The following is a 57,671-nucleotide window of genomic DNA, read 5'->3' as shown; positions in this document are numbered from 1 at the left end:
TTGACCACCCGGGTGCTGTAGAAGCCGGGACCGTCATTGACCAGGATCGGCGTCTTGCGCAATTGGCCGGCCAGGTCGAACGCGCGCGCCACCGTCTGCGGCGTCGTCGCGGCGGCGGCGATGATCTCCACCAGTGCCATGCGCTCCACCGGCGAGAAGAAATGCATGCCGACGAAACGCTCGGGGCGCTGCGCCGTCCGCGCCAGGCCGCCGATCGGCAGTGCCGAGGTGTTGCTGGCGAACACCGCCGTGGCCGGCAGGGCGGCCTCGGCCCGGGCGATCACCTGCGCCTTGACCGCCGCGTCCTCGAGCACCGCCTCGATCGCGAAATCGCAGTCGGCCAGCAGCGCGTAGTCGGCGGTGGGAACGATGCGCGCCAGCAGGGCGTCGGCCTTGTCCTGCGCCAGGCGGCCCTTGGCCACGTCCTGGGCGAGGCGGGCGGCGATGGCGTCGCGCGCCGCCGCCGCCAGGTCGGCGCCGGCGTCCAGCAGCACCACCGGAATCCCGGCCTGGGCCGCGGCGAAGGCGATGCCGCCGCCCATCATGCCGGCGCCGAGCACCGCCAGCTTCTGCGCCGGCTGCTTGTCGACGCCCTTCGGCCGCCGCGCCAGCTTGTCGGCCAGGCCGCGGTTGATGAAGGTGGTGCGGATCAGGTTGCGCGCCACCGGGCCGGCCAGCAGTTGGCCGAAATTGCGGGCCTCCACTTCGAGGCCGGCGTCGATCGGCAGCGGCACGCCCTCCTCCACGCAGTTCAGGATCGCCAGGGGCGCCGGGTAGTTGCCGTGGGTGTCGCGCAGGGTGCGCTCCCGCGTCTCGGCGACGAATTCAGCCGCCGGCGCCGCGCTGAAGCCAGGGCGATCCCAGGGCTGGCGCGGGTCCGGCCCGCTTTCGAGCCAGCGCCGGGCGGCGGCCACTTCGTCGCCGGGCGCCGCCAGTTCATGGACGATGCCCAGCTTCAGGGCTTCCGCCGGTTTGACGTGACGTCCGGCGAGCATCATCGGCAGCGCCGCCTCGACGCCGATCAGGCGCGGCAGGCGCTGGGTGCCGCCGGCGCCGGGCAGGAGGCCGATGCCGCATTCGGGCAGGCCCACCACGGCCTTGGGATTGTCGCCCAGCACCCGGTAATGGCCGGCCAGGCAGAGTTCCAGACCGCCGCCCAGCGCCAGGCCGTTCATCGCGATGGCCACCGGCTTGCCGCAGGTCTCCAGATCGCGGAACAGCCGCTGGAACTTGCGGCTGCGCTCGGCGCCCTGCTCCGGCGTGGTGCCGCGCTCGTAGGCTTCGACGAATTCCTTCAGGTCGGCGCCGGCGATGAAGCCGTTGGCCTTGCCGGAAACGATGATCAGGCCGCGGATGGCCTGGTCGCCGCGCACCTGCGCCACGACTTCGGCCAACTCGGCCTCCATCTCCGGCATCAGTACGTTCATCGGCCGGTCGGCGGCGTCGATGGTGAGCAGGGCGATGCCCTGGGCATCGATTTCGAGTTTGAGATGTCGCATGGGGGGACTCCTGTCGCGGCGCGATCGATCCCGGTTTTCCGGGGCGGCGCGAAGAATAACAGAGCGTGGGAGGCGGCGACATCCATGATTGTTTCTTTTATGGAAACAATCATGGATGTCTGTCAAAGGATGAATTTTATATGCCCAGTAATCATGGGGATTGTATCTTTGCCCTATCAGTTGCAAGCGCATGATTGTAGTTGTTTTGGAAACAATTACATCGCCTGGGGCGGTCAACGAAAAAGGGGAGCCCGCGGGCTCCCCTTCGACTTCAGGCCGCCTGGTCGTCAGGCCTTGGCCTTGTCCAGCTCGGCGGAGAGTTCCGGCACGGCCTGGAACAGGTCGGCGACGAGGCCGTAGTCGGCGATCTGGAAGATCGGCGCGTCCGGGTCCTTGTTGATGGCGACGATCACCTTGGAGTCCTTCATGCCGGCCAGATGCTGGATCGCGCCGGAGATGCCGACGGCGATGTACAGCTCGGGGGCGACGATCTTGCCGGTCTGGCCGACCTGGTAGTCGTTGGGGGCGAAGCCCGCATCGACGGCGGCGCGCGAGGCACCGACGGCGGCGCCCAGCTTGTCGGCCACTTCGTCGAGCATCTTGAAGTTGTCGCCGCTTTGCATGCCGCGGCCGCCGGAGACGATGACGCGCGCGGCGGTCAGCTCGGGGCGCTCGGACTTGGCGATTTCCTCGCTGACGTAGCGGGACAGGTCGCTGGCGGCGGGGGCGTCGATCTTCTCGACGGCGCCGTTTCCGCCTTCAGCCGCAGCCGCGCCGAAAGCGGCGCCACGCACGGTCAGCACCTTGATCGCGTCCTTGGACTGCACGGTGGCCATGGCGTTGCCGGCGTAGATCGGGCGCACGAAGGTGTCGGCGGCGACCACCTGGATCACGTCGGTGATCTGGGCCACGTCCAGCAGCGCGGCGACGCGCGGCATGACGTTCTTGCCCGTGGTGGTGGCGGCGGCGACGACGTGGCTGTAGTTCTTGGCCAGGTTCACCAGCAGGGGGGCGACGGTCTCGGCCATCAGATGCTCATAGGCGGGGTTGTCCACCAGCAGCACCTTGGCGACGCCGGCCACCTTGGCGGCGGCGTCGGCGGCCGCCTGGCCGCCGACGACCAGCAGATGGATGTCGCCGCCGATCGCGGCGGCGGCCGTGACGGCCTTCAGAGTGTCGGGCTTGAGGGCGGTGGCGGTGTGTTCCGCAAAAACCAGGATGGCCATTTAGATGATCCTCGCTTCGTTCTTCAGTTTGTCGACCAGCTCGGCGACGGTCTCGACTTTCTTGCCGCCCTGGCGCTTGGCGGGCTCCTCGACCTTGAGGGTCACCAGGCGGGGGGCGATGTCCACGCCCAGGGCCTCGGGGGTGAGGGCGTCGATGGGCTTCTTCTTCGCCTTCATGATGTTGGGCAGCGAGGCGTAGCGCGGCTCGTTCAGGCGCAGGTCGGTGGTGACCACGGCCGGCAGCTTGAGGGTGACGGACTGGAGGCCGCCATCCACTTCACGGGTGACGTTCAGCTCGGAACCGTTGACCTCGACCTTGGAGGCGAAGGTGCCCTGCGACCAGCCGGCCAGCGCGGCCAGCATCTGGCCGGTCTGGCTGCAGTCGTCGTCGATGGCCTGCTTGCCGACGATCACCAGCTGGGGCTGTTCCTTGTCGCAGACGGCCTTGAGCAGCTTGGCCACGGCCAGGGGCTGCAACTCGGCGTCGGTCTGGACGTGGATGCCGCGGTCGGCGCCCATGGCGAGCGCGGTGCGGATGGTTTCCTGGCACTGGGCCACGCCCAGGGAAACGGCCACCACTTCCGTGGCGACACCCTTTTCCTTCAGACGCACGGCTTCTTCCACCGCGATTTCGTCGAAGGGGTTCATGGAAAACTTGACGTCGGCGGTTTCGACACCCGTCTTGTCCGACTTGACGCGGATCTTGACGTTGTAATCGACCACCCGCTTGACCGCTACGAGGATCTTCATGGATGTGTTCTCCGAAATTTTTCCCCCGCACCCACTGGGCACGGCACTCTGGCACAACAAAGCCCACGATTATACTGAAGACCGTGTTATACGACCGGCCCTTTGTTCGCAATTCAGCCGCAATTCCCTGATTTGGGGACGGAATTCCCGCCCCCGAACACCCAAGCGCAGAGATTTGCAAGGGGAACGCCCGACAGAGCTTCTCCGCCGCACCGCCCCGGAGAATGGCGAAGGGATGGAATGCCGAAAAAGTTTTTCCGCCGCGCCGCCGCAAGGAAAAGCGGCACGCGGCGCCAGCCGCATCCTATCGGTGCCGCCACAACGTTCCCCCAAACACCCGAGCGCAGCGAGCCCTATCGAACCCCCCGGCGGGGGGGCGAAGGGGGCGAGCCTCAGTGATTCAACATATTCAGCACACCGTCGCGGCCGCCCTGGGTAGCTCGGGCGAGCAGGGTCTCCATGCCCTTCTCGCGGTAGGTCAGGGCGCGCAGCAGCATCGGCAGGTTGACGCCGGCCAGGCCCTCGACGCGGCCCGGCTGCAGCAGCTTCAGGGCGATGTTGGCGGGCGTGGCGCCGTAGATGTCGGTCATCACCAGCGCGCCGTCGCCGGTGTCGGCCAGGGCCAGCAATTGACGGGCGTAGGGCAGCAGGTCGCTGGGGTCGTCCTGCGCCGCGACCCCCAGTTGCACGATTTGCGGCGGGCGCCGGTTGAGCACGTGGCAGGCGCACTGGATCAGGGACTCGCCGTAGCTGCCGTGGGTGATGAGATACAGGCCGATCATCCGCGCATCCTCATGAGGGTCAGTCCGGCCACGAAAGCCGCGGCCAGGAACAGGAAAAGGCCCGTCAGGCGTCTGGCCCAGCGGGCCTCCACCGCGTTTTGCGCGTTTTCCGCATCCACCATCCGGCGCAGGCGCCGCAGGGTGGCGACGCCGACCCCGCGCCGGACCTGGCGCTCGACGAATTCATGGTTCATGGAAACTCCCTGATCTCCAAATCCGGAACCTCGAAACGCAGTCGGGCCTTCATGTCTCGGCTCACTTCAATCCGTCCCGCGGCGTCCACCCGCAGCACTTGGGCGAGGCCCATATTCTGCGCCAGTTTGGGCCAATCGCCGCCGGCGATGAACAGGGGTTTGCTGGCGGCGTCCGACCACATGCCGGCCTGGGGGCCCGGCGGAATCAGGATCGAGAGGGACTGGGTGGCGGTGGCGGGGCGGCCGCTGTTCGGGTCGATCAGATGGCAGTAGCGCTTGCCGTCCAGTTCGAAATAGCGCTGGTAGTCGCCGGAGGTGCCGATGGCCTCGCCGGCGCGCAGGTCCAGCGAGGCCAGCGGCCCGGCGCCGCGCGGATGCTGGATACCCACCCGCCACGGTGTGTCGCCCTTTTGCCCCAGCGCCAGGATGTTGCCGCCGATGTTGATCAGGGCGTTGCGGATACCCAGGCGGCCGAGGATGGCGGCGGCCCGGTCCAGCGCCACGCCCTTCAGGTAGCCGCCGAAGTCGAGCGCAACTTCTCGATTCCGACTGGAGACGCACCATGCTTCCTCTTCCCTTGCGGCGGCGGAAGGTGACGGCGCATGTTGATTGTGTTGCGGTGCCTGGGTTTTGTCAGGGGTGTCGCAAGGAAGCAAGCGCAGGTCGGCGATGGAGGGGCGGGCTTTGCGCAGCGCGTCGAGTTGGGCCGGGTCGGGCAGGCGCGGGGTGAAGGTGTCGTCGTGGAAGCCCCAGAGTTCGATCAGCCGGCCGATGCCCGGGTCGAACAGGGAGTCGCCACGCTGGGCGAGGGCCTGGGCGTCGGTGATCAACTGCGCCAGTTCCGGGCTGACCCGGTGCGGGCGGCCGGCGGCGATGGCTTCATTGAGAGCGGTGAGTTCGGAGGGTTGCCAGGCGTGATAGGTCCGGTGCAGGCGGTCGAATTCCTGCTGCACCCGGCCGATCGCGGCCCGGGCGCGGTCCTCGGTTTCGCCCCAGACCAGCACCTGGACCCGGGTGCCGAAGACGAAGGATTCCTGGTTGATTACCTCGTGCCGGCCGCAGGCCGCCAGCAGCCCGGCCGCCAGCAGCAGGAGCGGCAGGCGCAGCAGGTACGACAGGCGGCGCCGCTGCTCAGAGGCCATCGGCCGATGGCGGCGGCGCGCTGCGTTCCAGTTCCAGCGAAGCGGCCAGCAGCGCCAGCCGCGCCACCACGCCGTAGGCGTAGAAACGGTTGGGCGGCGCGTCCGGACCTTGGTCCGCGTCGGGCAGGGAGCAGCCGGTCTCGAAAGCCAATGGTTTGAAATGCATGCCCGGCGCGTTGAGGTTCTCGTCGATGCCGCGCGAGGCATTGACGCGGTAGAAGCCGCCCACCACGTAGCGGTCGATCATGTACACCACCGGTTCGGCGCTGCCCTCGTCCACGGTTTCCACCGTCGGCACGCCCTCCTGGATGATCACCTCGGTGACCTGGAGACCTTCCTTGCCCACCGCCATCTTGTTGCGCTGGCGCCGGTTGAGCGCCTTGACCTCGCTGGCGTCATGGACCGTCATGATGCCCATGCCGTAGGTGCCGGCGTCGGCCTTGACGATCACGAAGGGCTTGGCCTCGATGCCGTATTCCCGGTACTTGGCGCGGATGCGCGTCAGCACCATGTCGACGTTGGAGGCCAGGCACTCCTCGCCGGTGCGGGCATGGAAATCGACCTGGCCGCAGATGCCGAATTCCGGATCGATCAGCCAGGGGTCGATGCCCAATTCCGCGGCGAAGGCGTGCGCCACCTCGCGGTAGGCGGTGAAGTGGCGCGACTTGCGACGCGTGTGCCAGCCGGCGTGCAGCGGCGGCAGCACCCATTGTTCGTGCAGGTTTTCCAGCAGCGCCGGCACCCCGGCGGAGAGATCGTTGTTGAGCAGGACGGCGCAGGGGTCGAACCCGTCCAGCCCGAGGCGGCGGCTTTCCGCGCCGAGGCGCCGCAGCGGTTCCAGCAGCAGTTCATGGCCGTCGGGCAGGGCGATCGGCGTCGGCTGCTCGATTTCCGGCAGCAGCGAGCCGATGCGGACATGCAGTCCGGTCATGCGCAGGATCGCCGCCAGCTGCGCCACGTTCTGCAGATAGAACTGGTTGCGGGTGTGGTTCTCGGGCACCAGCAGCAGGCGCTTGGCTTCCGGGCAGAGCTTTTCCACCGCCGACTGGGCGGCCTGCACGCAGAGCGGCAGAAAGGCCGGGTTCAGGTTGTTGAAGCCGCCGGGGAACAGATTGGTATCCACCGGCGCCAGCTTGAAGCCGGCATTGCGCAGATCGACCGAGGCGTAGAAGGGCGGCGTGTGTTCCTGCCACTCGCCGCGCAGCCATTGCTCGATGGCCGGCACGTTTTCCAGGAAGCGCCGCTCCAGCGCCAGCAAGGGGCCGGTCAGGGCGGTGGTGAAATGAGGAACCATGATCGGGTGGGACTTACTTCAGGCGCGGATCGGCATCGGCCTCGTCCATCCGATCCACATAACGGGCGATCACGTCGACTTCCAGGTTGACCCGGCTGCCGGACTTCAGGTGCTTGAGGGCGGTGACCGCCACGGTGTGGGGGATCAGGTTGATCGAGAAGTCGGTGCCGTCGACGCTGTTGGTGGTGAGCGAGACGCCGTTGACCGCGATCGAACCCTTGCGGGCGATGTAGCGCGCCAACGCCTTGGGGGCGCGGATCACCAGCTCGTGGGATTCGCCGATCGGCGCGAAGCGGATCACTTCGCCGACGCCGTCGACATGGCCGGTGACCAGGTGTCCGCCGAGGCGGTCGGCCAGGCGCAGGGCCTTTTCCAGATTGAGTTCGTTGGTCCCGTCCAGGCCGACGGTGCAGTCGAGGGACTCGCGGGAGACGTCGACCTTGAAGTGGTCGGCGCCGAATTCGACGACGGTGAGGCAGACGCCGTTGCAGGCGATGGAATCGCCCAGGCCGACGTCGCTCATGTCCAGGCCGCCCGCGGCGATGCTCAGGCGCAGGCCTTTTTCCAGAGGCTGGAGTTCGGTGATCTTGCCGACCGCGGCGACGATGCCAGTAAACATGGTGGGAAAAGCCGTGATTGAAAGAAGCGCGCATTATCCGCCATAACCGCCCGGCTGCCAGCGGTCGGGCGAGCCGTAGTATCCTTGCGCCTCCTTAAAAGGAGGTTCGACCATGAGCAAGCAACAGGTACCCGCCATCGACGGCTGGTACACCATGGATGCCGACAACCCCCATCTCATCGGCACCCGCTGCAAGGGATGCGGCACCTATTTCTTCCCCAAGCTGACCACCTACTGCCGCAATCCCGTTTGCGACAGCACCGAGTTCGACGAAGTGCCACTGTCCAACCGGGGCAAGGTGTGGTCCTACACCAACGCCTGCTACAAACCGCCCGAGCCCTTCATCGCGGCCGAGCCCTACGAGCCCTTCGCCATCGCGGCGGTGGAGCTGGATCAGGAGAAGATGATCGTGCTGGGCCAGGTGGTGACCGGCGTGGGCGTCGAGCAGCTCAAGGTGGGCCAGGAAATGCGCATGGTGCTGGAGACCCTCCACGAGGACGGCGACCAGGCCAGGCAGATCTGGAAATGGAAACCGGTGTGAGTGGGTTCGCCCCCCTTCGCCCCCCTCCGGGGGGTTCTTATTTGCTCGCTGCGCTCGATATTACGGGGAGCGCTGTAGCGGCACCGATGGGTTGCGGCTGGCGCCGCGTGCCGCTTTTCCTTGGGGCGGCCCGGCGGAAAAGCTTCGTTGGGTCTCGCTCTTCGGCGCACCTCCCTTCCCTTCACTTGCTTTTCCCAATCGTGGCAGTCGTGGGAAAGCCCGGCCCGGCGGAAAAGCTGCTCTTTCATGTTTGAGGAACAATAGATGAGCCAAGATATCGCGATTCTCGGGGTGGGGATGCACCCCTGGGGCAAGTGGGGCCGCAATTTCGTCGAGTACGGCGTGGCCGCCGCCCGGGCCGCCTTGAAGGACGCCGGCGTCGCCTGGAAGGACGTGCAGTTCGTCTCCGGCGCCGCCACCATGCGCTGCGGCTATCCCGGCTACGTGGCCGGCGCCACCTTTGCCCAGGCCCTGGGCTGGAACGGCTGCGAGGTGAACACCTCCTACGCCGCCTGCGCCTCCGGTTCCCAGGCCCTGGCCGCCGCCCGCGCCAAGATTCTCTCCGGCCAGTGCGAAGTGGCCCTGGTGGTGGGCGCCGACACCACGCCCAAGGGCTTCCTGGCCCCGGCCAAGGGCTACCGTCCCGAGGACCCGGACTGGGTGCGCTTCTACATGGGCATCACCAACCCCACCTATTTCGCCCTCTACGCGCGGCGGCGGATGGATCTGTTCGGCGACACCCTGGACGACTTCGCCGCGGTGAAGCTGAAGAACGCCGAGCACGGCAGCCGCAACCCCAACGCCCGCTATCGCAAGCTGTTCACCCGCGAGGACGTGGCGGCCTCCCCCATGGTGGCCGATCCCCTGCGTCTGATGGACATCTGCGCCACCTCCGACGGCGGCGCCGCCATCGTGGTGTGCAGCCTGGACTACGCGAAGAAACTCGGCCGCGGCGACGCGGTGCGCATCGCCGCGATTTCCACGGTGACGCCGACCTTCGCCAATGCCCACGTGGAAATGCCCGACATCGCCACCGATTCGGCGGCCGTCGCCCAGGCCTTCAGCTTCCGCGCCGCAGTGCCGGCCAAGGCCTACGAAGAAGCCGGCATCGCGCCCAAGGACGTGAGCGTGGCCGAGGTCTATGACCTCTCCACCGCCCTGGAACTGGACTGGGTCGAAGACCTGCAACTGGCGCCGCGCGGCGAGGCCGCGAAACTGCTGCGTGCCGGCGAGACCAAGGTGGGCGGCCGCATTCCGGTGAACCCTTCCGGCGGTCTGGCCTGCTTCGGCGAAGCGGTGCCGGCCCAGGCCCTGGCCCAGATCTGCGAATTGACCTGGCAGCTGCGCGGCCAGGCCGAAGGCCGCCAGGTGGAGGGCGCCAAGGTCGGCATCACCGCCAACCAGGGGCTCTTCGGCCATGGTTCCTCGGTGATCCTGAAGAAATAACGCGCACTTACGCAGTCGAGACGGCCGGCATCATGCCGGCCGTTTTCATATGCGCCCGGCACGGGCGCAGCCTTCAGGACACCACATCCGACGGGACGACGAAAACCGGAAGAGTACCGGAAGGTTTTGGCAGTGGGGTTCTCCGTCAAAACCAAGGGAAATCATGGGGTTGATGGTGTTTTGCGCCATTCAGAAGTCATATTTCGGGGCTTTTTTCCGGAACGGATTACCGGAAGAGTACCGGAAGCACCTGGAAAGCTGGTTGTTTTACCTGGAAAATATCTTATTAATCAGTTGGTTGTGATTTTGACAGATTAGTTTGCTCACTAAGGGCCTGGATAACGTTTCGGGCACTTCTGGCAATGACACGATCATCGGCTCGATCGATAACGCCAATGCCGAAATGAACACTATCAGCCCGCAGGACATCGTCAATGGCGGCGCTGGTACCGATACGCTGAAGATCGCCTTCAATAACTCGGCCACCCCTGCCATCACCCTGCCCAACATCAGCAGCGTCGAAGTCATCGAGGTGCAGGCGACGAAGGCGTTCACCCTCGACACCACTACCGCCGCCGATGTGACCGATGTGAAGGTCACCAAGGCAACGGATACGGCGGGTGTGACGGCATCTGCCGCGCAGAACATCTCGGTTTCCGGTGTCATTGGCATTGGCAAGGCTACCATCGACGGCGGCAAGGATATCGTCGTGAACGATGCCACCGCAGACGTCGACATGGACATTGGCCAGACCATAGCCAGTACGGGCACCATCACCGTTACCGACACACAGCAAGGTACGGGCGACATCAAGATCGACGGCGGCACTGACGTGACCGTTACTGTCAGCGGCGTGACCACGGGTGCGCTCGATATCGGTCAAGTGCCTGGTACGACCGCCGACCCCTCCGGCGCCGTGGTGGTGAACTCCACTGGCGCGGCTTACACCGCAGCTACCGCCGCTGACGTCACACTCGGCGCCATCAAGATCGATGGTGGCAAGACCATCTCCGTGACACAAAAAGCCACCAGCGACAGCTCGGCGGCCGCAGCCAAGACTGGCGCGACCAACTACAAGGTCACCCAAAGCGCCGTCACTATCAAGGCCGGCACCACCACTACCGACGTCACGGTGAAACAGGATGCCGCTGTGAGCAAGGTGGATGCAGCCAACACCACCGGCGGCGTCACCGAAACCGCGAGCGTCAAGTTCGGCGCGCTGGCTGCCGGCAAGACGGTCATCATGGGTGGCCTGACCCTCACCGCCACGGTCGCCATGACCGCCACGGAAGTGGCCGCGGCCTTTGCCAACCTGATCAACGGCGCCGCCTACGGCACGCTGGTTACCGCCGGCGATACGCAGAGCGGCGCGCTGGCCACCAAGGGCGTTTACACGGGTGTGTTCACCGGCTGGACGTCGGGTGCCGCCAACGGCGACACCGTGGTCTTCACCAGCACCACGCCTAATAGTAACCCCGCCGACCTGGCGGATGGCGGCGATGGCTCCGCAACGACCATCACCACCACCGATGGCAAGGCGCACGACGCCACGCTGGCCGGCGGCAAGATGGGCATTGTCGCAGGTGTGGTGGACATCACCGGCGCGGCCGCCCTCAAGACCGTGAATGTCGATGGCTACGCAGCTGCCGGCAACAAAGTGCAAGGCGCCACCAACACCGCCCTGGACACCGTCACCCTGGCCAACGGTGGCAGCATGACCATCGACAGCGCCGCCACCACCCTGGCCCTGTCGGCCACCAACGTGAGCGGCACCATCGACGTTGCGGCGGGCACCACCACGCTCAACGCCACCGTGAACGGCGCTGGCACGGCCACGCTCAAGTCTGCCTCGGCCAAGACCGTCAACGTCGTCGCCGGCAGCGGCAGCGTGGCGGGTACTACCGCCACCGGCCTGACCGCCGCCACCGCCATCAACACCACCGGCTTCACCGGTACGGCGACCTTCACCCTCGACAGCACCGCGACTTCCTACACCGGCGGCGCCGGCAAGGATATCGTGACCTTCAGCAACGCCACGGCGGCCACCAAGGCCATCGACCTCGGCGCCGGCGACGACACGCTGGTGTTCGTGGGTACGACCGCGCCGACGGTGACGCTCAAGGGCGGCGATGGCACCGACACCCTGTCACTGGCCACGGCCGGTGCGGCCACGCTCAGCGGCAGCACCGCGTTCGCCGAGAAGCTCGACGGCTTCGAGCGCCTGTTGATCAATGATGCCGCCGGCAACAACACGATCAACCTGGAGAACCTCGGCTTCACCAACTACGTGACCACCTCTGGCAGCACGGGCACCCTGACGCTGAACAACCTGGCCAGCAACGGCACGGTCGTCCTCACCACGGATCCCACCACTGGCTATACCGTTGGTGTCAAGGACGCCGCTACCAGTACCGCCGACGTGCTGAACGTCATCCTGAGCAAGGACGGCACCCTGGCGAGCGGCCTGCTGACCGCTGCCAACGTCGAGACCATCAACCTGACCGCGACCGACACCAACGTCGCCAATGGCATCTCCACCCACACCCTCACGCTCAAGGCCGACAGCGCCACCAGCCTGGCGGTCACCGGCAACGCCGGCCTGACCCTCACGCTGGACGCCGCGACCAACAAGCTCGCCACCATCGACGCCCACAGCCTGACGGGCGGCCTGACGGCATCGGCCAACGGTGCGGTCGCCATGACCATCACCGGCGGTTCGGGCAAGGACGTGCTGACGGCGTCGACCGGTGCAACGGCCAAGGCCGACGTGCTCAATGGCGGCGCGGGCAACGACACGCTGATCGCTGGTACCAACGGCGCCAAGCTGACCGGCGGCGCGGACAACGACCTGTTCGTGCTGACGGCCGCTTCGTCGACTGCGGGCAACAAGGAAGCCAACACCTACAGCACCATCACCGACTTTAGCGCCGGCGATCTGCTGAAGCTGCAATTCTTCGAAGATGGCGGTGCCACCGAGAATGCGGCTTCCTTCTCCAAGCTGGCAGCCGTTCTGGACGAAGGCACGGCGGTGTTCGCCAACTACGTGACCGCCGCCATGGAGCAGATCAAGGTGGAGAACGACGGTAACGCCGTCACCGCAGGCACCGATGCCGCCGTCGGTCAGGCGATCTGGTTCATGTTCCATGGCGACTCCTACGTGGTGGTCGATAGCGGCGTCTCGACGACCGGCGCCTTCGCCAACGGCGAAGACCTGGTCATCAAGCTGACCGGCGTCGATCTGACCAGCGCCTCGTGGAACGCCACCCACAGCACCCTCGCGCTGGCCTGATCTCTCCGGAGATACCCCCGGCCCGGCCAGGGGTCGGGTAAAACCGAGCTCCCCGCCCCCGCAAGGAGGCGGGGAGTTTTTTATGTATGCCCGACACGGGCGCACTCTTGTGGGAGCAAGTCCCACCGTAAGTTGATCACAGCGAACGAAGTGCGCGAGCAAAAGGGGACAGTCTCCTATTGAAGTGTCCGTCCTGCCCGGGTCAGCTCAGTCTGGCCCTGTTTCTTCCCACATTCAGGCCGTGCTGGTGCTGGTGGGAGCGGGACATCTGAGCCTGGCGCAAGACGACATCGTCATCGGCAAGGCCCGCAAGCAGTGCGACAGGCTCAACGCCCACCTGATGCACAAGGCTCGCGGCGGCAACGACGTGAGTTACCTCGCCAGCCCGGTTACCGGTGGTGGTATCGCGGTCAGCCGCTTTGAGCAATTGTTTCTGTTGGCCCTGAGCCAGGGCAGAAAACAGCCGAGTGAATGGGCGCAGTTCATCTGGGGGATTCTTTCCATGCAAGGCCAGAGAATCATGAAGGAAGGCAAGACACTGGAATCCGCCGAGGAGAATCTGGTCGAGCTTACGGCTCAGGCCCAGACTTTCGCCGAGAAGCGGTTGCCGATCATGAAGGTGCTGCAAATCGCCGCATAGCACTTTTCCCAACGGGCATCTCCAAACCCCACGTTTTCAAGGGAAAAAGCGGAGTAATAGGGGAAACCTCAGAGACAGACCACGGTTTTCCGTTCCCTCATTGCAGGGGACGGATTCGCTCAACTTGACCGCGACTCGACCAGCAACCTTCCATGACACTCAGTAATGGCGCGGCATAGGTGGCAAGGCGATGGGCTCGACATGGGGACGCAATCGCTCACCGTTTGACATGGAGAGCCGTGGTCTGCCCCCTATGGCAAAACAGTGTCAATGCAAGGCAGCCAGTGCGGCCTCGGGAGCCTTGTCCAGCACTTTGAGCAGGGACTTGGCTGCACCTGTGGGGCAACGCTTGCCTTGCTCCCAGTTGCGGATGGTCTCCAGCGGAACGTCGATCCGTTCCGAGAATTCCGCTTGGCTCAACCCCAGGCGCTTGCGAACCCGCCGTGCGAATTTCGCCGCATCCTGCATGGCCTCCGCCTCGTCCGCCGCGGCTTGCCTGGCGATGTCGTTCTCGGTGGTGGCGTCCACACGGGCAGGATCGATACGTCCAGAGGCCAGTGAGGCTGGAACGGCGGGATCAATTGTCACGCGTACTGTTTTCATGGTGCTTGTCCTCTCGCTGGTTGGCTTTGCGTGCCGAGATGATGCGGATGGCGTCATGCCTGGGGGTATAGATCACTACGAACAATCGCTGTTCGATGCGGCCCATCAGCTGGTAGCGCTCTTCGCCGTAGCTGTGCCGGGTATCGGCCTGGATCAGACGCTCCGGGTCGAAGAAGGCTCTGGCTGCGTACGCGAAATCGAATCCGCGTTCCAGAAAGCACGCGTCGCTCTTCGCTTCATCCCATTCGAAATTCATGGGGTGAGTGTAGTTCACTGAACTACTTCTGACAAGCTGGTAAACAAAGCCGCCGCGGCGGCTCAGAAGCGATAACCGACGGCAACGCCGGCCATCCAGGCGCGGCCGGGCGCGGGTTCGTAGTAGCGGCCGTTGCGCTCGTTGACGATCACCGAGCCGACGTAGCGGCGGTCGGTCAGGTTGTCGACGCGCAGGAATTCCTGCAATTCCCAGCTGCCCAGGCGCTGCCGCCAGCCGGCGCGCAGGGCGGTCACGGTGTAGGCCGGGGCCAGGGTGGTGTTGGCGTCGTCGGCGTACATGCCCGACAGGTGGTGGATCTCCAGCGCGGTGGAAAAGCCCGTGGCGGCCTGGCTTTCCCACTCTGGCCACCCCGGCCGCCACGCCAGTTCGCCGTGGCAGGCGTGGGCCGGCACCGCGGGCAGGCGGTTGCCGGGCGCCACGGCGCCGATGGCGTCGCGATATTCGGCGCGCAGCAGGGAGCAGGCCGTGGTCAGGTCGAGGCCCCGGCCCAGCGGCGTGGTGAGCGACAACTCCAGGCCCTGGCGCAATGTGCGGCCGCCGTTGCGGTAGGTGGTGCGGCCGCCGGCGGAACCGTCCACCACGATCTCGTCGTCGCTGTCGACCCGGAACAGCGCCGCGTCCAGCACCGCGTCCCGCCAGGGCCGGGCCTTGACGCCGGCCTCGACGCTGCGGCTGGTCGATGGCTTGAGGTCGAAGTTGAGGCCGGGCAGGTTGCCGGCGCGATAGGACATCTCGGTGAATGTGGGGGTCTCGAAGCCGTAGCCGAGGTTGGCGTAGAGATGCACGTCGGGCGTCAGCCGCCACAGCAGGCCGGCCACCGGGCTGGTGTCACTGTAGTCGGCGGCGCCGGAGCCGTCGTTGCCGTCGGCCAGATAGCGGTCGCGCGAGGCGAAGGCGACGCGGGTGTGGCGCAGTCCGGCGTGCAGCGTCCAGTCTTCGCGCGGTGTCCATTGGCCCTGGAGATAGGCGTTGATGCTGCGCACCCGGTTGTCCTCGTCGCGGCGCAAGGCGCCGATCACGCCCAGGGCGGTGGGCGCGAGCGGGCCGCCGAGGAAGTTTCGATAGCCCTTGCGGTCGTCGATCATGCGGTCGGCATCGATGCCGGCGACCAGTTCCCAATCCCCGCTGTCGCGGGGGCTGCGGGTCCAGCGCAGGCCCAGGCCCTCGAAGCGCCGGTCGAAGTCCGCCACGCCCCCCGGATGCAGCGGCGAAGTCTGGGTGGCGGCGGGGATGGACTGGTACTGGGTGACGCCGCGGGTGCCGCTGTAGGCCGACAGGCGCAGCACGTCGCCGCCCAGGCGCTGTTCCCAGACGGCGCCGCCCTGCATCTGGCGGATGGTCTTGCGGGTGTCGTAGGTGAGCGCGCTGGCATCCGCCTGGCGCGGATTCTCCTCGAACTGGGCGCGCGAGAGACCCAGCGGATCCTGGCTCATGGGCTGGTCCAGCCAGTTGCCGAGCAGCGTCAAGGTGCCGCCTTCGAGGGTGATCCTGAGCCGCGCGTTGGCGCTGTCGCGGCGGGCGGCGCTGTGGTCGCGCGCGCCGTCGGTGGCGAAGGACGAGGCGTTCAGCAGGTAATTCACCGCGCCCTGCCGTCCGGCCAGCTTCAGGCTCGTGTCGCGGGTGCCGTCGCTGCCGCCGGCATGGCGCAGCAGCGCCAGCCCCGGCTCGGGACCGTCCTCGCTGAAGACCTGGATCACGCCGCCCGAATGGTTGCCGTAGAGGGCGGAGAAAGGCCCGCGCAGCACTTCGATGCGGGCCGCTGAAAGCAGGTCGATGCTGGCCGCCTGGCCTTGGCCGTCGGGCATGGTGAGGGGGATGCCGTCCTGGATCAGGCGCACGCCGCGCACCCCGAAGGCCGCGCGGGCGCCGAAGCCGCGCAGCGACACCTGGATGTCCTGGGCGTAGTTCTGGCGGTTCAGCGCCACCGCGCCGGGCACGCGCCACAGCGCCTCGGAGAGATTGACGCCCCATTGCCCGTCGGTGATGTCGGGCCCGCTCACGGCGCCGATCGCCACCGGCAGTTCGAAACCCTGCTGGGCGCTGCGGGTGGCGGTGACCAGCACTGTTTCGGTCGTGGCCTGGGCGTGGCAGGAAATGCCGAGGGCAAGGCAAAGCAATGCCGGGCAAATGCGGCGGGGTTTGTGCGGTGGAATCAAAATATCGGCCTCCTGATGCGGGCCGATGATATTAAAAACCACGCCGCCCATCCTCAAGTCCCAGATGGTATTGCAGCGCCGGGCAAGTCACGCCGACGCGGCTGCCGACGTCCTGTCGGCGCAACGCTGGAGAACCAGACGCCCCCGCTCCCGCCTCGCGGGAGCGCCATTTCACCTCACTCCACCTGAAAGCGCCCGGCCAGTTGCGACAGCTCGGTCGACAGCCCGGCCAGTTGCCGCGCCAGCGCCGCGGTCTTCTGCACGGTCGAGTTGTTTTCCTCGGTGCTCTGGGCGATGGTCTCCACCTTGCGCGCGACGTCCTTGGCGGAAGCCGACTGGCTGTTGAGGGTCTGGGAGATTTCCGCGACGACGCCGGCCGTGCGTTCGGCCGAGTCGCGCAGCGCGGTCACCGATTCGCCGGCCTGGGTCGCCAGGCGCACGCCGTCGGTCACCCGCGTGACGCCGGCCTCCATTTCGCGCACCGCGCCCTGGGTGCCTTCCTGGATCTTGTCGATCATGCCGCCGATTTCCTGGGTCGAGGTGCTGGTGCGCTCGGCCAGCTTGCGCACCTCGTCGGCGACCACGGCGAAGCCGCGCCCCTGTTCGCCGGCCCGCGCCGCCTCGATCGCGGCGTTGAGGGCGAGGAGATTGGTCTGGTCGGAAATTTCCTTGATCACCTGGACGATGCTGGAAATCTGCGTCGAGAAGCTCTCCAGCTCCCGGATCGTGCCCGAGGTGTTGTTGACCGCCGCCGCCACCTGCTCCATCTCGCGGGCGGTCTCCTCGATGATGCGGCCCCCGGCCACGGCCTGGACGCTGGAGTTCTGGCTGACGCTGTAGGCTTCCTGGGCGTTGCCGCCCACCTTCTGGATCGACACCGACAGTTCCTCCACCGCCGCCGCCATGCTCGCCGCGGCATGGGTCTGGCTGTCGATCGCCTGGGCGCTCGCCGCCGCCGCGGCGGAAAGCTCGCCGGCCTCGGCGCTCAGGATCTCGACGTTCTGGCGTATCGCCATGATCAGTTCGCGCAGTGCGTCGCGCATCTGCCCGAGCTTCGCCATCAGTTCGCCGATCTCGTCGTTGCCCGCCTTCGGCAGCGGCCGCGCCAGATCCCCGGCGGCGATCGCCGACGCCGCCGCGCCGGCGTCGCGCAGGCTGCGCGTGATGTGACGCCAGGTCAGCACCGCCGGGCCGGCGATGACGGCGCAGCCGACGCCGAAGAAGATCAGCAGCAGCACCCGGCTGAGGTTGTAGCGCCGCTCGGCCTGCATGTATTCGTCGCGGGCGAACTGCGCCTGATAGGCCATCAGCTTTTGCAGCGCCTCCACGGCCGCCTGGCGTTCCTCACGCACCGCGTAGAGGAAGGTGGCGACGACGCCCGGATTGTTCAGCTTGCGGTCGTCGATGGCCTGCAACGTCTCCTGGAGCTTGGCGATCCAGGCGCCGTGCTTGACGAGGAAATCGTCCGCCAGGCGTTTTTCCTGGGGCGGATGGAAACCGGACAGATAGCGGGCCCAGAGCGACTTGAAGCTTTCCTCGTTCTTGCCGATCGCCTCCGTCAGCGTGCTCAGCGAGTCGTCCATCAGGCCGGCGGCGGGCCGGCCCGGGGCGCCTTCGAAAGCGAAGAGGATATTCACGGTGTCCTCGCGGATGTTGGCGTCGATCTGCGCCAGCTGCTGCATCGGCAGCGCGCGCTCCTCGTACACGGCCTTCAGCGAGGTGCTGGCGGCGCCCAGGCCGACCCAGCCGATCGCGGCGGCGACGACATACAGCACGCAGGACATGGCCGTGATGTAAAGGATGCGGTGGGCAATTCGGATTTTTGAGAACATGGGGACGTCTCCACGCAGGCGGATATCGCGGACTCCGGGGTCTCCGGGCGAAATGGCGGACTAGCCTAACGTGCCCCTCGGCCGCGGGATTGATTCGCAGCGCATAGATGCTTGGATCATAAGGCGCGGCGCCTGCTTTGCGCGGCCGGGCCTGGCGCCCGGCAAGAGGGGGGACTACTCCCCCAGATAGGCCGCCCGCACGCGCGGGTCGGCGGCCAGTTCGGCGGACGGGCCGGCGAGGGTGAGGCGGCCGCTTTCCATCACATAGCCGCGCTGGCAGGTCTCCAGCGCCAGGCGCGCGTTCTGCTCCACCAGCAGCACGGTGACGCCCTCTGCGGCGACGGCGCGGATCACTTCGAAGATCTTCTGCACCATCAGCGGCGCCAGGCCCATCGAGGGCTCGTCCAGCAGCAGCAGCCGCGGGCGGCCCATCAGGGCGCGGCCGATGGCCAACATCTGCTGCTCGCCGCCGGAGAGGGTGCCGGCCAACTGGTCCTGGCGTTCCGCCAGGCGCGGCAGCAGGCCGTAGATGCGGGCGAGGTCGGCATCGATCTCGTCGTCGCGGCGGTGATAGGCCCCCATCGCCAGGTTCTCCGCCACCGAGAGGCGCGCGAAGATGCCCCGGCCTTCCGGCACCAGGGCCAGGCCGCGGCCGATCAGCGCATGGGGCGGCAGGCCGTCGATGCGCTCGCCGCGGTAGTTGATCTCACCGGCGGCGGGCAGCAGCCGCGCCAGGGCCTTCAGGGCGGAAGTCTTGCCGGCGCCGTTGGCGCCGATCAGGCAGACCATCTCCCCTTCCTCCACGGCGAAGGAGATGCCTTTCACCGCGGTGATGCCGCCGTAGCGAACCGTCAGGTCGGTAACGCTGAGCAACGGATTCATGCTCATGCTTCCACGCCCAGATAAGCTTCGATGACACGGGGATCGTTGCGCACCACCGCCGGCACGTCCTCGGCGATCTTGCCGCCGTAGTCCAGCACCGCGACCCGGTCGCACAGACCCATCACCAGCTTCACGTCGTGCTCGATCAGCAACACCGTCATGCCGTCGCGACGCAGGCCCTCGATCAGGCGCCGCAGTTCCGCGGTCTCGGTGGCGTTCATGCCGGCGGCGGGCTCGTCCAGCGCCAACAGACGCGGCTCGGTGGCCAGGGCGCGGGCGATCTCCAGGCGCCGCTGGTCGCCGTAGGACAGATTGCGCGCCAGGTCGGCGGCGCGGTCGCCGATGCCGACGTAGTGCAGCAGCTCCAGGGCGCGGCGGCGGATCGCCGCCTCCTCGGCACGGGCGGCGCGGCTGCGCAGCACCGCGCCCAGCACACCGCCCCGGCTGCGGCCGTGGCGCCCCACCATGACGTTCTCCAGGGCGCTCATGTTGCCGAACAGACGGATGTTCTGGAAAGTGCGGGCCAGGCCGGCGGCCACCACTTCATGGGGCCGCCCCAGGGGCAGGACGCGGCCGGCGAACAGCACGTCGCCGGCATCGCGGGGATACAGGCCGGTGAGCACGTTGAAGAACGTGGTCTTGCCGGCGCCGTTGGGGCCGATCAGGCCGTAGATTTCGCCGGCGCGGATGGTCAGCGAGACATCCTTCAGGGCCTGCACGCCGCCGAAGCGCTTGCTGATGCCGCGAGCATCCAACAGGGGATGCGCGGACGCATCCCCCTGGGAAATAGAGGAACACCCCCTCCCGGCCTCCCCCTCCGGGAGGGGGAGGTGATTGGATGGGGCGGCTTGCGCCGCAGGATTTAGGCGAAAGGGCGTGTTCATCGCCGGCCCCCCATCTCCTGCCGGTGGCGCGGGTCGGGCCAGAGGCCGGCGGGGCGGAACAGCATCACCAGCACCAGGGTCAGGCCGAACAGCAGCATGCGCAGGGCCTCCGGCTCCACCATCACGGCGCCGAACAGGAGCTTTTGCAGCGGCCCGGCGCCGTAGCGAAAGAGCTCCGGCAGCACCGTCAGCAGCAGGGCGCCGAAAATCACGCCGGGAATGTGGCCCATGCCGCCCAGCACCACCATGCACAGGATCATGATCGAATCGATCAGCTGGAAGCTCTCGGGGCTGACGAACTGCTGGAAACCGGCGAACAGGCCGCCGGCCAGGCCGCCGAAGCTGGCGCCCATGGCGAAGGCCAGCAGCTTCACGTTGCGGGTGTTGATGCCGCACGCCTTGGCGGCGATCTCGTCCTCCCGGATCGCCACCCAGGCGCGGCCGATGCGGGAATCCTCCAGGCGGATCGAAATCAGGACCACGACCAGAGCCAGGAACAGGAACAGGTAGTAGTAGAGGTGCAGCGAAGGAACGGTGAAGCCGAGGATCTGCTGGCTGCGGTCGAGGGCGACGGAGCCCAGGCGCACGCCGTCGATCTGGGTCAGGCCCAGCGCGCCGTTGGTGATGTTCACCGGCGCATAGAGGTTGTTGAGGAAGATGCGGATGATCTCGCCGAAGCCCAGGGTGACGATGGCCAGGTAGTCGCCGCGCAGGCGCAGCGTGGGAAAGCCCAGCACGACGCCGAAGACCCCGGCCAGCACGGCGCCGGCCGGCAGCACCAGCCAGATCGGGAAATGCAGCCCGCCCGGGAACTGGGCGGCCAGGGCGGGAAAATGCTCGGCCAGGTGGGGGCTGTTGAGCAGCGCGTAGAGATACGCCCCCACCGCGTAGAAGGCCACGTAGCCCAGATCGAGGAGGCCGGCGAAGCCGACGACGATGTTCAGGCCGAGGGCCAGCAGGATGTAGAGCAGGACGAAGTCCAGCACCCGCACCCAGGCCGGGCCGAAGCCGGCGCCCACCAGAAAGGGCAGCACGGCCAGCACGGCCGCGATGCCGGCGGCGGCCAGCGTTGCCTGCTGGCGCGAGGTCATGCCTTGCACCCCATGCCTGCCGCCAGAGGCGGCCCAGATACCGTCACCCCCGCCCCTGGGGCGGGGGCCGGGGGGTGGGCACAAGACCTTGCCGCAGGCAGAAAGGGCATGAATATTTTCATGCCCTTTCTGCCACCCGTTCGCCCAGCAGCCCGGCAGGCCGGAGGATCAGCACACCCACCAGCACCAGGAAGGCGAACACGTCGCGGTAGTTGGAACCGAACAAGCCGCCGGTGAGGTCGCCGACGTAGCCGGAGCCCAGGGCCTCGATCAGGCCCAGCAGCAGCCCGCCGACCATCGCGCCGGCCAGGTTGCCGATACCGCCCAGCACGGCGGCGGTGAATGCCTTGAGGCCCAGGATGAAGCCCATCTGATAGTGGGCGACGGAATAATTGATGCTCACCAGCACGCCGGCGACGGCGCCCAGCGCCGAGCCGATGACGAAGGTGAGCGAGATCACGCGGTCCACATCCACCCCCATCAGCCGCGCCACGGCCGGATTCTCGGCGGTGGCGCGCATCGCGCGGCCAAACCGGGTGCGATGGACCAGCCAGAGCAGCCCGGCCATGATCAGGGCGGACACCGCCATCACGATCAGCTGGGCGGGACTGACGCGGGCGCCGAAGATGTCCAGGGGCGCGGTCGGCAGCAGTTCCGGATAGGCATGGTAGCCCCGGCCCCAGATCAGCACCGCGCCGTACTGGAGCACGATGGAGACGCCGATGGCGGTGATCAGGGGCGCCAGGCGCGGCGCGTTGCGCAAGGGCCGGTAGGCGATCCGCTCCACGGCGGCGCCCAGCGCCATGCAGACCGCCATCGCCAGCGCCAGGCCCAGCGGCAGCAGGGCAACGCCGGGCACGCCGGCCGCCGCCAGCGCCTTGATCGCCGCCAGGGTGACCAGGGCGCCCACCATCACCACTTCGCCGTGAGCGAAGTTGATCAGCCCCAGGATGCCATAGACCATCGTGTAGCCCAGCGCCACCAGGGCATAGATGGCGCCCAGCACCAGGCCGTTGGCGATCTGCTGGAGAAAGGTTTCCATGAACGGAGAAAATCAGGCCGGCGCCCGTCGGCGAAGCGGCCGCCTACCTGGCGGCGCCGGGAACCACGACTTCCTGGACCTCCCACTTGCCGTTCCGCACCACGTTGATGGTGATCGGGCTGTTCTTCAGGTCGCCCTTGTCGTCGAACTCGACGGGGCCGATCACGCCGTCGTAGCGGGTCTTTTTCAGTTCCGGCAGGACCTTCGCGGGATCGGTGGAGCCGGCCCGCTTCATCGCCTCGGCCAGCACGAACACGGCGTCGTAGCCCATCGGCGCGAAGAGTTCGACCTGCTTGTGATAACGGGCCTGGAACTTGTCGAGGAACGCCTTGCCGCCCGGCATCTGGCTCTTGGGCAGGCCCGGGACCGCGGCGTAGGTGCCTTCCGCCGCCGAGCCGGCGACCTCGATGAACTTCGGCGTCTGGATGCCGTCGGCGCCGAGCAGGGGGACGTCGAGGCCGAGGGCCTTCATCTGCTTGGCCATCGGCGCGCCCTGGGAATAGATGCCGCCGAAGAACAGGTATTCCGGCTGCTTGGCCTTGATGTTGGTGAGGATCGCGGCGAAGTCGGTGTCGCGGTCGGTGGTGTGCTCATGGGCCACGACCTCGACCCCGGCGGCCTTCACCGCCGTCTCGAAGGTGGAGGCGAGGCCCTGGCCGTAGGCGGTGCTGTCGTCGATCACCGCAACCCTCCTGGCTTTCAGGTTCCTGGCGACGAAGGCGGCCACGGCGGGCCCCTGCTGGTCGTCGTTGGCGACGACGCGGAAGGTGGTGGCGTAGCCCTGCTGGGTGTAGCGGGGCGAGGTGGAGCCGGGGGAAATCTGCGGAATGCCGGCGTCGGCGTAGATCTTCGAGGCCGGGATGGAGGCGCCGGAATTGAAATGGCCGACGACGGCGGCGACCTTGGAATCGACCAGCTTCTGGGCGACGGTGGTGGCCTTGGCGGGATTGGCCTCGTCGTCCTCGGCCAGCAGTTCGAACTTCAACTTGCGGCCGTTGATCTCCAGGCCCTGGGCGTTGAGGTCGTCCACGCCGAGCTGGGTGCCGCGCTGGATGTCGAGCCCGATGTCGGCCTGGGGACCGGTCAGCGGCGCGGCCATGCCGATGCGGACGGTATCGGCGGAGTCAGTGCCGGTCTGCTCCTGCCTGCCGCAGGAAGCCAGGCCGAAGGCGAGCGCCAGCGCAAGAGGGATGAGGCGGAAGCCGGAAATCATCGGGAGCGTCTTTCGGGATCGGGACCGCGCCGATTGTTGCCCGCCCCGAAGGGTGTGTCAATGCGGAAAAGCGGGCATCTTCCGGCCGTGGACCGGCCGGAAGATGGAGAGAATTACATCTCGGCGGTGAAGTCCAGGCGATTGCTTTCGCTGTTGAGCTTCCAGCCGGGAGCCGGCACGGCGGCCAGTTCGGAGGCCAGTTCCGGCAGCTGGCAGCTGGCGGTCCACTTGTTGGCGCTGTAGTTGACGCGGCAGCGCTTCACGTAGGCCACGTCGATGCCGCAGGATTCGGACGACACGCGCACCCAGACGTCGCTGAAGTTGGTGCGGGGGATGGTCAGATCGGCCTGGCCGCTCTTGTTGACCTTGATACCGATGGTCAGACCGCGGGGAGCGGAACTGCCGGGGAAGGCATCGACCAGTTTTTCTTTCCACTTGGCACAATCTTCCGCGGCCTGGGCGGTACCGAACAGGGCGAGAAGAGAGGTCAGGATCAGGGCGTTACGCATTGCAAAACTCCATTGAAGAGGCACGCACTTTAGGTTTTTATATGAGTCGCTCGCCATGCGCACACTCTGGATGGGAAGTGTTCAAGCTGTACTCCCGTTGCCAGCGACTTCAAGACGACAAGGGCGTGCCGCGAGGCACGCCCTTGTCGCGAAAGAAAGGAATTACTTCAGGGACAGAACCCAGGTCACCAGGGTCTTGGCGTCTTCCGGCTTCACGCCCATCGCCTTGTTGGCGGGCATCGGGGTGGAGCCCCAGACGCCGGAGCCGCCGTCCAGAACCTTCTTCACCAGCGCGTCGGTGTCCTTGGCGGTGTACTTCTTGGCGACTTCCTTGAAGGCCGGGCCCACCATCTTCTTGTCTACCGAGTGGCACGCCATGCAGCCCTTGGAGCTGGCGAGTTTTTGGTCGGCATGGGCGGCGCCCGTGGCAATGAGACCGGAAGCAGCGATCAGTGCGACGATTACAGATTTCATAGCAACACCTCCTTGTGGATTAAGCACAGAAAACCAAACTATTCTACTTTAGTTTTTCAATTTAAGAATTTCGTTTTAAATCAAACGACTGATGATTCCTTGAAACGAAAATTCGGCGGTACGCAATGAACCAACAACGCCCTGACGGGCCTCGGCGTTGACGGGCTCGCCCCCCTTCGCCCCCCTCCGGGGGGTTCGATACGGCTCGCTGCGCTCGATGTTACGGGGAACGCTGTAGCGGCACCGATAGGTTGCAGCTTCGCCGCGTGCCGCTTTTCCTTGGGACGGCCCGGCGGAAAAGCTTTTTCGCCATCCTCCGGGGCGGCGCGGCCAATCGCCATCCGTTCGGACCTGTCGAAGGGCTCGGTGCGAACGGACTTGATCGGCGTCTCCTTAAGCCGCTTCATCTTCCAGCTCCTGCCAGCCCGGCAAGGAAAACTCCGCCTGCAGCATCCTCAGTTCCGGCTGGTGCAACTGGGCCAGGGCCTGGAGTTCCTGCAGGCCGTTGGCGGTGAGGTGGACTTCCACCTGCCGGCGGTCGCTGCGGCCGACACGGCGTTCCACCAGCCCCAGGGCCTCGCAGCGCGTCACCAGTGAGACGACGCCATGCGGATGGGCCTGCAGGCGTTCCGCCAGCTCCCCCACGGTCGCCCAGTTCTTGCCCGGAATCCCGCCGATCTGGAGCAGCGCCTGGTACTGCAGGGGCGTCAGCCCTTGCTTGCGGCACAACTCCTCACTGCGGCGCAGAAAGCGCCGCAAGCCGTAACGGAAATGAGCCAGGCGTTCGAAATCGGCCTTGGTCAATATTTCGGAGTTTCTTGACATTTGGAAATTTCAAAATAAAAATATATCACATTGTGACATAAACTATAAGTGCTCTCCCCCTGTGAGCACCCCCGACCCCGGCAAGAGTTTTCAAGAGGAGTTCTCGAAATGACCCCACAAAATGTTTTCGGCATGGCCGTATCCGATCATGCCGGATGGGATGACCTGGCAAGGATACCGCCCAGTGCGGCCTGGATGCTGCCCCTCCTGGCCCTGCCCCTCTCGCTGCTGCCTCCCGCCATGCTCTACTACGCCGGCAGCCACCACGGCGACGAATTCGTCGCTGGCTTCGGCGGCAGGAACTGGGGGTTGATCGCCCTGATATTCCTGCTCGCCGAATGGCTGTCCGTGCTCGGCATGGGCGGGGTGATCCGCGCCATCGCGGCCGCCCATCGGGTCCGTTGCAGCTACCGGGACGCCTACATTCTCGCCACCCTGGCGCCGGTGCCGCTGTGGCTGTCGTCGCTGATCCTGTTCATCCCCAGCCCGCTGCTCGCGGTGGGCGTGTCGCTGTGCGCGCTGGGCCTGGCGATGACGATCACCTACCATGGCGTGCGCGCCCTGTGCCGGGAACGGGAGGACGTAACCGCCGCCTCGATGGTGTATGGCGTGACCAGCGTCGGCCTGATCGCCTGGGCCTTGCTCCTGGTCATCGTGTTTCCGCTGTAGCGCCGGACCATCAGGGCCGCCCCAGGAACAGATACAGGGCGTAGTGCCCGCCCTGGGCGATCCCGAGGCCGACGTAGGCCGGTCCCAATGGCGTGTCGGCGGCGGCGAACACGCTCGCGGCGTGACGCATCCCGCCCCAGCGCATCTGGTCGCGATCGGCCCAGGCATTGCCCACCTCCAGTGACGCGCCCAGATAGGCGGCACGGCCGAAGGGCGTGATTTCGGCCTCGCGGCGGCGATAGACGATCTTGCCCAGCGCCAGGTAATTGCCCTCGATCTGATCGTTGCGATAACCCGAGAGACGCTGGAAACCGCCCAGGCGGAAATCGGAATAGCCGATGCGGCTGCGATCGAGGAAACCGCCGAACTCGGCGCCGAACTGCCAGGTGTCGCGGCCCTCGCTGGCGACGGCCAGGCCCTTGAGCTGCCAGCGCGTGTAGCCGTTGGGCCCCGCCTGCAGGCGCCGGGCGCTGAAGAAGTCCCCCGCCAGGCGCCAGCCGCTGCGCGGGAAGGCGGCATTGTCGAGCTGGTCCAGCACCAGGCTGCCGGTGACGCCGCGCTCGCTGAAATCGACGTGGTCCGGGGCCAGACTGCCGATCGACTGGTCGGCGACGAAACGGCCGCCGGCATAGCCCAGGCGCGCTTCGCCGTAGGGGCCGAAAGGCATCCCCAGATCCACCCCGGCGCGGTTGAAGCCCCCCTGCCACTGGGCGACCCGATGATCCCCCTGGAAGACATCCAGGGTACGGCGCTCCACTTCCAGTTTCGGTGCGACGAACACATCGCCGCCCGCACCCAGGGGCTGCAGGAATTCGCTGCGCAGGCCGCGCGTACGGCCGAACTGGAACTGGTTGCGCCACTCGCCGCCCCAGCTGTTGACCCAGGTCCGGCGATGGCCCAGCAGCAGGTCGAAGCTCGCGGCGCCGGCGAAATCGGTGGAGGCGGACAGTCCGAGTCGGAAGAAATGGGGGCCCCAGGTTTTCTCCTCGACGTCGAACACCGCGCCCAGCTTCTCGCCTTCCCGCTCCAGTCGATAATCCACCCGCTCGAAATCGCCGCGCCCCATCAGACGCGCCGCATCCCGCTCCAGCCGGGTCGGTTCGACGGCATCGCCGACGCGGCTGTCGGTCTGGGCAAGCAGCGTTCCGGCATCGCTGTGGCGGGCGCCCTCGATGCGCACGAAGGCCAGCTTGCCTTCCAGGGCGCGGGGCGGATTGCGCCGCGCCAGATGATCGCGCCAGCCTGTCTCGTCCAGGGACAGGGCGGCCAGTTTCCGGCGCACCTCCGGCGTGCTGGCGGCGGCGTAGCCGACGGCGATGCCCTGGTTGGCGGTGGGGAAGTCGAGAAAACTGAGGTTGCCGAGCATCGGCGCGATCAGCACGTCGCGCTCGGAGAGATGCGCCATCTGGTCGCGCACGTTCTGCTCGGTGAGGATGTTGATCATCTGCTGGGTCACGCCCACCAGGCTGGACAAGGCTTCGCGTGGCGCCAGCGGTGTGCCGATGTTCACCGCCACCACCACGTCGGCGCCCATCGCCAGCGCCACGTCCACCGGCAGATTCATCACCAGGCCGCCGTCCCCCAGCAGGCGGCCATCCACTTCGATCGGCGCGAAGGCGCCGGGCACCGACATGCTGGCGCGCAGGGCGCGGGCCAGATCGCCGCGCTCGAACACCACCCGCTCGCCCCGCACCATGTCGGTGGCCACGGCGCGAAAGGGGATCGGCAGCTGGGCGAAGTCCTCGGCGGCCGAGACGCGCGCCGTCATGTCGGCCAGCAGGCGCTCGAAACCGACCCCGCCCACCGCGCCCCGCGGCAGGCGGAATTCGCCGCCGCCGTAGCCCACTTCGAAGGACCAGGGAAAGTCGAAGTCCTCCTCCTTGCGCTGTTGGGAGAGTTCCTGCCGCGGCGGCCGATCGTCGAACAACTGCCCCCAGTCCAGGCCGCCGACCAGTTGTTCCAGCGCTTCGGCGCGATAGCCGGCGCTGTACAGGCCGCCGACGATCGCGCCCATGCTGGTGCCGGCGATGCAGTCGATCGGGATGCGCTGCTCCTCCAGCGCCTTCAGCACGCCGATATGAGCCAGGCCGCGCGCCCCGCCGCCGGAGAGCACCAGGCAGACCTTGGGATGGGCCTTGACGGGATGAACCTCGGGCGCGGGAACGGCCGGCGCAACCGCATCCGCCGCGCCGGCGATGCCGGCGGCAACGGTCCCGCTCAACAACAACAGCGCGAGCAGGGCGCGAACCCCGCTTGGCACGAGGTTCACACGCACCGGCTCAGCGCTTGAGCTGGCCGACGTCGCGCACCGCGCCGGTGTCGGCGCTGGTGGTCATGGCGGCGTAGGCCCGCAGCGCGGCGGACACCGGCCGCTGGCGATCGACCGGCTTCCATGCCGCGTGGCCGCGCGCCTCCATGGCGTCGCGGCGGCGCTGCAATTCCTCCGGGCTCACCGCCAGATGGATGCGGCGGTCGGGAATGTCGATCTCGATGGTGTCGCCTTCCTGCGCCAGGCCGATCGTGCCGCCCTCGGCGGCCTCGGGCGAGGCGTGGCCGATGGACAGGCCCGAGGTGCCGCCGGAGAAGCGGCCGTCGGTGAGCAGCGCGCAGTCCTTGCCCAGGCCCTTGGACTTGAGATAGGAGGTGGGATAGAGCATTTCCTGCATCCCCGGCCCGCCCCTGGGGCCTTCGTAGCGGATCACCACCACGTCGCCGGCGACGATCCGGTCGGTGAGGATGGCATCCACCGCGTCCTCCTGCGATTCGAAGACGCGGGCGCGGCCGGTGAATTTGAGGATCGACTCATCCACGCCCGCGGTCTTGACGATGCAGCCGCGCTCGGCGATGTTGCCGTAGAGCACCGCGATGCCGCCGTCCTGGGAATAGGCGCTGGCGCGGTCGCGGATGCAGCCGTGGCTGCGGTCCAGGTCCAGCTCCGGATAGCGGCGCTCCTGGCTGAACGCCACCTGGGTCGGCACCCCGCCGGGCGCGGCGCGGTAGAAGTCGAACACGCTGTTGTCGTGGGTCTGCATCACGTCCCACTGCTCCAGGGCGCCGCCCAGCGTGGGGGTGTGCACGGTATGGGCGTTGCGGTGGATCAGGCCGGCGCGATCCAGTTCGCCGAGAATCGCCATGATGCCGCCGGCCCGATGCACGTCCTCCATGTGGTACTCCTGGGTGGCCGGCGCCACCTTGGACAGGCACGGCACCCGCCGCGACAGGCGGTCGATGTCGCGCATGGTGAAATCCACGCCGGCTTCTCGCGCCGCCGCCAGCAGGTGCAGCACGGTGTTGGAGGAACCGCCCATGGCGATGTCCAGCGTCATCGCGTTCTCGAACGCCTCGAAGCTGGCGATGGAGCGCGGCAGCACCGAGGCGTCGTCCTGCTCGTACCAGCGCTTGCACAGATCCACCACCAGCCGCCCGGCGCGCAGGAACAACTGCTTGCGGTCGGCGTGGGTGGCCAGCAGCGAACCGTTGCCGGGCAGGGACAGGCCCAGCGCCTCGGTCAGGCAGTTCATCGAGTTGGCGGTGAACATGCCGGAACAGGAGCCGCAGGTGGGGCAGGCCGAGCGCTCCATGTCGTTCACTTCGGCGTCGGTGTTGTGGCTGTCGGCGGCCTCGATCATCGCGTCGATCAGGTCGACCTTGCGGAACTGGCCGTGCCACTGCACCTTGCCGGCCTCCATCGGGCCGCCGGAAACGAAGACGACGGGAATGTTCAGGCGCATCGCGGCGATCAGCATCCCCGGCGTGATCTTGTCGCAGTTCGAGATGCAGACCAGGGCGTCGGCGCAATGGGCGTTGGCCATGTATTCGACGCTGTCCGCGATCAACTCGCGCGACGGCAGCGAATAGAGCATGCCGCCGTGGCCCATGGCGATGCCGTCGTCGATCGCGATGGTGTTGAATTCCTTGGCGATGCCGCCGGCCGCCTCGATCTCGCGGGCCACCAGCTGGCCCATGTCCTTCAGATGCACGTGGCCGGGCACGAACTGGGTGAAGGAGTTGACCACGGCGATGATGGGCTTGCCGAAGTCGCCGTCCTTCATGCCGGTGGCGCGCCACAGGGCGCGGGCGCCGGCCATGTTGCGGCCGTGGGTGGAGGTGCGGGAACGATATGCGGGCATGGGAATCTCCGGAGGGACACTGCGCTGACAAACTGAATTTTATCAGTGACGGCCGCCGCTTCCACGTCCTTTGCTTCCCGGTCGATCTGCTTGACGCCTTGCTGGTAGGCTTGCGCCTCATCGTTTGGAGGAGGGGTACCCGATGAAGACATTGATCGCGATTCTTGCATGCTGGACGGCGCTCGCCGCCGCCCAGCCGGTTTCCCTGGGCGCGGCGGTGCAGACCCTGGAGGCGCAACTGGCCGCCAATCCCATCGCCGCCAGCGCCGGGGAAGCGGCCACCGCGCGCTACGGCACCGGGCTGGTGGCCGGGGCGCTGGCCGCCTACGAACAGTCGCGGCATCTGGACAAGCCCCATATCGGCCGTTCCGACGGCATCGACGGCCGGGCCGGCCTCTACAACCCGGACAACATCTATGCCTCGGCGCTGCTGGCGGAGAACGGCCAGTACCGGATCCGGGGCCGGCGCGGCAGCCATGCGATGCTGACCTTCCAGATCCTCGACAGCTATCCCATCGTCGGCCTGGGACGCAACCTGGCGGTGGTCGATCCCGATGCCCTGGGCATCCGGCCGGGCGAAACGTTCGAAATCCTCCTCGGCGGCCCGCCGCGCCCCGGCCGCTGGTTCCCGCTGCCGGCCGGCGCACGCGCGTTGCTGGTGCGCCAGACGTTCGAGGATTGGACGCGGGAAACGCCGTCCGCCCTGTCCATCGAGCGCATCGATGCCGGCGCCGCGCCGATCGACGCCACCGTGCCCGGCGCCAGCGCCGGCGACTACGTCCTGGCGGCGGCGCGTACCTGGAACGACGGCTACCTGCCGATGATCCGGAAACTGCCGGTCAATCAGTTGCCGCCCCCGCGCGCCAGCGACAGCGGCAGCGGCGGGCTCGGCGGTCAGCAGTCGGTGATGGCCCGCTACCGGATCGAGCCGGGCCAGGCGCTGCTGATCACCGTGAAAAAGAGCGCCGCCCGCTACCAGGGCGTCCAGCTCGGCGATCCCTGGTTCGTCACGCCCAACTACGTCGATCACCAGGTCAGCCTGACCCGGGCGCAAGCCGCTGTGGACCGGGACGGCCGCCTGCGTTTCGTGATCAGCCTCACCGATCCCGGCATCGCCAACTGGCTGGACCCCGCGGGTTTTGCCGAAGGCTACCTGTTCATGCGCTGGCAGGGCCTGCCCCGGCCGCTGGCGGCGGACGAGGCGCCGACGGCACAACTGGTGGATCTCGCCGAACTGGCGGCCCATCTGCCGCCGGAGACCCGCCGCGTCACCCCCGCCCAGCGGGCCGGGCAGATCGCCCAGCGGCGCCGGGCACCGATTCATCAGCCCTAGCGGAAGCCCGGTCAGGCCGCCGTTTTTCTAGGGAACGCTGATCACGTTGATCGAGTTCAGATTGAAGTACTGCTGATCCGCGACGACCTTCAGCACATGCCTGCCGGCGGTCAGCGCGATCTTCGGCGTGGCAATCCACTGGAAGGCGTCCCAGGACCCGGTTTTCGGCACGAGCAGGGAACCGGTGACCTTCACGTCGTCGACCTCGACGTGGAAGGCGACGTTGGTCGCGTAGTTGTTGGACGCCCTCAACTGCACCTGATAGTTGCCGGTGGTCGCCACATTCACCGTGTACTTCAGCCATTCGCCGTTGGTGAAGTTGTTGACCACATAGCCGCCGCCGGTCGAATCGGTGGAGGCGATGATGTCCACGTCATCCTTGCGGTATTGGCCGCCGGCGTTGCCGGTCGTGGTGTCATGGTAGGCCAGGTTCTGCCCGCCCAGATCGTAGTTCTCGGCCTGGAAAGTCGCCGGAACGTTGATGGGCGTCCCGCTGAAGGGCTGCGACTGGGGGGCCGCAGGCGACGTCGGCGGCGGGGTGGTCGGGGTGGTCGGGGTGGTCGAGCCGCCGACCGTGATGCCGCTGGCGCCGATGGCCAGCGTCTGGGCGCCCACCAGCACGGTCCAGGTGCCGCTGGCCTTGGTGGCGCTGGCCTTCACCGAGGTGCAGCCCACGTTCAGCAAAGCGATGAACTCCGCGTTCGGCAGCCTGGTGGTGCTGTAGAACCGCCCATGCCATTGCGCGGCCCGGCTACCGGTGGGATTGGCGGTGAACCGGTTGGTCTGGGTGAAGCGCACCGTCGGCCCGGCGAGCATCGTCACGCACAGGCTCTGCCCGCCATTCTGGAGGGTCGCCGTGGTGTCGGAGGAAGAGGTCATCTGGTTCACCGCGTGGATGTTCCATTCCCACTGGCGGGCCGTCGCCGAGGCCAGGTTGTCATACACCAGCACCAGGTTGGGCCGCAGATACACCAGGGAACGCTGGGCCAGACTGAGCGCCCCGCCATAGGCGGCGGTCGCGTCCCCCATCACCACGTCATAGTCGGCGGTGGTGAGGAAGCTGGTGATCTTGCCGTAGCCCATTTTGTTGTTCTTTTCGTAGTACAGCTGCCCCTGGCCGCCATCGTAGGTGATCGCGTTCTTGGCCTGTGTGGTGTGATACCAGTTGTACCAGTGGGTCGTCTTGTAGTCGTCGTAATAGCCGGTCTCGATCGCCAGCCGCTGCCCGCCCGAATTGATGACGAAGCCGTTCTGATCGGCGTGGCTGTGATTGTAGGCGCCATAGGGCGGCGGACTGGACTTGAAGTACACCGAGGTCCGTGCCGGGTTGGCTAGGTCGCTGTGCATCGCCACCTGGCCGATGGACTGCAGGCCGAGTGAATTCGGCGTGCCGGCGGGGAAGGGCTGGGCTCCCGAAAAATCGGCGGGCGGCGCCATCAGGTACTCGATCCGCGTCGGATCCTCGCCCTTGAGCATGGACATGTGCCAGCGGCCCAGCGGGGTCGGCGCGAAATAGGTATAGCCCTTGCCGTAGCGCGCCTGGTGCTCGGCCTCGTTGAATTCGAAACCGTCGCCGAACACCGAGGTTCCCCCCGCCATGCCCGGCGGCGTGAAATAGGCGAGGTAACGCCCCCAGTTGCGCACCCAGGGCTTCAGCGCGACATTGATGCCGGTCATCACCCGCAGCTCGTAAAACAGCGGCGCCAGCTCACCCATGTCCCAGCTGCCCTGGGTGGCCGAGTTGGCGAAGCCGCCTTCCTCGCCGCCCCAGGGATTGATCGCGTTGAGGGCCAGAGGCATCGTCTTCGGCAGCCAGGTGCTGGAGGCGATGGGAAGGTCGCCCGCCACCATGGCCGAGATCACCGCCACGAAGCTCAAGGTCTGATTTCCGTGGGAGTCGCGCGGAGATTTGGCAATGCGCGCGCGGGAACCGATGATGTCGTTGTACATCTGGCCGTTGCGCGCGCTCAGGGCGGCCAGGATCGTGCTGCGCTGCGCGGCACTCAGTTGCGGATAGAGCCAGTCGTAGCCGAGCGCGAGGGTCCACGTCAGATAGCGCGCCGCCATGTCCACGCCCGAGGCCGTATAGGCGGTGGGCCCGGTGGGGCTCCAGGACGCCAGATTCATCACCCGCCGGATCGCGTCGGAGCAATAGGTGCCCTGACCGGACAGCACGCAGGCCATGATCGACGACACCGCGTACTTGCTGTAGTTGAAGGCGTCGTTGGCGGAACCGCCCGCGCTCGGCACCGACGCACTGGTGCGGCCGCCGACGTCGCGCAACAGACTGGAGATGGCTGACGCACGCTGGGACTTGATGGTCGCCAAGGTCGCCGCGTCGGGCAGGCTGCGTGGATGGGGCTTGGCCTCGAGCGTCTTGATCAGGGTGCCGATGTTCGGCACCAGGAACGCCACGGAATTGCCGTCGACCATGAACTTGCGCGCATTGCTGGCGCTGCCGCCGCTGTAGGAGACCGACCAGGCATAGGTGCCGGCCGGCAGGACCTCGTCCCAGTTGATCCAGTTCTGGACGGCCGGCAGGGTCCGCACGCGGCCGTCGGGATAGGTCAGGGTCACGCTGTAGCCGCCACTCTTGATCACGTCGGGCCAGCGGAAATCCGGCGGCGTCTGCTGCACCGTGTCGCAGTCCCGGGGTCGGATGTCCTGGGCCACGGGATCGCTGGCGGCGGCCTTCGCCATCCAGTCCTCATTGGTGTTGGGCGTGCAGCTCTGCGCCGCGGCGCTCGGCGGCAACGTCAGACCCAGGCACGTCAGGCCCAGCAACGCCACCGAATATAGCGGGTCGAATAGGTGCTTCACGATAGCCTCCAGTTCATCCTTGTTCCATCGTTCAAATCAGGATGCCGCCTCGGACGCAATCAACCTGCACTTTCGATCGCAACCGCCCTGCGCGTCCTGCCACCCTTCCACGCTAGTCAATCGACTCCTTTCGCGACATGGGCCAAACGAACTAGGCTCGCCCCCCTTCGCCCCCCTCCGGGGGGGGCGATATGGCTCGCTGCGCTCGGGTGTTTGGGGGGACTTCGTGGGGGCACCGATGGCGTTGCGGCTTCGCCGCGTGCCGCTTTTCCCCATCGTGGGAAATGGCGGCGCGGCGGGAAAGCTCTGTCAAGGAGGCGCGGGCGCCCCGACCTTGTATGAACAGCGCAGCGTTCCCTAGACCAGGTGTCCGGACTGGTAGTCGGCGATGGCTTGCTCGATCTCCTCGCGGGTGTTCATCACGAAGGGGCCGTGCTGTGCCACGGGTTCGCCCAGGGGGCGGGCGGCGAGCAGCAGGAAGCCGGCGCCGTCCGGGCCCGCCGCGACCTCCAGGCGATCTCCGGCGGACAGGACGCCGACCTGATGCGCCGCCAGGGGACGGAAGTCGTCCGCCGCGCCGACCTGCAGGCTGCCGGCGTAGGGATAGAGAAAGGCGGTGTGCGCCGCCGGCAGTTCATGGACGAAGCGGTTGCCGGCGGGCAGGCGCACGTCGAGGAACTGGGGCGCGGTGGACAGGCCCTGGATCGGCCCGGCCACGACCCGGTCGGGCGCCGTGAAGGTGCCGGCGACGACACGCACCGAACCGCCCCCATCCGCCGTCAGCGACACTTGCGGAATCTCCTCGGGCTGGATGTCGCGGTAGGCGGCCGGCTTCATCTTCTCCCGCGCCGGCAGGTTGATCCAGAACTGGAAACCATGGACGCGGCCGCTTTCCTGCTGCGGCATTTCCGAATGGATGATGCCCCGCCCGGCGGTCATCCACTGGGCACCGCCGCTGCGCAGCAGACCGCGGTGACCGAGATGGTCCTCGTGCTGGAAGGTGCCCTCCAGCAGGTAGGTCACAGTCTCGAAGCCACGATGGGGATGAGGCGGGAAACCGGCGATGTAGTCCTGCGGATCGTCCGAGGCGAACTCGTCCAGCATCAGGAAGGGATCGAGCCGCAGCCCCTGGCTCTGGCCCAGGCTGCGCCGCAGTTTCACCCCGGCGCCGTCCGACACCGGAATCGAGGGAATGATCTTTTGCAGGGTGCGCGTCGTCATGATCTTTCTCCTTGCCGTCGTTTTTTCAATCCGGGAACGCTGGGGAAGCTTGGCAGGAAAACCGGCGGAACCGCTGCTCCCGGCACGCGCCTCGCCCCCTGGAGGGGGACGAGACTTCAGATTCAGCTCAGCACGCCGCCGTCCACCTGGAAGATGGTGCCGGTGGAATAGCTGGAGGCATCGCTAGCGAAGAACAGCACGGCCTTGGCGACCTCCTCGGGCAGGCCGGCGCGCTTCAGGGGGTTGATCTTCATCATGTCGGCGTAGCGCTGGGGGTCGTTGAGCGTGTGGTCGCCCATCACCGTCTTGATCACGCCGCAGGAGATGGCATTCACGCGCACGCCACGGGGGCCGAGTTCCCGGGCGTAGCAGCGGGTCACGGTGTTCAGCGCCGCCTTGGAGACGCAATAGGCGCCGATCTCGGGCTGGGCCATCAGCGCCGAGGTGGTGCTGATGTTGATGATGTTGCCGCCGCCCCGCGCCGCCATTTTCTTGCCGATGGCGCCGCTCAAGAAGAAGGGGCCCTTGAGGTTCACGTCCATCACCTTGTCCCACAGCGCCTCGGTGGTGTCGGCGAAGGATTCCACGTGGGGCGGGCTGATGCCGGCGTTGTTGACCAGGATGTCCACGTCCAGGCCGCGCTCGTCCAGGGTGGCGACGAGCTTCTGGATGTCCTCCATCCTGCCCATGTGCGAGGCGATGGCGTGGACCTTGCCTCCCTTGGCGCGCAGCTCGGCGGCGGCCTGGTCGAGGGTTTCCTGCTTCCTGGCGACGATGATCACCTCCGCGCCCTGCTCGACGAAAAGCTCGGCGATGGCGAGCCCGATGCCGCGCGAGGCGCCGGTGACGAGGGCGACCTTGCCCGCGATGGAAAAAGGATTCCGGGAATGCTGCGACATGAGTTTCTCCTGTTGTTCAGCGTGAAAACGAACTTTTCCACCGCACCGCCCCCCGGAGGATGGCGAAGGGATGGAATACCGCAAAAGCTTTCCCGCCGGGTCGCCCCAAGGGAAAGCGGCACGCGGCGCCAGCCGCATCCTATCGGTGCCGCTACAGCGTTCCCCGTAACTTCGAGCGCAGCGAGCCGTATCGAACCCCCCGGAGGGGGGCGAAGGGGGGCGAGTCTACCTACCTCCCGAAGAATCCCTTGAGCTCCTTCAACAGGGTACCGCCGCCCGGCACCACCGAATCCGCCGCGGCATCGCCCGCCGCGCCGGCGGCGGCTTCCTGCAAGCCCAGCAGCGCCGTGTCGCTGGTCGAGACGCGAACCCGCGCCGTCCAGATCAGCGGCTTCTTCGGCTTGCCTTTTTCCTGCGGCGGATAGGCGAAGCTCCCCGTGGGGCCGACCCCTTCTTCAGCCACCATCGCCATCTGCGCCTTCTCGAAGATGCCCGCGGGGATGGCGCAGGTCGTCTGGCTCGCGGGGAGCATGGGGAACTTGTTGCGCTCCGCCATCCAGATCACGACCTCCTTTTCCGCCGCGCCGACCGCGTTGAGGTTGTAGCCCTTCGCGCGCGCGAGGCCGTCCCATTGCAGGGACACGGGCGACTTGAGGTCGCCGCTCGCCTTCAGATTGAGCGGTTCGAGAAAATCGAGTCCGCCATCGATGGTGTAGCGGATGTCCTCGTTCATGAAGCTCGCCTTCACCACGTGCTCGCCCACCGCCGAGGCCTCGGCCGGAATGCCCTTGAAGTCCGCGTCGCCCGCGGGCCACCAGACGGTGCGCGGCGGCAGCGACCCGGCGCCCGGCGGCATGCCGCCACCACCACCCTTGCGCACCTGCGCCTGACGCACCATCGCCATCACCTCCGGCGACATGCTCTTGCTCATCGTCTTGACATCGATGACCTGCGGCTGTCCCTTCGGCACCGTCTCGCCGCAACCCCAATAGATCAGGATGCGCCCCTCGGGATCGTCGCGCGTGGTTTCGCCGCCGCTGCCGCCCGTGGCGCGGCGCTCGCCCTTCAGCGGCAGCCTGGGGCCGATGCGCATGCCGTCCGGCACCGTATGCTCGGCGCTGTAGCCGTCGGGGATGTCGGTCGGGCTGGCAAGGCGCAGGTCCATGAGCTTGCTGACGCTCGCGCCCTGCTTGCCGAGCATCGAACCGAGCATGCCCATCATGCCGCCCGCCCCCATGCCGGAGTAGGTGCGCAAGTCCATCTCGTATTGCATGGGCGCGGCGCTGGCGGTTGCGCAACCGGCGACCAGCATGGCGACGGCGCATCGACTGGTTTTCGCTTTCATCCTGTAACCTCTTCTGAGCCGGAGTTTTTCAACATAGCACGAACCCTGGCGGTGACATCCTGAATCGGCCGACCGCCCCCTCTTCGCGCCGGTGGCGAGAGCGTACGACTCACGATTCGCGGCACGTTTCGATTTTTCCGGACAGGCTCTAAGATAGCGCCGAAAACAACCACCGCCGCAACCATTTCGGTCACGCGGCGGTCCCGCGACGATAAACCAAAGGAGGAGAAACCGTGAAGTTTTCCTATCACGCCGGCATGTGCAACCCGGCGTTCTACCTGGAACTGGCCAAGGCCGCCGAAGCCGCCGGCTACGATTCCTTCACCCTGCCCGACAGCATTTTCTATCCGCAGCAGGCCGACAGCACCTATCCCTACAACGCCGACGGCTCGCGCGAGTTCCTCGACGGCGTGCCCTTCCTCGAACCCTTCAGCGCCGTGCCCTGGATGGCGGCGGTGACCACCAAGCTGAAATTCGTCACCTCGGTGATGAAGCTGCCGATCCGCCACCCCGTGCTGGTGGCCAAGTCGCTCACCAGCATCGCCGTGATGACCGGCAACCGTTTCCAGTTCGGCGTCGGCCTCAGCCCCTGGCGCGAGGACTTCGAAATCTGCGACCAGCCCTGGGAAGGGCGCGGCAAGCGCATGGACGAGATGATCGCGATCATCCGCGGCTTGAGCGGCGGCGAGTATTTCGGCTACGAGGGCGAGTTCTACCAGTTCCCGCCGGTGAAAATGTGCCCGGCGCCGAGCGAACCGATCCCCATCCTGATCGGCGGCCACGCCGACCCCGCCCTGAAGCGGGCGGCGCAACTGGGCGACGGCTGGATCAGCGCCGGCAGTTCCCTGGAAACGCTGACCGACATGATCGGCAAGCTGAAGACCTGGCGCGCGGAATTCGGCCGCAGTCACCTGCCCTTCCTCATCCAGGCCGGCGGGCTCGACGCCTACAGCACCGACGGCGTGCGGCGCCTGGAGGAACTCGGCGTCACCGAAACGGTGGTCGCCTTCCGCGACAGCTACGCCGGCGGTCCCGACAACCGCACCCTGGCGCAGATGCTCGGCGAACTGAACGGCTACGCCGAGAACGTGATCCACAAGGTCAGGGGTTGACCGTTCCGGGCCGTCCTCGGGAGGGCGGCCCTGGGTTGGCCATGGGGCGCCTCCTGGCTGCTTGAAACCTGCGAGGAGTTCAACGATGAGCAAAATCTACTATCGCGATGGTGAAAAACCCATCCCGCGCTCCATCTGGCTTGCCTGCCTGGGTCGGGAAGCGGTGCGCCCCAAAGGCCGCGAACTGGGCCGCGATCTGCCTCACCAGAGTTTTCTTGCCCGCCTGGCGTGGGCCTGCAAGCAACACGACCGGTGTGTCCTGCAAGGCGCGCACAATGCGCGGCTCGATCCGGCGTGGGTAAGGAAGTGTCATGTTCATGCACTCACGGTATCGTGAATTCCGGAATCAAAAGGCGTCAACCTCGGAAAGTAGGCGAATGATTCAGCATGGGAAACGAGCTTTTCCGCCGGGCCGCCAGCGCGCAACGCCATCGATGCCGCTACGAAGTTCCCCCAAACATCCGAGCTCAGCAAGCCAGAGAGCCCCCCCTCCGGGGGCGAAGGAGGCGAGCCCCAAAATCAGGCCAGCCCTTCGACCCAGGAGATCTGCCGCGACCGCCTGCCCTTCCACATCCAGACCGGCCGGCCCGCGCCGAACCCGCCTCAGGTTCTCTTCATCTGCTGGTGAAGCAGCCAGGCGGTACAGGCGTTGGAAACGTCACCGTGTCCCGATATGCGCTTGTCCAGGCTACCGTCGAAGGCAATGAGGCATTCCTCGCGCAACGCGGGGGTCTCCGTGCCCGGCACGGGCAGTTCGGAAATCAGGATCTCGCCGGCATCGCGTGGGCCGTAGCCGCCGAGTGCGGCAAATCGGTTCGGCGGGTCGCCGGCGGCATCGGGGGCTTTGGCGGCGACATCCAGTTCGCCGGGATCGTTCTTCATCCACATGATGTGGTGATAGAACTCATGAAGGGAGCTGTCCCACCGGCTGAAGGTGGCGGCGACCGACCCGGCGGTGCGCGAGAGGGCGATGCGATAGGCGCCGGGCAGTTTCCTTTCCGGTACCTTTTCGGCAAAGCAAAGATACGAGATGGCCGACTGCAGGAGCAGCAGGCTGTCGACCTTGCGCGGTAGCGGCTGGGCGGTGACGGCGGCAAGAACGACCTTCGCGCCGTAGGAATGGCCGACCAGATGGAGCGGCCCCCGCGACGTCCCGAGGATGTCCCGGACGAGGCGCGAGACGCCGTGTCGGCCGACCGTGCCGGCACGGTTCTTCATCACGAAGACCGAAAACACGCGCAGCGGAAAGAGTGCCTTGACGTACCAGTCCTTGCCCCCCACGGCCTCGCCGTCGGCGGGGGCGTCACGGTCCGCCTGCAGCGTCTGTAGGGTGGCCATCAGGCTTTCCCGGTCGATGCGGGATGCCTCGGCCCCCTCGATGTCGGCCACCTCCCAGCCTTGCAGCAGCGGGCCGAACAGGTCGGCCAATTCGCCGACCTCGCTTTCGGAAAGCCGCGGCAGGTCGACGAGCGCGCGGAAGCGCTGGCGATCGGCTTCGGGCAACTCCTCGGCCAGTTCCTCCTTCAGTTGCGCAAGCCCGTCGGCATCGACATCGGCCATGCCGGCGGCCGGCGTCTCGTCGAAGGGAAACCACATGCTGGGCCAACGCAGGCCGACGAAGATCGGCGATTGCGCCGGCCCGCCGTGGGCGGCGAAATGCTTCTGAAGATTTTCGAGAAAGTTGGCGTAGCGCTCCGTCGCATACTTGTCGTTGTTGTTCCAGCCGTGCGAAAAGATGATGACGGGAGACTCCGGCGTCGTGGCAAGGCGGTCGAGCAGCGCCTGCGGGGTTTCCGGCGATGTGTACTCGCCATGCCTGTCGAAGCGGACGAGCCAGGTTTCAAGGGAGATGCCGGGCAAGGAGACCGGCCCCGCGGCGTTCATGTCCATTGTGTCCTCCTTCATGAGTGAATGCCCATGCAGCATGAAAATGGGCCAAACTGAACCAGCCCTTTTTTGTTTCCTGGTTCCCCAAGATCACCGGGTGCATGTACAACGAGTTCTGGGACAAACTGGGTTTCTGGACCATGATGGGCATCGGCGTCAAGGGCATGCCGCGGCGCGAATCCGGCCCAGCACTTCCGCGGGCAGCGCGATGCCGGACGCGGCGAGATTCTCGACGAGATGCTTCTCGTCCGTCGTGCCGAAGACGGCGGCAGCGACACCGGAATTGCCGAGCACATAGGCAAGCGCCGCCTGGGCGCCGGTCGCGCCGGGAGTCCGCTCCAGAAAACGGAACATGCGCCCGCGGCGGATGCCCTCGCGGAAATTCTTCAGCGCCCGGGCCAAATACCACAGATCCCGGACACCGCGCACCCGGAACACCCGGTTCGAGAACAAGGCGTTGCCCAGCGCGGCGCCGGCGATCACGCCGACGCCCTGCGCCTGGAGCCTCCCGATCAATGGCTCGTGGTCCTGCCGCAGGATGTTGTAATCGAGCATCACCACGTCGAAGCCTCCGCCACGCTCGACATGGTCGAGGACCGGCGCGTCGAAGGTGTTGATGCCGATCGCGCCAATAGTCCCCTGGGATTTGAGATCGGCCAGGGTACCCATCAACTCATCGCTCAGGTCAGCGATCCGCGGGCCATGCAGGAACAGCACTGGCAGGCGCTCCAGCCCGAGACGGCGCAGGCTCTCGTGACAGCTTTGCCGTATCCAGGCCGGGGAGAAATCCTTGACCAACTTGCGCCGGGAGTCGAAGCGGGTACCGGCCTTGCTCGAAATGCACAGCTCATGGCGTCGTCCGCCCATCTCGCGCAGCGCCTTGCCCAGGCGCGGTTCTGCGTTGCCGTCGGAATAACTGTGGCCGGTATCGAAATAGCACACCCCGGCGTCGCTGGCCCGGCGGACGATACGGATCGCACGCGATTCGCTGAAGATTTCCTTGCCCCAGTAGCTCGCGCAGCCCAGGCCGATTTCCGACACCAGAATTCCGGTCGAACCGAGAGGACGTAGTTTCATCGTGTCTGCAAGTATGGAAGTACGGAGATAATTGTCTGCATCGAAATCAAATTATCGCTGGCATCATTCGTCTCGAACGATGCAAGTATATTGAACCATGCCCAATCCCATCAGCGCCCCGTCGAGCCAGTACCCGACCAGCCCGGTGCCCGTCGCCGGCCTGACCTACATCGATGCCCTCGCCGACGGTCTCAAGTGGGGCGGCAGCGTCGGCAGCGGCGTCGCGCTGACCTACAGCTTTCCCTACGTCGCCATCGCCCAGGCCTCCTGGGACAACAAGGACAGCGGTGGCTATTCAGCCCTCGACGAGCCTGCCGGCAGCTACGGCCTGAACGCCGCCCAGCGCCAGGCCGTGACAGGCGCCTTGGCGGCCTGGAGCAACGTGGCGAATATCGGCTTCACCCAGGTCGTCGACGGCCAGACCAATGTCGGCGACCTGCGCTTCACCTGGACCGCCACCTCCCAGGGCAACAGTTCCGCCTGGGCTTACGGCCCCTCCAGCTACTGGGCCTCGGGCGGCGATGTCTGGCTCTCCGCGCCCGCCATCGGGCAGAAGCCGGACAGCCACTGGCAGGCGGGTAATGCCGGCTTCAGCGCCCTGCTGCATGAAATCGGCCACGCCCTGGGGCTCAAGCACCCCTTCGAGGGCAACCCGCGATTGAGCGGCCAGAAGGACAGCGAGCAATACACCGTCATGTCCTATACCGAGCATCCGCACGCCATCTTCCGCAAGGTCACGGCCAATGGCGACGGCAGCTATACCTTCCTCACCTACTACGTCGAGCCGGACACTCCGATGCTCTACGACATCGCCGCCGTTCAATACCTGTACGGCGCCAACACCACTTACCACACCGGCAACGACACCTATACCTTCGACCCTGCCACCCCCTTCTTCCGTACCCTTTGGGACGCCGGCGGCAGCGACACCATCTCCGTGGCCACCTTCAGCAAGAGTTGCGTGATCAACCTCAACCCAGGTGCCTATTCCAGCATCGCTATCGCTTCCGACCCGCTGCCGCCGGGCTACACCGGCGGCACCACGCCCACCTACGACGGCACCGACAACCTGGCCATCGCCTATGGCGTCATCATCGAGAACGCGACCGGCGGCAGTGGCGACGATCGGCTCATCGGCAACAATGCCAACAATCTGCTGCGCGGCAACGGTGGCAACGACACGCTGAACGGCGGCATGGGCAGCGATACCGCGCTCTACTCGGGCAGTCCCGCGACCTGCACCTATACGGTCCTCGCCAGCGGCAGCGTCCGCGTTTCCGGACCGGACGGCAGCGACACCCTGGACGGTATCGAGCGGCTGCGCTTCGACGACGGCACCGACGCACCGCTGATGAATTTCCTACCCATGGTCCACCTCGATGCGCCCGCCTATCAGGCCAAGATCGAAGCCTATTTTCTCGCCATGGCGGGACGCGCCGCCAGCGCGGCCGAATTGAACCAATTCGCCACCCTGCTGGCCGCCCGCAGCGGCAGCGTCTGGGAGGATGCCGGCGGCGCCTACGGTACCACCGGCAGCCTGGTCGGCACCCTCAACGCCAGCAGCGAGTTCGCCGCTCTCCTCCAGGGCAGGAACACCGACCAGATCATCGACCAGATGTTCCAGCGCCTCACCGGCGTGCTGCCGGAGCAGAGCGTCCACGACTACTACGCCGTCAAACTCGGCGCCGGCACCATCAAGGTAAAGGGCCTGGCCAACGCCATGCTCAACGACCTCGCCATCATGCCGCGCCTGGACGGTTCCTTGAGCCAACCCAGCAACTGGCCGGTGAACATGTTCGAGAGCCTGACGCCCGCCGACTACATCGGCTTCGCCACCCAGCTCACCAGCGTCGGCATCCACGTCACCAACCTGGATGTCGCCGGCAACCTGGTCTGAGCGGACCGGCGACCCTGTCTAAGCCACCACCGCGCCATCCAGTTCCGCCAGCGCCGCATCCGACGTAAGAATGCGGAACTGGAATTAGGGTCCCCATTATCTTCAAGCCATAAAAAACCCCTGTAACCGAAGTTACAGGGGTTCAAGACTCGTCCGTCCTCCCCGGGTCAGCACAGTCTGTCCCCTATTATTTGTATTAAGCTCATCTTCCCCGGCTCTCACGAGACGGGGATTTCAAAAGCTTTTACCTCAAGCAATCTGTAGGGCTTTCAGGATAGGCAGCTGCTTCTCTGCAAAGATCTGGGCCTGGGCCGTCAGCTCGGCGAGGTTCTCTTCGGCGGTCTCCAAAGTCTTACCATCTTTCACGAACTTTTGTCCTTGCGCTGAAATGATCTGCCAGACGGCTTGGTAATCCCCCCATTTCTAAGGGCGCCCGGAAGTAGAGTCACGCGGCCATGGCCAACCGCTGCTTTGGTGTGAATCCGCCCAATGCCATGTGTGGGCGATGGTGATTGTAGTGGTCCATCCACTGGGTAGCGAACAACCTGACCTCATCAAGGTCTTCCCAGTAGTACTGCGACAGCCATTCGTAGCGCACGGTGCGATTGAAGCGTTCGACGTAGGCGTTCTGTTGCGGCTTGCCAGGTTGGATGTAATCCAATCGAATCGCGTGTCTACCAGCCCAGGCCTGGATCAGCCCACTGATATTCTCCGGACCGTTATCACACCGAATGACAGCAGGGTGTCCGCGCCATTCGATGATCTGGTCCAGCGCCCGGATGACACGGGCCGACGGCAGGGAGAAGTCGATCTCCATGCCCAGTGCTTCCCGGTTGAAGTCGTCAATGACATTGAACAGACGGAAGTTCCGACCATCCGCCAACTGATCATGCATGAAATCCATCGACCAGACAGCATTGATGGCCGCAGGCACCACGAGCGGTTCCGGCTTTTCCCGCTGCAGACGCTTCTTGGGCTTGATCCGCAGGTTCAGTTCCAACTCCCGGTAAATGCGATAGACCCGTTTGTGATTCCAGCGGTAGCCCTTGACGTTGCGCAGGTACAGATAGCACAGGCCAAACCCCCAGTTGCGTTGATTGCTCGTCAGCCGCACCAGCCAGTCCGCAATCTCGGCGTTCTCGGCGCGATGCTTGGCCTCGTACCGGTAGCACGTCTCGCTGATGCTGAAGATTTCGCAGACCAGTCGAATCGATGCCTGCCTGGCCTGCACGACTTCCTTGGCCATCTCGCGCCGGCGGGATGGCCTCACCACTTTTTTGCCATCGCCTCCTTGAGAATCTCGGCCTTGAGGCGCTCCTCGGCGTACATCTTCTTGAGCCGGGCGTTCTCCTGCTCCAACTCCTTCATGCGCGCGATCATCGACGTATCCATGCCGCCGTACTTCGCCCGCCACTTGTAAAACGTCGCCGAGCTGATTCCCAGGTCCCGGCATATCTCCGGCACCGCCAGCCCAGATTCCGCCCTCTTGAGCGCCTCCATGATCTGGCTGTCCGTGAATTTCGACTTCTTCATGCAGAACTTCCCCTTTCGAGAAAATTCTACTTCCGACCACCTTCAATTTCAGGGGGGATTACCGCTTGTGCCCAATCGGTGGGCTGCTTTTTCCCCTGCATAGTAGCCAACAGGAATAGTTGAGAGAAGCGTCCAATCGCTACGCCACCACCTGTTACCGGGCTTGCCAGGTACGCAATATCTCCGCTGCTGCGGGCTTTGTGTATCAGGTGTGCATTCAGGCGCTCGGTTGTTTTCTTCGCCTTAGTGATCGCTTCAGCTTGTTGAACCGCCGCAATATATCCCGCCCCTGTGAGTACCATCATGGCCTGCATGACCTGCGCAAATGTAATTCCTTTATCAGTCACAGCGTGTTCGATTTGTGCAATTGTTCGTGGCTTGTGGTCTGCTAGGACATCGAGAATGGGTTCGTACACGGACGCATTCATTGAGGCCTCACCAAGTGCTCCGTTGACCTTTAGGGAAACATCACTTCGATGTGCTACAAGCATTACCGAGGTGGATCGAAGCCCCTCGGCCTGCTCCAGCGCACTTAGCTTACGGGTACCTTTGACCCAATAATCGCGGCGGAACTGTTGGTTAACCATGAAGTCACGCACACTCTCTCGGAACATCGGGTCGGTGATTTCCTTCAAAAAGGTTTGTTGATTACCTGTGAGGTTCACGGCATCAATGTGGTCAAGGTAGTGGGCCGAGCAGGCGTACTGAACCTTCGCACTTTCCAACCATTCGACCATCGTGGCGAAGTGCATTGGGTGCCAGTCACGATTGAAGTACTCGTGAGCCAGATAGTGACGATTTTGATCTTTAATCTTTTTTACTCGCTCCGCCGCCAATGGATTAGCGCGTGCATAAATTGGGTTAGTCGACAGCAGTCGTTCGGAGAACTCAATGGCGCCGTTAATTCGACTGACAATCCCATGTCCTTCTGCGCCGATGATTTCTGCGTGCTGAGTCATCAAGTGGCGCATCGGTGCAAAGGACGACCATCCGGGCAAGGTGTTGTAGCTGATATAGAGCACCCCACCGACTTTTAATTTTTGGCGGATGAATTCGGCGATGACAGCCCTGTTGTCATCGGAAATCCAACTCCAGATGCCATGCAGGCCGATGTAATCGAAAGCGGGTAGATCGGCCCGGTCCGCAAAATCAGCAAATGCCTCATCATAGAGTTTCGCACTCGCGCCAGACGCTGTGGCCAATTCCTGAGCAAAGCTGGCCTGACTTGGATTGAAGTCCGTGCCATGCCACTGCGTCACCGAGGCTGCCGCGTGAATGTTGGTACTCAATCCCTGCCCAAAGCCCAACTCACACGCAATGCCAAACTCGGGTGCAACGAGACCGGCATTCAGGAAGGCCAGCTTCACCCGCAGAGGATTTAGTTCCTGATAGTAACCAAACGTATAGCCAATGTCGGCTACATAACCAGCGGTCCAGTCGCTCATTGCATTTCCTCTCGTTATTGGGGTCTTTTCTCAAAACACCATCAAGGTGCCCTAAGAAAAAACCCCACCCCCTTCTCAAGGGGCGGGGTTTTAGATCAAGCATTACTCCCGAGCTGATACCCAGGAGCATCCTCCGAAGAAGATTAGCCAACCAGCACGGTGTTAGCGCCAGCAGCACCCGCCACAGCAGTGATACCCGTAACACCAACCAACTCAACCAGAATGTCGCCACCGGCGTTGTTCTGGAAGATCAAGGTGGCATCGTTAGTACCATCGCTGTTGGAATCGTAGGCGAAACCGACGGTAGCGCCAGCGCCGGTGATGTTCGCAGCCAAATAACCAAGAACATCAGACAGGTTGCTGGAGTTTACGGTCACAGCAGCAGCAAACGTCTCCGCATCATCAAAAGTGATAACGCCGCTTGCCACAGTATGCGACTTGATAGTGTTGAAGTTAGAGCCGTCGGTCACACCATCAGCCTGGATGGTGGCTGCGCCAACCAGATCCAGTTTGTCGGCCGTACCACCAGCAATCGCTGCGAAGCCGGTCACCGTATCGCGAGCATCCACGTTGGAGTCGCCAGCAGCAATCACAACGGTATCCTGAGCTGCAACAGCTTCGGTCAGGATGATCTGATCAGCACCCGTACCACCAGTAATGCTGTCGCCGCCTTCACCGCCGGTGATCTTGTCAGCACCCGCCCCACCGGTGATGGTGTCACCAATCGCAGAGCCGGTAATGGTGTCATCACCAGCACCACCAGCAATGGCTACGGTACCTGCGTGAGTAGCCGTAACGGTCACGGTGATGGTGTCATTGCCCGCACCGCCATCTACAGACACGTCGCCGCCTGCACCAGCCTTGGCTTCGGTAATTTTCAGGGTATCACCACCAGCAGAACCAGTAATGGTGATGTCGTTGGTCTTGCCAGCCTGAGCAGCGGTGTCCGTCAGGGTCAGACTAATAGCATTAGTGCCAGACAGGCCGGAGGCATCCACGGTGATGGTGTCACCGTCAGCTGCTGCAACCAGGGCGGTGGCAGTAGCGGTAATAACACCACTGTTGTTGGTTGCGAAGGTGTTGGCGTAACCACCCAGCGTCCAGCTGAAGTCACCAGCGTTAGCTCCCGTGAAGGAAATCGCTTCGGCAGCGGCCACATTCTTGAATGCCTTGTCGTCAATGGTCAGGGTAGCGGTCGTCAAAACGGTGTCTGTGATCGCAACCGTGTCAGTGCCCGTACCGCCAGTCAGGGAAGTGATTGCCGCAAACTGAGCTTGGGTGCCGGTGAAAGTGTCATTACCCGTACCACCAATGAAGGTCGTGCCAGCAGCAACGCTCAGGTTGTTCGCACCGGAGGAGTTAGCTGCATTCACTGTCACCAGGGTGCTGGCATTGGCATAGCCGTTGATCTTGGTGGATCCGTCGCCAGAGATGTTGACGGTGGTCACGCCGCCGGACAGGTCCAGCGAGGTGATTTGCAGATACTGGCTAGCAGCGGTCTTGACGTTGGAAGCCGTCGTCGCGGACAGAGCACCATCAACAGCGATGTTCAAGGTCTCAACCGTCTTGCTGTTCGAGTCGGCTTTCACTTCGAAGTCGCCGATAACCAAGCTATCAACGGTGTCGTCGGAGTCGGTCAAGGTGACATTCAGGGTCACCGCATCTGCGGAGCCAGAGGCGTCCTTCAGGCTAACGTCGACAGCACCACCGGCAGTTACGCCAGAACCATCCTTGTCTGCCCAATCAATGGTCAAGCCAGCAGCGCCGTTGGAAACCACTAGACCACCACCGGTATTCACGCCATCAGCCAGAACCACGGTGGTCATCGTGCCGCTCGAAACCTTGGACAGGTCGAAAGTACCAGAGTCGCCATTCTGCAGGGCCAGCTTCTCGAAGCCAGTAACGGTCACATCGGCCGTTGCGTTGTCGAACAACTTAAGGTACTCATCGTTATCGATGTTCAGGGTATCGATACCATCACCACCCGCCAGTGTTACACCGCTAGCAAGGTTTGCCTCGGTCACGGTACTGGCAACTACCAGAGTGTCATCGCCAGCGCCCAAGTTGACAGAAGCCGTTTCCTTATCGGTGCTGTTGTACTTGTTGTCGAGTTTCGAAATCGTCACTTTGTCAGCGCCATCACCGGTATTGATTGAAACAGAACCGGTCGCATCGGACAGGGTAATGACATCTTTACCAGAACCGAAAGTAGCAGTCACAGAACCATCAACATTTACATCAGCGATGGTCACGGTGTTAACACCATTACCAGCAGCAATCGTGACGTTCTGGTTTGCAGCGATAGTGCCAAGACTGTAGCTCAGGTCGCCCGTCAAGCCAGTAGAGGTAATGGCATTAGCCTTGGTCGTTGCATTGGTGGCAAGGGTCAAAGCATCGGTAATGGTCAGACCTTTGTCACCAGTAATGACGTAGGAGTCCACCACGGTGTCAGTTGCCGTAAGCAGCGCATCAATCGTGCTGGCAGCACCGGTCGTCGCGATGTTCAGGGTTGCAATCTTTGCGCCCTTGATAGCGAGGTCGGAGTTAGTGCCACCCGAGGAAACGTTATTCAGCGTCAAAGTTGCAGACGTGGCGTTAGCATCGTAGACAACAACCACATCGTCTTTAGTGCCGGCAGTGTTGGCAATAGCAGTGTTTGCCAAAGAAACGCTCACGCCAGAACCGACGGTAAACGTGTTGGTTCCATCGGCGCTGATCACGTTCAAGGTGGTCAAGCCAGTAGCCGTGGAAGCATTGTAGTCACCAGCGATGGTATTCAGCGTCACGCTCTCGATGGCGGACATCTGAGGAGCAACACCCTTGGAGTTGTAGATGGTCAGGGAGTCAGTACCAAGACCACCGGCCAGAACGTCAGCCAAGCTAACCTTGGCAGTCGTGGTTTCATCAGCGATGAAGGTATCGTTACCAGAGCCGCCAGTGAAAGCTGTGCCGCTGTCGATATCCGCAGTGAGCAAACTAATCTGTCAAAATCACAACCAACTGATTAATAAGATATTTTCCAGGTAAAACAACCAGCTTTCCAGATGCTTCCGGTACTCTTCCGGTAATCCGTTCCGGAAAAAAGCCCCGAAATATGACTACTGGATGGCGTAAAACACCATCAACCCTATGATTTCCCTTGGTTTTGACGGCGAGCCCCACTGCCAAAACCTTCCGGTACTCTTCCGGTTTTCGTCGTCCCGTCGGATGTGGTGTCCTGCCGTGTCCGATGCATCTCCATGATCGACTGCAGCGCCTCCGACGTCATCACCAGGGAAAAACCCCCGACAGGTTCTCCGTCCAGCATTTGCAGTCCCGCATCGAGAAAGGCGCGCTTGAGCTTGCCCACGGTGTCGAGGCGCGGTTGCATGGTCAGCGCCTCAATGCGCGCAATCGTCGGCCGCGCGACCCCGGTGCGTGCCGCCAGTTCTGCCTGACTCCAGCCGACGAGCGATCTCGCCGCTTTCAACTGGATGGCGAATGAAAAGACCTCTTTATGCACAATTGATTCCATTAAGATACACTATGTATCATTTATGTTACCAAATGAGGTTATTATGGCAATCGTGCAACTCACCCCGGCTTTCATCAGGGGGGCGTTATGTCCGGCGGACAAAGGGAAAGTAGAGGTCACGGATCGTGGTTGTAAAGGCCTGGTTCTCGAAATTCGCCAGTCCGGCGGTCGTACCTATTATCTACGCTATACGAACGATCGCGGTCGACAGCGTCAGTATCGTATCGGGGACGCAAGCGCGATGACGCTGGCACAAGCCCGGTACCGCGTCAGCGAATTGCGCGGGCGGGTGATGCTCGGCGACGACCCTTCCGAACAAAAAGACCACCTGCGCCAGACGCCGACGCTCGGGGACTTTTTCTACGAGCGCTACCTGCCCTTCGCCAAGAGCTACAAGAAGACCTGGGGCTGCGACGAGTCGCTGTTCCGCAACCACGTCGCGCTCCGGCTCGGCCGGCGCCACCTGGACGAGATCACCAAGACGGACATCGCCGTGCTCCACCATGGCCGGCGCGCGGTCGGCGCGGCCAAGGGTTCGGCCAACCGCCTGCTGGTGATGCTGCGCTACGTCTTCAATCTGGCGCTGCGCTGGGAAACCCCCGGCATCGCGGTGAATCCGACCGCCGGCGTGGCGCTCTTCGAGGACCCGCCGATGAAGGAACGCTTCCTGACGCCCGAAGAGGCGCGGCGCCTGTGCGCGGCGGTGGAGGGCAGTCCGAATCCGATGCTGCGTTTCATCGTCCCGATGCTGATCCTGACCGGGGCGCGGCGGCGCGAGGTGCTCGATCTGCGCTGGGAGGATCTCGACCTGGAGCGCCGCCAGTGGCGCATTCCGCTGACCAAGGCGGGCAAGCCCCGGCACGTGCCACTGTCGAGCGGCGTCTTGCAGGTTCTGGCGGCGGTGCCGCGCCTGGAGGACTGTCCCTGGGTGTTCCCGAGTCCGAAAACCGGCCGGCCCTTCGTCTCCGTGTTCTATTCGTGGGACAGCGCGCGCCGCAAGGCGGGGCTGGCCGACGTGCGGATACACGACCTGCGCCACAGCTTCGCCAGCTTTCTGGTCAATGCCGGGCGCAGCCTGTACGAGGTGCAGAAGATCCTCGGCCACACCCAGGTGCGGACGACGCAGCGCTACGCGCATCTGGCCCAGGAAACCCTGCTCGACGCCTGCGATGCCGTCGTCGATTCCCTCGGGGCCGGATTCTGCCCGGTGAATCCGCACCGCGACGTGGGGCGCGGGTGTGTCGAAAATCAATGACGGCTGCGCGGTTTGCGGGGGACCAACATCGGCGTGCGTCGTCGATAGTCGCGGTAGGCATTGCCATGCGCGGCGACGAGGTCGCGCTCCTCGAAATACAGCCCGACCAGGGTGTAGCCCAACATGGCGGTGGCAAACAGCAGATGGCCGAGGCTCATCGCCGGCGTCGCCCAGAAGGCCACGATCTGACCGACCATGATGGGGTGGCGCACCCAACGGTAGACCGCTTGCTCGCGGAACGCGCCCGGTGCGTGCGGACGGCCGCGGAAATAGGCGAATGACTGCTTGAGCCCCAGCAGTTCGAAATGGCTGGTGAAAAAGGTGGCCGCCAGCGCCAGCGCCCATCCCGCGGCGAACAGGGTCCACAACGCCGCCCGCGCCCAGTCGGCATCGACCTGCCAGACGCTGGCCGGCAGCGGGCGCCACTGCCACATCACCAGAGCGAGCACCATGCTCGACAGGATCACGTAGGTGGGGCGCTCGAGCTCCGCGGCCACATGGCGCGTGATCCAGGACTTGAATGCCGGACGCGCCATGACGCTATGTTGAATACCGAACAGGGCGAGCAGGGCCAGATCGATCAGCGCCGCGCCGGGCGCATCGGGCACGCGTCCGGCGTCGATGGAAAGAGGAACCAGAAAGTTGCCGAGAAAGCCGACGCAATACATGACGGTAATGTTGAAGGCGGCGTAGGCCATGATGCCGTAAAGCAGGCCGGCCAGGCGCAGTGATGCGCTTGCGGATGGAGTGGGGGATGGTGGCATGCGGCTCTCCAGGGGTTGTGAATGGAAACGCCGCCAATGCCGCGCGCCGTCGCCGCATTCTAGGAAACCGGAAACCATCGCTCATGACTGAGCGTGCTGCACGCTCAGTCAAAAAACCTTTGAATGCGGTGGCTCCAGAAAGTCCGTGTTTCCTTGACGGAGCTTTTCCGCCGCGCCGCATTTCCCACGATGGGGAAAAGCGGCATGCGGCGCCAGCCGCAACCTATCGGTGCCGCTACGAGGCTCCCCCAAACACCCGAGCGTCGCGAACCGTATCAACTCCCCCCGGAGGGGAGGGAAGGAGGGCGAACCTTCCCGAACCCCTGACCCAGATGCTCCAATGCGGCGCGGGACAGTTGGGCGAGGTTCTGGTCGCGGTGATCGTCGTTCCAGTAGTCGGTGATGATGCGCATCATGGCCAGGACGGCGGCGGCCAGCAACCGGGGGCGCAGGTCATTGGGGGCCAGTTCGCGGTAGCGGCCGGTGATGGCGTCGGCGATCGCGTTTTCGTAGCTGGCCTGGAATTCGAGGGCCTTGGCGTGCAGGCTGGGAGAGGCGGCCAACAAACGGGCCTGGAGTTCGATGAACGGCAGTTGCCGTTCGGCTTCGGCGCCGAGCTGCTCGATGGCCCACGTCACGGCATCGAAGGGCGCCAGCTTGGCGGGGGCGGCGTGCAGGATTTCCACCAGCCGGCTCAGCCGGTACTCGTAGAAACCCACCACCACGGCGGCATCCTTGGATTCGAAATAGCGGAAAAAGGTGGCCCGCCCGACGCCCGCGGCGGCAGCGATGGCATCCACGGTCGTGGCGGCGAAACCTTGCGCGCTGACCAGGGCCACGGCGGCTTCGATCAGCTGCTCGCGCACGCGCTGACGGTTTCTCTCCCGCAGGGAAGGCGGGGGGGCGGCGGGCTGTCGCTCAATTTTTGATACTCAGTCTTGAATTGATACGTAGTATTGTTATTCTACTACGACCGTTTTCACGAACGACCGCCACAAAAGGAGGAACCCCATGTCCGAGCAACTGCAACAGGCCTTCGCGGAGCTGCTGGCGGAGGCGCAGAACATCGAGTCGCGTCTTCTCAAGGCCGACCCGCCCCTGGACGAGTCCGAGCTGGTGGAGGGGCACCGCTGGATCTTCAGTCTGCTCGGCATGGCCCTGGATGCCCAGGTCTGGGCCGACAGCGCCCGCCCTCGCTTCGTCGACGCGGTGGGCCCCTATCGCAAATGGGGCGGCGACAATGCCGACGCCTTCTATCAATACGTCGCGCTGGACCCGAGCCTTACCTACCGGGTCAAGGTATGGCCGGGGGACGCGGCCTACCTGTCGTTCACCGTCTATGGCGGCCCCGACGACGGCCGCAACTCCGACCGCATCGTCGGCACCGCCAACGACCGCACCATGACGCGCGCGGCGGACGGCGGCTTCGAACTGTGGCTGAGCCCCGATCCGCAGCCGGGCAACTGGCTGAAGCTGGAGCCCGACGCGGTCGTGGGGCTGACCCGGGACTATCTGAACGATCCGGTGCGGGGCCGCCGGGCCGTCTGGTCCATCGAGGCCATCAATCCGCCGCCCAAGGCCAAGGACGATGCCGCCACCCTGGCCAGGCGCTTTCGCGCCGCCAGGACCTGGCTGCGCGAACAAAGCATGATCTGCCCGGTGCGCATGCCGCCCAACACGATCCAGCCGCCCTACCCGGTGCCCCGGAAGACCGTCGGCTGGGCGGCTGGCGACGCGGCCTACGCCATGGGGGGCTTCGAACTGGAAGAGGATCAGGTACTGGTCATCGAGGGCCGTTCGCCCGAGTGCGCGTTCTGGAACCTTTGCCTGTGGAACCCCTTCCTCCACATCTACGATGCCGCCTATGACCGGGTCACCATCAACGGCGCCCAGGTGGTCTACGAGCCCGACGGCTCCTGGAAACTCTACGTCGGCGCCCAGGACCCGGGCCATCCCAACTGGATCAGCACCCAGGGCCACCGGCGCGGGTTGCTGTGGTTCCGCTGGTTCCTGCCGCAAGGCGAGGTGAGCCAACCGACGACCAAGGTCATCCCGCGCAGCGCCGGTCAATGACGCCGACGCTGTACCGGCGACCTGGCGCGGCCAACCTGTTCCCGCTCGATGCGCGCCGAGAGGGCGGTCCTCAGGGCTGCCGGGAGTAGATCGGCACGCCCCCGACCAGGGTCGTCTCGACCGCGAGGTCGCGGATCGTCTGCGGATGCTTGCGCGGGTCGTCGCTCAGCACCACCAGGTCGGCCAGCTTGCCGGGTTCCAGGGAGCCGATGCGGTCCTCCTGATGGATCTGCCAGGCGGCGTCGATGGTCATCGCGCGCAGCGCCTCCATCACCGTCAGACGCTGCGCCGGGCCGATCACCCGGCCGCTGCTGGACAGGCGATTGACCGTGCTCCACAGCAGCAGGCGCGGATTCATCGGCACCACCGGCGTGTCCAGATGCACGCTGAAGCGCAGCCCGCGATCCTTCGCCCAGCGCGTGGGGCTGATGTCGGCGGCGCGCTCGGGACCGATGAAAATGTCGCGGTGACGGTCGCCCCAGTAGTAGGTGTGGGCGGAGAAGAAGCTCGGCGTCACCGAGAGCCGCGCCATGCGGTCGAGCTGGTCGGCGCGCGCCATCTGGGCATGGACCAGGATGTGGCGGATGTCGGGGCGCGGCGTCTCCTGCTGCGCGATCTCGATTGCGTCGAGCACGTTGTCGATCGCGGCGTCGCCGTTGGCGTGGATCGCCAACTGGATGCCGGCGCGGTGATAGCGCCCGATCTCCGCCACCAGTTGCTTCTGCTCCATGGTCGGGAAGCCCCGGTACTCGGCATCGCCGTGGTAAGGCACGTGATAGGGATGGCCGAGGAAACCGGTGTAGCCCTGGATGCTGCCGTCGCTGAAGAACTTCACCGGTCCCAGGCGCAGCCGGTCGGTGTCGTAGTCGGCGACCTTGGCCTTGCCGTCGCGCAGCTCGGGGCCGAGGGAATCCCACATCGGCCAGAGTTCGAGACGCATCGGTACCAGGCCGAAGCGGCTGGCCAGGCCCAGGCCCTTCGCCGTCTCGGCGGCGGCGGCCCCGCTCTGGGCCGTGGTGACGCCCTGCGCCGCATATTCGGCCGATGCCGCGCGCACCATGCGCAGGAAGTCCAGCGGGCCGATCTTCATCGCCAGCTTCTGCATCTCGATCGCCGAATTTTCCTGGACCAGGCCCGTGGCCTCGCCCCGCGCGTCGCGCACGATCACGCCGCCGGGCGGATTGGGCGTGTTCGGGCCGATGCCGGCCAGGGCCAGCGCCCGGCTGTTGGCCACGCCCATGTGGCCGGAGACGTGCCAGACGTAGATCGGCTGCTCGGTGGAGACCGCGTCCAGCTCCTGGCGAGTGGGATGGCGCTTCTCCGCCAGCAGCGTGTCGTCGTAGCCGAAGCCGAAGATCCACGCTCCTTTTTTCGTCGTCGCCGCCTTGGCGCGCAACCGCTGCTGGAGCTGGGCGATGGAGGTCAGGTCGCCGATCGGCGGGCTGTTGAGGTCCACGCCGAACACCGACAGGCCGGATGCGGGGAAGTGGCTGTGGGCATCGACGAAGCCCGGCAGCAGGGCCTTGCCGGCCAGATCGTGGATCACCGCGTCCCTGCCGTAGCGGGTCTTGAGGTCGGCGCTGTCGCCCACCGCGACGATGCGCTCGCCTTCCAGCGCCAGGGCGCTGGCGACGCGGTCCGCCGCGTCCATGGTCAGCACCACGCCGTTGATGAAAAGCTGGTGCTTGGGTGGCTGCGGCGGCAGCGTCCGCCACCACAAGAAGGCCGCGACGACCGTGAATATGAGCGCGAGGATCAGGGCGGCGAGTTTCAGGAAGCGTTTCATGGCTGGTGGTCCCGGTAGGTCACTAATACTCCGAACAGGAGTATACAGATACTCCTGACAGGATTATTTTGCAAGCCATGAAGACCGCCGACCGAACCCGCCTGACTCCGACCTCCTACACCCTGCTGGGCCTGCTGGCGCGGCGCCCCTGGTCCGCCTACGAGCTGAACAAGTACATGCAGCTCTCGGCCCTGCGCCGCATCTGGCCGCGCGCCGAGAGCCGCATCTACGAAGAGCCGAAGAAGCTCGCGGCGCTGGGCCTGGCTTCCCTGGCCGAGGAATACCAGGGCGCGCGCAAGCGCAGCGTCTATCGCATCACCGCCGCCGGCCGCCGAGCGCTGGCCGCCTGGTTCGCGGAGCCCGGCGCGGAGCTGGTCTACGAGTACGAAACCCTGGTCAAGCTGCTCAATGGCGACCACTGCGACGACGCCACGCTGCTCGCCCTGATCGAGGAAGTGCGCCGCCAGGCGCGGGAGGAGGCGCGCCAGGTGATGGCCGCCTGCGAGCAGATCCTCGAAGAGGGCTGGCGCATCCCGGAAACCGCCGAGCACAACGGCCTGGTCATCGGTTTCATCCGGGAAAACATCGAAGCCCGGCTGCGCTGGGCGGATGCCGCCGAGAAGCGGCTCGGCGAGCGCCGGCGGAGCCGCGCCGAGACCGCCGAGGCCCGCGCCCGGCGCTGGTACCGGGACGAAATCGAGCGCCTGCAGGCGCTCGCGTAGCGTGCGGCCCGCGCCGACGCGGGGCCCCGTCCGCTGTTCTCAGTGTGCCGCGAAGGTGAACGAGTCACGTAGGTCGGGTTAGCGAAGCGTAACCCGACATCGATGTCTGCAACGGCTGTCTGTCGGGTTACGCCCTGTGGGCTAACCCGACCTACGGGCTCACCCCTCACCCCTTGGGGCGAAGGGGAGTGAGCGTATCAGTGCGTGGCGAAAGTGAACGAGTCGGCGAAGAATGCGTCCTCGGGCAGGCCCCGGGCGGCGAAGTCCTGGCGGGCGGCGTCGATCATCGCCGGCGCGCCGCAGGCATACACCTCGTGGCCGGAGAGGTCGGCGAAATCCTCCAGCACGGCCTGGTGCACCAGCCCCGTGCGGCCGTCCCAGGCGTCGTCGGCCGTCGCGTCGGAGAGCACCGGGACGTATTGGATGTGGGGATGCTCGTCGGCCCAGCGCCGGGCCAGCGCGTCCATGTAAAGGCCGGCCTTGTCGCGCGCGCCCCAGTAGAGGTGGATGGGGCGGGTGTAGCCCTTGTGCAGGCTGTGTTCGACCAGGCCCTTGATCGGGGCGAAGCCGGTGCCGCCGGCCAGCAGGATGATGGGCCTGGCCGAGTCCTCGCGCAGGAAGAAGGAGCCCAGCGGCGCCTCGATGCGCAGGATGTCCTTTTCCTTCATGGTCTCGAACACCTGGGTGGTGAATTCGCCGCCGGCGACGAGGCGGACATGGAGTTCGACGAATTCGTTCCGGTGCGGCGCGTTGGCGATCGAGAAGGCGCGCCGGGAGCCGTCGGGGCGGATGAATTCGAGATACTGCCCGGCGAGGAACTGCAAGGGCTCGCTCGCGGGCAGCTTCAATTGCAGCAGCATCACGTCGGGGGCGACGCGTTCCATCTTCTGCACCCGGCAGGGCAGCTTCTTCACCGGAATGCCGGAGAGGGCGCCCACCTCGCGCACTTCCACGGTCAGGTCGGACAGCGGCTTGGCGC

Annotated in this window: 49 protein-coding genes (2 of these 49 running past the window's edge); 13 read left to right on the top strand and 36 right to left on the bottom strand. The window is 65.4% G+C overall.

Annotated elements, in window-relative coordinates; genetic code table 11:
* The 8 genes from B9N43_RS12015 to B9N43_RS11980 form a co-directional block, all read right to left on the bottom strand.
* On the bottom strand, positions 1–1,499 hold the 5' portion of the coding sequence (locus B9N43_RS12015; protein ID WP_145842425.1) for a 3-hydroxyacyl-CoA dehydrogenase NAD-binding domain-containing protein. 619 nt of this gene lie to the left of the window's left edge; 1,499 of the gene's 2,118 nt are visible here — the first part of the coding sequence; the start codon lies at positions 1,497–1,499; the stop codon falls past the left edge of the window.
* A 287-nt stretch (positions 1,500–1,786) separates the two neighbouring features.
* Positions 1,787–2,725 carry an FAD-binding protein gene (locus B9N43_RS12010; RefSeq protein ID WP_145842424.1) on the bottom strand — a complete coding sequence of 313 codons (939 nt, stop codon included), beginning with the start codon at positions 2,723–2,725 and terminating at the stop codon, positions 1,787–1,789.
* Positions 2,726–3,475 carry an electron transfer flavoprotein subunit beta/FixA family protein gene (locus B9N43_RS12005; protein WP_145842423.1) on the bottom strand — a complete coding sequence of 250 codons (750 nt, stop codon included), beginning with the start codon at positions 3,473–3,475 and terminating at the stop codon, positions 2,726–2,728.
* Between the two features lie 392 nt (positions 3,476–3,867).
* Positions 3,868–4,257, bottom strand: coding sequence for a PTS sugar transporter subunit IIA (locus tag B9N43_RS12000; protein WP_145842422.1), 390 nt, complete (start codon positions 4,255–4,257; stop codon positions 3,868–3,870).
* The gene (locus tag B9N43_RS11995) at positions 4,254–4,451 is read right to left on the bottom strand and encodes a hypothetical protein (RefSeq protein ID WP_145842421.1); all 198 of its coding nucleotides are present in this window, start codon (positions 4,449–4,451) and stop codon (positions 4,254–4,256) included. Before B9N43_RS11995 ends, B9N43_RS12000 begins: the two co-directional genes overlap by 4 nt.
* Positions 4,448–5,593: an FAD:protein FMN transferase gene (locus B9N43_RS11990; protein WP_186453804.1), complete on the bottom strand. Its 1,146-nt coding sequence runs from the start codon at positions 5,591–5,593 to the stop codon at positions 4,448–4,450. The genes B9N43_RS11995 and B9N43_RS11990 overlap by 4 nt, the downstream gene beginning before the upstream one ends.
* On the bottom strand, positions 5,583–6,887 hold the full coding sequence (gshA, locus tag B9N43_RS11985) for a glutamate--cysteine ligase (protein ID WP_145842420.1): 1,305 nt from the start codon (positions 6,885–6,887) through the stop codon (positions 5,583–5,585). Before gshA ends, B9N43_RS11990 begins: the two co-directional genes overlap by 11 nt.
* Before the next feature lie 13 nt (positions 6,888–6,900).
* Complete coding sequence (locus B9N43_RS11980) at positions 6,901–7,506, bottom strand: riboflavin synthase (protein WP_145842419.1); 606 nt, start codon at positions 7,504–7,506, stop codon at positions 6,901–6,903.
* Between the two features lie 112 nt (positions 7,507–7,618).
* Between B9N43_RS11980 and B9N43_RS11975 the strand changes: the two genes are divergently transcribed.
* The 5 genes from B9N43_RS11975 (at position 7,619) to B9N43_RS11955 (ending at position 13,422) form a co-directional block, all read left to right on the top strand.
* Positions 7,619–8,047 carry a Zn-ribbon domain-containing OB-fold protein gene (locus tag B9N43_RS11975; RefSeq protein ID WP_145842418.1) on the top strand — a complete coding sequence of 143 codons (429 nt, stop codon included), beginning with the start codon at positions 7,619–7,621 and terminating at the stop codon, positions 8,045–8,047.
* Between the two features lie 264 nt (positions 8,048–8,311).
* Positions 8,312–9,493: a lipid-transfer protein gene (locus B9N43_RS11970; RefSeq protein WP_145842417.1), complete on the top strand. Its 1,182-nt coding sequence runs from the start codon at positions 8,312–8,314 to the stop codon at positions 9,491–9,493.
* A gap of 132 nt (positions 9,494–9,625) precedes the next feature.
* Positions 9,626–9,811, top strand: a complete 186-nt coding sequence (locus B9N43_RS17420; protein ID WP_145842416.1) for a hypothetical protein — start codon at positions 9,626–9,628, stop codon at positions 9,809–9,811.
* An 85-nt stretch (positions 9,812–9,896) separates the two neighbouring features.
* The gene (locus B9N43_RS11960; protein ID WP_145842415.1) at positions 9,897–12,782 is read left to right on the top strand and encodes a beta strand repeat-containing protein; all 2,886 of its coding nucleotides are present in this window, start codon (positions 9,897–9,899) and stop codon (positions 12,780–12,782) included.
* A gap of 184 nt (positions 12,783–12,966) precedes the next feature.
* Positions 12,967–13,422 (top strand): hypothetical protein, encoded by a 456-nt coding sequence (locus B9N43_RS11955; protein ID WP_186453803.1) that lies wholly within the window; start codon positions 12,967–12,969, stop codon positions 13,420–13,422.
* Between the two features lie 267 nt (positions 13,423–13,689).
* On the opposite strand, the gene B9N43_RS11950 is transcribed toward B9N43_RS11955, so the two are convergent.
* The 12 genes from B9N43_RS11950 to B9N43_RS11895 form a co-directional block, all read right to left on the bottom strand.
* A complete protein-coding gene (locus B9N43_RS11950) occupies positions 13,690–14,025 on the bottom strand; it encodes a helix-turn-helix domain-containing protein (RefSeq protein WP_145842413.1) in 336 nt (111 codons plus the stop codon).
* Positions 14,000–14,299 carry a BrnT family toxin gene (locus B9N43_RS11945; protein WP_222428722.1) on the bottom strand — a complete coding sequence of 100 codons (300 nt, stop codon included), beginning with the start codon at positions 14,297–14,299 and terminating at the stop codon, positions 14,000–14,002. Before B9N43_RS11945 ends, B9N43_RS11950 begins: the two co-directional genes overlap by 26 nt.
* Before the next feature lie 44 nt (positions 14,300–14,343).
* The gene (locus B9N43_RS11940; protein ID WP_222428721.1) at positions 14,344–16,500 is read right to left on the bottom strand and encodes a TonB-dependent receptor family protein; all 2,157 of its coding nucleotides are present in this window, start codon (positions 16,498–16,500) and stop codon (positions 14,344–14,346) included.
* Between the two features lie 134 nt (positions 16,501–16,634).
* Positions 16,635–18,290: a methyl-accepting chemotaxis protein gene (locus B9N43_RS11935; RefSeq protein ID WP_145842411.1), complete on the bottom strand. Its 1,656-nt coding sequence runs from the start codon at positions 18,288–18,290 to the stop codon at positions 16,635–16,637.
* A gap of 174 nt (positions 18,291–18,464) precedes the next feature.
* On the bottom strand, positions 18,465–19,172 hold the full coding sequence (locus tag B9N43_RS11930) for an ABC transporter ATP-binding protein (RefSeq protein ID WP_409994718.1): 708 nt from the start codon (positions 19,170–19,172) through the stop codon (positions 18,465–18,467).
* Between the two features lie 2 nt (positions 19,173–19,174).
* A complete protein-coding gene (locus B9N43_RS11925; protein WP_261379319.1) occupies positions 19,175–19,927 on the bottom strand; it encodes an ABC transporter ATP-binding protein in 753 nt (250 codons plus the stop codon).
* 125 nt (positions 19,928–20,052) lie between these two features.
* On the bottom strand, positions 20,053–21,147 hold the full coding sequence (locus tag B9N43_RS11920) for an ABC transporter permease subunit (RefSeq protein WP_145842409.1): 1,095 nt from the start codon (positions 21,145–21,147) through the stop codon (positions 20,053–20,055).
* Positions 21,148–21,265: 118 nt separating this feature from the next.
* Complete coding sequence (locus tag B9N43_RS11915) at positions 21,266–22,189, bottom strand: branched-chain amino acid ABC transporter permease (protein WP_145842408.1); 924 nt, start codon at positions 22,187–22,189, stop codon at positions 21,266–21,268.
* Positions 22,190–22,232: 43 nt separating this feature from the next.
* Positions 22,233–23,402, bottom strand: coding sequence for a branched-chain amino acid ABC transporter substrate-binding protein (locus tag B9N43_RS11910; RefSeq protein WP_261379318.1), 1,170 nt, complete (start codon positions 23,400–23,402; stop codon positions 22,233–22,235).
* A gap of 113 nt (positions 23,403–23,515) precedes the next feature.
* On the bottom strand, positions 23,516–23,911 hold the full coding sequence (locus B9N43_RS11905) for a hypothetical protein (protein ID WP_145842407.1): 396 nt from the start codon (positions 23,909–23,911) through the stop codon (positions 23,516–23,518).
* Between the two features lie 162 nt (positions 23,912–24,073).
* A complete protein-coding gene (locus B9N43_RS11900) occupies positions 24,074–24,385 on the bottom strand; it encodes a c-type cytochrome (protein ID WP_145842406.1) in 312 nt (103 codons plus the stop codon).
* Between the two features lie 393 nt (positions 24,386–24,778).
* A complete protein-coding gene (locus tag B9N43_RS11895) occupies positions 24,779–25,210 on the bottom strand; it encodes a MarR family winged helix-turn-helix transcriptional regulator (protein WP_145842405.1) in 432 nt (143 codons plus the stop codon).
* Positions 25,211–25,318: 108 nt separating this feature from the next.
* Between B9N43_RS11895 and B9N43_RS11890 the strand changes: the two genes are divergently transcribed.
* Entirely contained in the window at positions 25,319–25,879 is a 561-nt protein-coding gene (locus tag B9N43_RS11890) for a Yip1 family protein (RefSeq protein WP_145842404.1), read from the top strand.
* A gap of 10 nt (positions 25,880–25,889) precedes the next feature.
* Here the strand turns inward: B9N43_RS11890 and B9N43_RS11885 are convergent, their stop codons facing one another.
* Complete coding sequence (locus B9N43_RS11885; protein WP_186453801.1) at positions 25,890–28,148, bottom strand: patatin-like phospholipase family protein; 2,259 nt, start codon at positions 28,146–28,148, stop codon at positions 25,890–25,892.
* Positions 28,149–28,158: 10 nt separating this feature from the next.
* Positions 28,159–30,009, bottom strand: coding sequence for a dihydroxy-acid dehydratase (gene ilvD / locus B9N43_RS11880; protein ID WP_145842402.1), 1,851 nt, complete (start codon positions 30,007–30,009; stop codon positions 28,159–28,161).
* Positions 30,010–30,151: 142 nt separating this feature from the next.
* Here ilvD and B9N43_RS11875 point away from each other — a divergent pair, with 142 nt between their 5' ends.
* Complete coding sequence (locus B9N43_RS11875; RefSeq protein WP_145842401.1) at positions 30,152–31,342, top strand: hypothetical protein; 1,191 nt, start codon at positions 30,152–30,154, stop codon at positions 31,340–31,342.
* A gap of 27 nt (positions 31,343–31,369) precedes the next feature.
* Here the strand turns inward: B9N43_RS11875 and B9N43_RS11870 are convergent, their stop codons facing one another.
* From B9N43_RS11870 to B9N43_RS11855, 4 genes are all read right to left on the bottom strand, one after another.
* Complete coding sequence (locus B9N43_RS11870) at positions 31,370–34,162, bottom strand: heparinase II/III family protein (RefSeq protein WP_145842400.1); 2,793 nt, start codon at positions 34,160–34,162, stop codon at positions 31,370–31,372.
* Positions 34,163–34,519: 357 nt separating this feature from the next.
* Positions 34,520–35,383 (bottom strand): pirin family protein, encoded by an 864-nt coding sequence (locus tag B9N43_RS11865; protein ID WP_145842399.1) that lies wholly within the window; start codon positions 35,381–35,383, stop codon positions 34,520–34,522.
* 122 nt (positions 35,384–35,505) lie between these two features.
* Positions 35,506–36,282, bottom strand: coding sequence for an SDR family NAD(P)-dependent oxidoreductase (locus tag B9N43_RS11860; protein WP_186453800.1), 777 nt, complete (start codon positions 36,280–36,282; stop codon positions 35,506–35,508).
* A gap of 229 nt (positions 36,283–36,511) precedes the next feature.
* Positions 36,512–37,627, bottom strand: a complete 1,116-nt coding sequence (locus tag B9N43_RS11855) for a hypothetical protein (protein ID WP_145842397.1) — start codon at positions 37,625–37,627, stop codon at positions 36,512–36,514.
* Between the two features lie 233 nt (positions 37,628–37,860).
* On the opposite strand from B9N43_RS11855, the gene B9N43_RS11850 reads away from it, so the two are divergent.
* Positions 37,861–38,739 (top strand): TIGR03619 family F420-dependent LLM class oxidoreductase, encoded by an 879-nt coding sequence (locus tag B9N43_RS11850; RefSeq protein WP_145842396.1) that lies wholly within the window; start codon positions 37,861–37,863, stop codon positions 38,737–38,739.
* Between the two features lie 85 nt (positions 38,740–38,824).
* Positions 38,825–39,076, top strand: coding sequence for a hypothetical protein (locus B9N43_RS17215; RefSeq protein WP_186454060.1), 252 nt, complete (start codon positions 38,825–38,827; stop codon positions 39,074–39,076).
* 266 nt (positions 39,077–39,342) lie between these two features.
* On the opposite strand, the gene B9N43_RS11840 is transcribed toward B9N43_RS17215, so the two are convergent.
* On the bottom strand, positions 39,343–40,629 hold the full coding sequence (locus tag B9N43_RS11840) for a hypothetical protein (protein ID WP_145842395.1): 1,287 nt from the start codon (positions 40,627–40,629) through the stop codon (positions 39,343–39,345).
* A gap of 153 nt (positions 40,630–40,782) precedes the next feature.
* A complete protein-coding gene (locus B9N43_RS11835; protein ID WP_145842394.1) occupies positions 40,783–41,703 on the bottom strand; it encodes an aldo/keto reductase in 921 nt (306 codons plus the stop codon).
* A gap of 97 nt (positions 41,704–41,800) precedes the next feature.
* Here B9N43_RS11835 and B9N43_RS11830 point away from each other — a divergent pair, with 97 nt between their 5' ends.
* The gene (locus tag B9N43_RS11830) at positions 41,801–43,600 is read left to right on the top strand and encodes a M10 family metallopeptidase (RefSeq protein WP_145842393.1); all 1,800 of its coding nucleotides are present in this window, start codon (positions 41,801–41,803) and stop codon (positions 43,598–43,600) included.
* Positions 43,601–44,045: 445 nt separating this feature from the next.
* On the opposite strand, the gene B9N43_RS11820 is transcribed toward B9N43_RS11830, so the two are convergent.
* The 4 genes from B9N43_RS11820 to B9N43_RS11805 form a co-directional block, all read right to left on the bottom strand.
* A protein-coding gene (locus tag B9N43_RS11820; protein WP_145840398.1) for an IS3 family transposase occupies positions 44,046–45,133 on the bottom strand; the annotation gives its coding sequence in 2 pieces (ribosomal slippage) (positions 44,046–44,872 and positions 44,872–45,133; 1,089 coding nt in all).
* A 26-nt stretch (positions 45,134–45,159) separates the two neighbouring features.
* The gene (locus B9N43_RS11815; protein ID WP_145842392.1) at positions 45,160–46,578 is read right to left on the bottom strand and encodes a class I SAM-dependent methyltransferase; all 1,419 of its coding nucleotides are present in this window, start codon (positions 46,576–46,578) and stop codon (positions 45,160–45,162) included.
* 143 nt (positions 46,579–46,721) lie between these two features.
* A complete protein-coding gene (locus tag B9N43_RS11810; protein WP_145842391.1) occupies positions 46,722–49,553 on the bottom strand; it encodes a beta strand repeat-containing protein in 2,832 nt (943 codons plus the stop codon).
* A gap of 152 nt (positions 49,554–49,705) precedes the next feature.
* On the bottom strand, positions 49,706–50,080 hold the full coding sequence (locus B9N43_RS11805; protein ID WP_222428720.1) for a helix-turn-helix domain-containing protein: 375 nt from the start codon (positions 50,078–50,080) through the stop codon (positions 49,706–49,708).
* On the opposite strand from B9N43_RS11805, the gene B9N43_RS11800 reads away from it, so the two are divergent.
* Entirely contained in the window at positions 50,052–51,347 is a 1,296-nt protein-coding gene (locus tag B9N43_RS11800) for a tyrosine-type recombinase/integrase (RefSeq protein WP_315904545.1), read from the top strand. The genes B9N43_RS11805 and B9N43_RS11800 overlap by 29 nt on opposite strands.
* Here B9N43_RS11800 and mddA read toward each other — a convergent pair.
* Both mddA and B9N43_RS11790 read right to left on the bottom strand, forming a co-directional pair.
* Complete coding sequence (gene mddA / locus B9N43_RS11795) at positions 51,341–52,111, bottom strand: methanethiol S-methyltransferase (protein ID WP_145842388.1); 771 nt, start codon at positions 52,109–52,111, stop codon at positions 51,341–51,343. The genes B9N43_RS11800 and mddA overlap by 7 nt on opposite strands.
* 275 nt (positions 52,112–52,386) lie before the next feature.
* Positions 52,387–52,977: a TetR family transcriptional regulator gene (locus B9N43_RS11790; protein WP_186453799.1), complete on the bottom strand. Its 591-nt coding sequence runs from the start codon at positions 52,975–52,977 to the stop codon at positions 52,387–52,389.
* A gap of 145 nt (positions 52,978–53,122) precedes the next feature.
* Between B9N43_RS11790 and B9N43_RS11785 the strand changes: the two genes are divergently transcribed.
* On the top strand, positions 53,123–54,184 hold the full coding sequence (locus B9N43_RS11785; RefSeq protein ID WP_145842386.1) for a DUF1214 domain-containing protein: 1,062 nt from the start codon (positions 53,123–53,125) through the stop codon (positions 54,182–54,184).
* 70 nt (positions 54,185–54,254) lie between these two features.
* On the opposite strand, the gene B9N43_RS11780 is transcribed toward B9N43_RS11785, so the two are convergent.
* The gene (locus B9N43_RS11780) at positions 54,255–55,970 is read right to left on the bottom strand and encodes an amidohydrolase (protein ID WP_145842385.1); all 1,716 of its coding nucleotides are present in this window, start codon (positions 55,968–55,970) and stop codon (positions 54,255–54,257) included.
* A 77-nt stretch (positions 55,971–56,047) separates the two neighbouring features.
* Here B9N43_RS11780 and B9N43_RS11775 point away from each other — a divergent pair, with 77 nt between their 5' ends.
* Complete coding sequence (locus tag B9N43_RS11775) at positions 56,048–56,692, top strand: helix-turn-helix transcriptional regulator (protein ID WP_145842384.1); 645 nt, start codon at positions 56,048–56,050, stop codon at positions 56,690–56,692.
* Positions 56,693–56,889: 197 nt separating this feature from the next.
* On the opposite strand, the gene B9N43_RS11770 is transcribed toward B9N43_RS11775, so the two are convergent.
* Positions 56,890–57,671, bottom strand: the 3' portion of a protein-coding gene (locus B9N43_RS11770) for a CDP-6-deoxy-delta-3,4-glucoseen reductase (RefSeq protein WP_145842383.1). 232 nt of this gene lie beyond the right edge of the window; 782 of the gene's 1,014 nt are visible here — the last part of the coding sequence; the start codon falls outside the window, past its right edge; the stop codon is at positions 56,890–56,892.

It is taken from the genome of Denitratisoma sp. DHT3, from assembly GCF_007833355.1.
Taxonomy (GTDB): Bacteria; Pseudomonadota; Gammaproteobacteria; order Burkholderiales; family Rhodocyclaceae; genus Denitratisoma.
This window is presented reverse-complemented; position numbering and strand designations above follow the sequence as displayed.

Excerpts from the sequence above, each read along its gene's own strand:
- B9N43_RS12010 (WP_145842424.1), bottom strand. The coding sequence starts at position 2,725 with ATGGCCATCCTGGTTTTTGCGGAACACACCGCCACCGCCCTCAAGCCC.
- B9N43_RS12005 (WP_145842423.1), bottom strand. The coding sequence starts at position 3,475 with ATGAAGATCCTCGTAGCGGTCAAGCGGGTGGTCGATTACAACGTCAAG.
- B9N43_RS12000 (WP_145842422.1), bottom strand. The coding sequence starts at position 4,257 with ATGATCGGCCTGTATCTCATCACCCACGGCAGCTACGGCGAGTCCCTG.
- B9N43_RS11995 (WP_145842421.1), bottom strand. The coding sequence starts at position 4,451 with ATGAACCATGAATTCGTCGAGCGCCAGGTCCGGCGCGGGGTCGGCGTC.
- B9N43_RS11990 (WP_186453804.1), bottom strand. The coding sequence starts at position 5,593 with ATGGCCTCTGAGCAGCGGCGCCGCCTGTCGTACCTGCTGCGCCTGCCG.
- gshA (WP_145842420.1), bottom strand. The coding sequence starts at position 6,887 with ATGGTTCCTCATTTCACCACCGCCCTGACCGGCCCCTTGCTGGCGCTG.
- B9N43_RS11980 (WP_145842419.1), bottom strand. The coding sequence starts at position 7,506 with ATGTTTACTGGCATCGTCGCCGCGGTCGGCAAGATCACCGAACTCCAG.
- B9N43_RS11975 (WP_145842418.1), top strand. The coding sequence starts at position 7,619 with ATGAGCAAGCAACAGGTACCCGCCATCGACGGCTGGTACACCATGGAT.
- B9N43_RS11970 (WP_145842417.1), top strand. The coding sequence starts at position 8,312 with ATGAGCCAAGATATCGCGATTCTCGGGGTGGGGATGCACCCCTGGGGC.
- B9N43_RS11960 (WP_145842415.1), top strand. The coding sequence starts at position 9,897 with ATGAACACTATCAGCCCGCAGGACATCGTCAATGGCGGCGCTGGTACC.
- B9N43_RS11950 (WP_145842413.1), bottom strand. The coding sequence starts at position 14,025 with ATGAAAACAGTACGCGTGACAATTGATCCCGCCGTTCCAGCCTCACTG.
- B9N43_RS11935 (WP_145842411.1), bottom strand. The coding sequence starts at position 18,290 with ATGTTCTCAAAAATCCGAATTGCCCACCGCATCCTTTACATCACGGCC.
- B9N43_RS11930 (WP_409994718.1), bottom strand. The coding sequence starts at position 19,172 with ATGAATCCGTTGCTCAGCGTTACCGACCTGACGGTTCGCTACGGCGGC.
- B9N43_RS11920 (WP_145842409.1), bottom strand. The coding sequence starts at position 21,147 with ATGACCTCGCGCCAGCAGGCAACGCTGGCCGCCGCCGGCATCGCGGCC.
- B9N43_RS11915 (WP_145842408.1), bottom strand. The coding sequence starts at position 22,189 with ATGGAAACCTTTCTCCAGCAGATCGCCAACGGCCTGGTGCTGGGCGCC.
- B9N43_RS11910 (WP_261379318.1), bottom strand. The coding sequence starts at position 23,402 with ATGATTTCCGGCTTCCGCCTCATCCCTCTTGCGCTGGCGCTCGCCTTC.
- B9N43_RS11905 (WP_145842407.1), bottom strand. The coding sequence starts at position 23,911 with ATGCGTAACGCCCTGATCCTGACCTCTCTTCTCGCCCTGTTCGGTACC.
- B9N43_RS11900 (WP_145842406.1), bottom strand. The coding sequence starts at position 24,385 with ATGAAATCTGTAATCGTCGCACTGATCGCTGCTTCCGGTCTCATTGCC.
- B9N43_RS11895 (WP_145842405.1), bottom strand. The coding sequence starts at position 25,210 with ATGTCAAGAAACTCCGAAATATTGACCAAGGCCGATTTCGAACGCCTG.
- B9N43_RS11890 (WP_145842404.1), top strand. The coding sequence starts at position 25,319 with ATGACCCCACAAAATGTTTTCGGCATGGCCGTATCCGATCATGCCGGA.
- ilvD (WP_145842402.1), bottom strand. The coding sequence starts at position 30,009 with ATGCCCGCATATCGTTCCCGCACCTCCACCCACGGCCGCAACATGGCC.
- B9N43_RS11875 (WP_145842401.1), top strand. The coding sequence starts at position 30,152 with ATGAAGACATTGATCGCGATTCTTGCATGCTGGACGGCGCTCGCCGCC.
- B9N43_RS11865 (WP_145842399.1), bottom strand. The coding sequence starts at position 35,383 with ATGACGACGCGCACCCTGCAAAAGATCATTCCCTCGATTCCGGTGTCG.
- B9N43_RS11860 (WP_186453800.1), bottom strand. The coding sequence starts at position 36,282 with ATGTCGCAGCATTCCCGGAATCCTTTTTCCATCGCGGGCAAGGTCGCC.
- B9N43_RS11855 (WP_145842397.1), bottom strand. The coding sequence starts at position 37,627 with ATGAAAGCGAAAACCAGTCGATGCGCCGTCGCCATGCTGGTCGCCGGT.
- B9N43_RS17215 (WP_186454060.1), top strand. The coding sequence starts at position 38,825 with ATGAGCAAAATCTACTATCGCGATGGTGAAAAACCCATCCCGCGCTCC.
- B9N43_RS11840 (WP_145842395.1), bottom strand. The coding sequence starts at position 40,629 with ATGGACATGAACGCCGCGGGGCCGGTCTCCTTGCCCGGCATCTCCCTT.
- B9N43_RS11835 (WP_145842394.1), bottom strand. The coding sequence starts at position 41,703 with ATGAAACTACGTCCTCTCGGTTCGACCGGAATTCTGGTGTCGGAAATC.
- B9N43_RS11830 (WP_145842393.1), top strand. The coding sequence starts at position 41,801 with ATGCCCAATCCCATCAGCGCCCCGTCGAGCCAGTACCCGACCAGCCCG.
- B9N43_RS11815 (WP_145842392.1), bottom strand. The coding sequence starts at position 46,578 with ATGAGCGACTGGACCGCTGGTTATGTAGCCGACATTGGCTATACGTTT.
- B9N43_RS11800 (WP_315904545.1), top strand. The coding sequence starts at position 50,052 with ATGGCGAATGAAAAGACCTCTTTATGCACAATTGATTCCATTAAGATA.
- mddA (WP_145842388.1), bottom strand. The coding sequence starts at position 52,111 with ATGCCACCATCCCCCACTCCATCCGCAAGCGCATCACTGCGCCTGGCC.
- B9N43_RS11785 (WP_145842386.1), top strand. The coding sequence starts at position 53,123 with ATGTCCGAGCAACTGCAACAGGCCTTCGCGGAGCTGCTGGCGGAGGCG.
- B9N43_RS11780 (WP_145842385.1), bottom strand. The coding sequence starts at position 55,970 with ATGAAACGCTTCCTGAAACTCGCCGCCCTGATCCTCGCGCTCATATTC.
- B9N43_RS11775 (WP_145842384.1), top strand. The coding sequence starts at position 56,048 with ATGAAGACCGCCGACCGAACCCGCCTGACTCCGACCTCCTACACCCTG.